The organism is Halomicronema sp. CCY15110, assembly GCF_016888165.1.
Classification (GTDB): Bacteria; Cyanobacteriota; Cyanobacteriia; order Phormidesmidales; family Phormidesmidaceae; genus Halomicronema.
On record NZ_JACSWC010000299.1, the window covers coordinates 57,672 to 115,342 of the forward strand.

The following is a 57,671-nucleotide window of genomic DNA, read 5'->3' on the forward strand; positions in this document are numbered from 1 at the left end:
CGTGAGACCTACGTTGCTCTGGGTGTTCCCGGTGCTTCCGTTGCCGCTGGCGTTGAGAAGATGAAGGCTTCTGCCATTGCGATCGTGAACGATCCTGCGAACATCACCCAAGGTGATTGCTCCAGCCTCGTTTCCGAAATCGGCAGCTACTTCGACCTCGCTGCTGCTGCGGTTGCCTAGTCTTAGGCCGTTTTCTGTGCTTAGCGCACGACTTTTCTCAAATTACCAAGACCAAACTTGTACATCTTTTAGGAGATAGTTCCAATGAAAACTCCTCTGACTGAAGCAGTTGCTGCTGCTGATTCCCAGGGCCGCTTTTTGAGCAACACTGAAATGCAGTCTGCTTTTGGCCGCTTGGACAAAGCTGCTTCTGGTTTAGAAGCTGCTAAGACCTTGACTGCCAAGGCTGATTCCTTAGTTTCTGGTGCAGCTCAAGCGGTTTACAACAAATTCCCTTACACCACCCAAATGCAAGGCCCCAACTACGCTGCTGATCAGCGTGGTAAGGACAAGTGTGCTCGTGACATCGGCTACTACCTGCGCATGGTCACCTATTGCTGCATCTCTGGTGGTACTGGCCCCATGGATGAGTACCTCATCGCGGGTTTGGATGAAATCAACAGCACGTTTGAATTGTCCCCCAGCTGGTACGTGGAAGCGCTCGGCAACATCAAGGCGAGCCACGGTTTGAGTGGTGACCCTGCTGTAATCGCTAACTCCTACCTCGACTACGCAATCAACGCTCTCAGCTAGGTTGCCCTAAATTGCCCGGAGGGGCAGACAGTTGTTAGCGCATTGTTAGCAGTTGTTTGCCTGTCTGGGCATTGTTGTATCTGAATTGCCTAAGGAGAACGGCCAATGGCAGTCACAACTGCGGCAGGACGTCTGGGAGTGTCTCCCTTTGAGGAGAACCAAAAGGTAGAGCTACGACAAAACTGGACGAAGACAACTGATATTGATGCAGTCATTTGGGCTGCGTATCGTCAGGTGTTTGGCAACCAGTACATCATGGCGAATGAGCGGCTCGTGAGTGCAGAATCGTTATTGCGACAGGGTGACATTTCAGTGCGCGACTTTGTGCGGGCATTGGCATTGTCTGATCTGTATCGCGAAAAGTTTTTTGCTTCGGGGCCGCAAAATCGCTTTATTGAGTTGAACTTTAAGCATTTGCTAGGGCGGGCACCCTACGGGCAGGATGAAATTCAGGCCCACGGGGCGATTTACCACAGTCAAGGCTATGAAGCAGAAATCAATTCTTACATTGATTCTGCCGAATATGCAGAAAACTTTGGTGAACACACTGTGCCCTCTAGCCGTGGCTATTTGACTCAGCGGAGTCAAAAAACGGTTGGCTTCACTCGATTCTTTAAGTTGTATCGGGGATATGCGACGAGCGATCGCTCTCAACAAGCGGGAGTGCGGGCTCGTCTGGTACAAGAGATCGCCAGAAACTCTTCATCCCCCGTGTCAGACGGTAGCACAGGTGTTGCACTTGTGGGTACCGGCGGCGGCAGCCGAGAGAAGCTCTACCGTGTGCGCACGGCTCAAGCAGCGGCCCCTGGCCAACTGCCCCGAGTGCGTCGCAGCAATACCGAATATCTGGTGCCTTACGAGCAGCTGTCTCGTAAGCTCCAGCAAATCAACCGTGCCGGTGGTCGGGTAACAAGCGTTACCGAGGCTTAAACCAGCACTCAAATCGGCAAACTGCCTCGGCGGAGCCTGAGACTTTTTACGGAAAGGTCTTATCGCTCTTCCGGGTCAGTTTGCGTATCCTGTTGTTTATGGAGGATGAATCCTATGCCGATTACTACGGCAGCATCCCGCTTGGGAACCGTTCCTTTTGAGGAAACGGGAAGGGTTGAATTACGCTCTAACTGGTCTGATGATGACGCCGAATTTGTCATCCGGGCAGTTTATCGTCACTTGCTCGGCAATGACTATCTCATGAAGTCTGAGCGCCTAACCAGTGCTGAGTCATTGTTGCGCAATGGTTATATTTCGGTGCGCGAATTTGTGCGGGCCGTCGCTAAGTCTGACTTGTATAAAACCAAGTTTTTTCATAACAGCTTTCAAACGCGCGTGATTGAGCTGCAGTTTAAGCATTTGCTGGGCCGCGCTCCTTACAACGAGTTGGAAGTGATTGAGCACCTCGATCGCTATGAGAACGAAGGCTACGACGCCGATGTCGATTCCTTCATCGATAGCGAAGAATATGCGGCTAACTTTGGCGAAAATGTGGTGCCCTATTACCGCAGCTTCGTCTATCAGGCGGGGCAGCAGAGCAAGGGCTTTACGCGCATGTTCCAGCTGTATCGTGGTTACGCCACGAGCGATCGCGCCCAAATGGGTGGCGGTTTATCAAAGCTCGCCGAAGAGTTGGGCCGCAACCAATCCTCTTCGATCAAGCCGCCCAGTTCGGTCGGGTCTTCTACCACCCGTAAAGGCAGCGTTACCCCCAAGCAAGCCTTGGGCGGCACGACTCCCTTTGGCGGTCAAGATAGCAAAATGTATCGCGTCGAAGTTGTGGGCATGGCCGGGCCAGGGTATCCCCGCATCCGCCGCACCAACACAGCTTTCTTGGTGCCCTACGAGCAGCTCTCTAGCAAACTCCAGCAGATCAACCGCATGGGGGGTCGGGTGTCGAGCGTGACCGCCGCTAGCCGGTAGTTGATTGCCGGTTACCCTGAAAATCAGGGTGGGCTATGTCCGCCCTGATTTGTGACTTAATTCCACTGTTTAGTACTGAGAAGAACAGCTTGCAGCGAACTCCTTAACTTACAGTGGAGATGCTGTTTTATTGCGTAGGAGATATCTCGACATGATGGGTCAACATGCCTTCGGGACTGCGACCGCTTCCCCATCTAAGGGGCGCATGTTTTTGTACGAAGTGACAGGCATGCGCCAAAATCAAGAAACTGACAAGAATGGCTATCCCATTCGTCAGAGCGGCAGCACTTTCATCAAAGTGCCCTACAGCCGCATGAACCAAGAGATGCAGCGCATCACTCGTATGGGTGGTGAAATTGTCAGCATCAAGCCATTAACTGGCGAATAGGTAACGGTTGGTGACCTACACCAATCTTTACTAACTCACCCTTTGGGGTTCTCAATCTTATTTTTGAGACGCCATTATGGGGATCTAGGGAGCCGAAAAACCAGTGTACAAACACCGTTTTCTCGGATTCTTTGAATTCCATAAGGGCGTCTCTTTATTTTGTCTTTAACTGCCTTTTTCTCTGATGACGGATATTGAAATCACAAGCGAATCGCTGACTAAAGAAGAGGCGATCGCCAACCTGCAGCAAACCGCTGACCCCAGCTTGCGATATTACGCAGCTTGGTGGCTCGGACGCTTTCGCGTCAGTGAGCCCATCGTGATTCAAGCATTAGAAGCCGCCCTCGAAGATACTGACAGTCGCTCGCCCGATGGGGGCTATCCGCTACGGCGCAACGCTGCCCGCGCCCTGGGTAAATTGGGTAACCCCCGTGTGGTGCCAGCCTTGACCCGTTGCCTCGGCAGCGACGATTATTATGTGCGCGAGGCGGCGGCCCAAGCCTTGGCCGAACTGGGCGACGTGCAATGTGCGCCGCAGCTATTAGCGCTACTAGCCGGGGGAATTGAAGTCGCGACTCAGGTGCCGGGCAAGCCGCATCTCACCCAACCGTATGCCGCCATCATTGAGGCGCTGGGCATGTTGCAGGTCACAGATGCTGTCTCTTTAATTGCACCTTTCGTTGAGCATGATTTTGCCACCGTCAAAAATGCGGCGGCCCGGGCCCTCTATCAACTCACCGGCAATACTCAGTATGCCGATCGTTTGATCACGACGTTGCAAGGCCACAGCCTGCAATTACGCCGCTCGGCCCTGATGGATTTGGGGGCCATTGGCTATTTGCCCGCGGCGGAAGCGATCGCCGCCGCCCTGACGGAAAATAGCTTGAAACTGATTGCCATGAAGGGACTCATGGATAATCATCTACCCTCAGATCAGGCGACTCCGCCGGAGCTGACACCCCGCGCGATTGAAGTGATGCAGCTCATGGACGGATTGCTTTAATTTGAGGTCTGCCGCCGCCGTCGGGGGAGCGCCTCCTGGCATATCCAGAAAATTCCAGATCGTTAACGGCTGCACCCTCAGCTCTACCCTTTCCATTCTCCACTCATCATCCCCATGCTTGTGACCGATTCCGCGAACGTTCAATCTTTAATTGATGCTGTTGACACGGCTGACTCTGCCACTGCATTGATTGGGGCGGTGCGATCGCTGGCGGCAGCCCAATCGCCAGCAGCCGTGACGACGCTGATCACTGTCCTCGGGTTCAATAATCCGGGGGCGGCAGTGGCGGCAGTGGATGGCTTAGTCGCCTTGGGTCAAGCTGCCGTTCCGGCTTTGCTAGAGCAGCTAGACGGGTATAACTACGGAGCCAGAGCCTGGGCCATCCGAGCCTTGTCAATGATTGGTGATCCCCGTGCCCTTGACGTGTTGATCGAAACAGCGCGGGGGGATTTTGCCCTCAGTGTGCGGCGAGCTGCCGCTAAGGGGCTGGGCGGCATTGATTGGGACGGGTTACCCGATGAGCGTCGAATCCCGGCACAGACCTTAGCGATCGACACGTTGCTAGGTGCTTTGAACGATCCAGAATGGGTGGTGCGTTATGCCGCGATCGTGGGGCTCTCCGGTCTGCTAGCAGTGCGGCCTCAGCCGGATGCAGCGGTGGAGAATGTCAGAGACCGACTGGCTAGTTGCAGCCGTGACGATGCCGAAGTTGTGGTGCGGGCTCGTGCCCAAATGGCGTTGATGCCGCAGTGACGTGAGGCCATCACCCCGGTGTGAGCAGGAGGTACTGCTGTCGTTGCAGCGATCGCACATCATCTAATGTGCAGTCTACCGTCGCCAAAATATCCTCGACCGTTTGTTGGCCAGCGGCTTTACCCGAGGCCACGAGAAACTCCCAGGGAGCTTGCTCCAGCGTCACCAGCTGGTAGTCCTGGTTGAAAAATTGGGGACTGTGTTGCCAACTTTCCAAACAGGGGCTCGGCTCAGGAATGGCCTTCAGCAAGGTGGCGTCGTCTTGCCAAGTTTGTTTGAGTAACGGGGGCCGCGCCAAAAAGAATTCGTAGTGGGTGACATTACCGGGGTCGAGCAGTTCGATCAGCCGATACCGCTCGCGATCGCTCAATCCCTGCGCCCGTTCCATCAGCTCCGGGGCACTGCCGACCAGGCGACTCAGATCCCAGGCCTGGGGGTTCGACAAGCCCACAAACTCCAAGCCAGACGCATCAATCAGATCAAACACAGTATTGATGTTGTAGTCGATTTCCTGAGGATGAACGTACATATCGGCAAAGCATTCATCCCGCTGATTTTCCAACGACCACCGCTCTTGCTCCCGCTGGCGGAGGCGATTATTTTCCGGTAAGTTGGCGAAAATCTGGCGACCGATCGCCACCCCATCGGTATAGTCGCCTTGGCGATCGCCTTGCAGCAGCGCGATCGCCTCCTGCATTAGCTTGATCTCCCAGCGGCCCAACTCCCCATAGACAAATACATGGAGCAAACCACCGGGAGCCAGCTTTTTCGCTAATGCCTGAATGCCGCCGACGGGATCGGGCGTGTGGTGCAGCACCCCGACGCAGTTGATCAGGTCAAATTCTCCCGCTAGTTGCTCCGCATCAAACAAGCTCAGGTGATGGAACTCGGCCCGCGTGGCTCCCGATTTTTGGCAGCGTTCTTTCGCGACGGCTAGCGCTCCGGCACTCAGATCGATGCCCGTCACCGCCGCCTCGGGGTTGAGATGCACCAAATATTCCGTACCGACGCCCGTGCCGCAACCCGCATCCAGAATGCGCACGTCTTCGCGGGGCGGTTTTTGTCCGGTGCAAAACGCATAGGCCGTGAGCCAGTTCCAGCGCCAGTTGTAGCCGGGGGGCGGTTCGTCTAACAGCGGTTCTGGCGGGAAAGGGTAGGTGTCGTAGAGTTTGGCAACGGCGGCACTGATTTGCTGGGAGTCTGACATGGATTGGCAATTCCTGGTGACGTGGCCTGTGGCCTGGAAGGATGTCGCGGGTTTTCGCCCCGCTCGCCCGGCGTGGCAGCCCCTGACAAATTTATCAGACGGTGACGACTGATACCGTCAGTTTACAAAGCTTCAGGCGTTACTCTGGCGGGGGCAACTGCGGTTTCGCGCTGCCGGTTGGGAGCGGTGTCATTAACGGGGCTGGACGCGATCGCCCCCATCGACCGATTCGGGATAAGCAATCTCGGTATCACCTGCTGTAAGGCCAATGGTCACTTCTGCGATCATGCTGGACGATACGGCTACACTATTTTCGGACAATGCGGGAGTAGGCCGAACAGGAAGGTGATGTCGTGCGCATGCTCAAAGAACTCGACATTCTGCCCGAACAATTGCTGGCTGAGACCGCAGAGCTGGACGATAATATTCGTGCCTAGGCGAATAAATATCACGCAGCGGGCGGGCCATCGACGGTGCTGCAAATGACGATGAACTATTAAGACGCGATCGCCAAGACTACTGATAGTTGATGATGGTCTTATCAGCTAGCTGGTCGCGCCTCATCTGATAGTCGGCTACTGCATCTGGTAAACGTTCCACTCTTGAATATTGAGCGGATTTAAAACGTTAGTAGCCTTTTCCACTTGTGTTTGAGTGCCTTCTAACATCAGCAAAAACTGACCATCGGTAACCCGATCTTGGTAGAGTTTGGCTTGTTTTTCCGGCACTCCCCAGCCGGCTAAGCCACCAATCAGGCCACCGCCCGCTGCGCCAGCAACCCCGCCGATGACTGCGGTGGCAAGGGCATTAGCAGCCACTGTGCCAAACAGCAAGACTTGACCAGCCCCAGGCAATAAAGCTAACGCCGTCGTCGCGACGCCTAACGCCTCTAGAGCCCCGAGCACAGCCCCGCCCACTCCGCCGACTGCGGCCCCAGTGCGAGCGGCAGCACCTGACTTATTGCCAACTGTTTCTTGAACCTGAACGCCTGACATAGGGGCATCGTTTTCTTGATCTTGCTTGGCTACGACAGACATTTGCTGTAGCGGAAAGCTATTGGCCTGTAAGGCGTCGATGGCAGCTTCTAACTGGGCTTTAGAGGCAAAAACGCCGACTGCATGTTGAATTGATTCGTGACCTTTCATGGGCATTGATATATTTAATTCATCCTTTTCAATCTCATTGATTAGGTATTTTTCCGCATCCCTCTAACAAAGGATTCTGAGCGATCGCGCCCGCAACTATCGGGACGTCAGGCCTCCCGTTGCCGGTTCTGGCAGCCCAGGGACATCAATAATCACGTCTCGCAGCATCTGCATCTGCACCTGCTGCATCCCCGGAATGGCTTGGTTGCGATCGCGCAAATGTTCCGGTGCCCGCTGGAGCTGCACAAATACATCCGCAAAGCGGTACTGCTCGTCATAGCTCTGCTGGGTCAGTTTGAAAGAATCGTACGCACTCAGCATCGCCACCACCTGGCCCCGCAGACGCAGGAGGTCGCGGATGAGCTTGCGATCGAGGGCGGTCATGGAGGCGTGGATGGAGATATGGGGCGGTGAGGGTGAGAATCGACGGGGCGATGGCGGAGGGAGAGGCAGTCATTTTTTCGTGTTAGGAACCTGGGGGGATGCTGATTGCCGGGATAAAAGAAATTCATCCCAGTCTCCGTTATGCGACGGCTGTTAGCCCCCGTGGAAAAGTCCCGATCAGCCCGATGATTAATCTCCTGAGAACTCGAAAAAACGCCTGATTTCTCGGCGCGACGGCAGCGCGCCAGGATGAGTGCAGGGGCCGGGAACTATGCTGAAAACCCTGGAGCCGCTTCCGGAATGCCCGGTGGCTGATTTGTAGACTGATACCTGAAGCAAACTGACGCTTTACCGTGCCATGAGGTTATCAACCATGCTTAACTTTCCCTCCCTGCTCCGCTACGGGCGATCGCTGCGCTGGCTGGGGTTACTGCTCGCAACTGGTTTCAGCGTGGTGAGCCTGTCCCTGGGGTCGGCGAGTGCGCAAGACAGTAACCGCAATCCGGGGAGTGATTCGGCCTTCTGCGTTGCCGATACCGAGCCGCTATCCGAGCCGGTGCAGGGGCGCAGCTACGGCGACCCACACATCAATACCTACGATGGGCTGCACTACAGCTTTCAGCTGGTGGGCGAATTCATCTTGACCCAAGCCGAGGATGCGGGCTTTGAAGTGCAAGCCCGGCAGAAAGCCGTGGCGGGTCGAAGTGGCGTTTCGTTAAATTCGGCGGTCGCCATGCGCGTGTGTGGTCATCGGGTCGCGATCTACGCTCAGGATATTCCCAATGGCGGCTCCACACCCGTGTGGATTGACGGCATTCCCAGCCCCTTTGAAGTGGACGCTTTGCCGCTACCCGGGGGCGGTGAAATTCAGCGCAACGGGGGTGATAATTACGCGATTATTTGGCCCAGCGGCGACCAAGTCATCATTCGCTCCATTCGCGCCGGGGGAGACACCTTTCTCAATATCATGCCGACCTTGCGCCGCGCTCAACCCGCTGACTGGGAGGGCCTATTGGGTAATTTCAATGGCTCGACTGACGATGATTTAATGGGCCGCGGTGGCTCCATTGTGCCCGCTCAGTCCACCTATAGTTTGGCGACCAATGTGATTGACCGAGCGCTCCCGGCAGTGATCCCCGTTCGCACGATCGAAGATAGCTATTTTGACATGCTGTACCGACAGTTTGGCGATAGTTGGCGCATCCAGCCGTCCGAGTCGCTGTTTGATTATCCTTTGGGACAGTCCACCGCTGATTTCACCGATACCGCCTTCCCCCGCCAATTGGTGACGTTGAATGGCGTGGCCCCGGCCCGGATTGACGCGGCGTTAACGACCTGCCAAGACGCCGGAGTCGATGAGGCGTTGTTGGATGGTTGCGTTTTTGATGTGGCGGCAACGGGTGACAACAGCTTTGCCAATGCGGCGGCGAATGCGATCGCCAACGCGGTGGTACAAGAGCTCACCGATCGCGTCATTGATGAAGTGCTGGACAGTCTGCCGATCCCCAGATTCCCGTTCTAGAAGAAGCTAGCCGCGCTCGACGGGGCTGGCGCAGCATCCACATTGAAGTCGCTGCGCCCAATTAACGGCGAACCAATCGCTGCTTTCGACTCCGCTCAATCAGCTAGGTTGCCTGCAAGGTCAACCGTTGAGGGTTGAGCGGAGTCGAAACCCGTCTACGAATAATGGTGCCTGTCCACTTACCAGGCCCCGTCCCCCTATCCCTTGAAAATTCCCCAGCGCTATGGCTAGGGGCGATTGGGGGCAAAACAAGGGCATGACAGCAATAATCGGGAAGAGTCAGACATAAGCCGGGTTCTGTTCTCTCAGACGAGCTGAGAGGGCGATTATCTATCTGGGACGGCTGTTACCAACCGCCTCTTGCGGTACACCTACAGCGAGACAGGAAAAAGACCAACCCTTGTCTCTGCGACCTTGCTCCCGACCGGGGTTTACCGAGCCAGCACCTCTCGATGCTGCTGGTGCGCTCTTACCGCACCTTTGCACCCTTACCTGTGAGCGATCGCTCCATCGGCGGTATGTTTCTGTGGCACTATCCTCACGGTCACCCGCACTGGGCGTTACCCAGCAAGTCTGGTCTTTCGGGAGCCCGGACTTTCCTCGGGCCAGCCATGCCAACCCGTAATCGCCTCGCTAGCTCTTCCCTATCCTTAGTCTAGAAGCAATCTCAGCGTTCAGAAAGCCGGACTTAGGAGACACTGTCAGCAATTTTCGCCGGCGAGCCCGTTGTCGCAATAGTCTGTCACGGGGGCCGGGATTTCCGATCGGTTTATTGCAAGTGACTGCCATTAAGGCTATGATTCCATAGAAGAATTACTCTCAGCTGTCTCGGTTGTCTGAGGTGGCCGAGGGTCCTAAGCCTTGGAGCATATCAGGTTAGTGCAGTTGGTTTTCCCTTTTCAGGCCAAGCGATCGGTCGTCATTTCCGCCACAGTCGTTGCGCTTTCCGCGATCGCCCATAGCGCCATCTTCTGGGTGCCAATGCCCCAACCCCAAGCCACAGAATCGGTGGCGACAGGCACCGGGCCGGACGAATCAGCCCCACATGACGAGATTGACGTGGTGATGTTGCCACAGTCCGAACCTCCCCCACCGCCGCCGGAATCAACGACCGAGGCAGCGCCTTCGCCCCCGTCTCAGCGAGCAGCATCCCCCGCGCCTGCCCCCTTGTTGCCAACAGATGTCATCGTGGAGCCCGTCGCGCCGCCCCCAACGGCGGCTAACTTGCCCCCGCAACCGATTGATCCACCCGCGATCGAAGACCTACCCGTAGCGGACGGGGATAACACTCCAGCCTTTGCCCCACCCACCCATGACGGTCCTTTGTTGAGTTATGGTGAGCAATTTCCCCATTTTGAGGGAGCTACGAGTGGCTGTTTGGGCCTGGGGGAATGCCGCCAAGTGACGGGGGTCGGGACCTATCGTGAGGTCGCGGATTCGCTCATTGCTGGGTTGGAAAACCAAGGTTACGGGGTCGATCTGCGGGATGACCTTGAAGATACCGGGCGCAATGTGTACGAACTGACCCCGCCCGGTGACGGGGCGGCGAAGCAATTTTTGCTCGTGTTTCAGGGCGCAGAGATTGGCTCCGCGATTTATGTCATGAGTCCAGAAATTATGACCCTTGACCAGTTAAAGTCCCTCGCGGCGCAGGTGGCAGATCCTCGTCAAGCGGTGTGATATGGCTGATCTGACGATTCCTAAAATGCGGGGACGGTCTGCTCAGCGACCCCGGTCATCACTGCGGGTATCGGGGTGGTCGCTGGGGGTTTTGCTGATTGCGCTATTGATTTCGACGCCGCTGCTCTCTGTCCTGTTTAGCGCCCTCTATGCGGGTGAAGAGTCTACGGGCGAAGTCTGGCAGCACCTCGCGTCCACAGTGCTGCCGAGCTACATCTTCAATTCCCTAGGGCTGATGGTAGGCGTGGGCCTTGGCGTGCTGATATTGGGCGTCAGTACCGCCTGGTTAGTGACCATGTGTCGTTTTCCGGGCAGCCGCATTTTTGAATGGGCGCTGTTGTTGCCGCTGGCCGCCCCCTCCTATCTGCTGGCCTATACGTACACCGATTTTTTGGAGTATTACGGCCCGGTGCAAATGGGGTTGCGAACCTTGTTTGGTTGGGAAAGCGCCAATGATTATTGGTTTCCCAATGTGCGATCGCTGCCAGGGGCGATCGTCCTGTTCAGCCTGGTGCTGTATCCCTACGTTTACATGTTGGCGCGGGTAGCCTTTCAGGAACAGTCACTGTGCACGCTGGAAGCCAGTCGCTCACTCGGGTGCAATCCCTGGCGGAGCTTCCGTACGGTGGCGCTGCCGTTGGCTCGTCCGGCGATCGCGGCCGGGACGGCCCTCGCGCTGATGGAAACCTTGAACGACTTTGGCACCGTGGAATATTTCAGCGTACCCACCTTTACCACGGGCATCTATCGCACCTGGTTTGGCATGGGAGAACGACTCGCGGCTACCCAACTCGCCAGTGTGTTGCTGCTCTTCATTGCCGTCCTGATCGTGTTGGAACGGTTTTCGCGGCGACAGGCCCGGTATTACCAAGGGTCAGGCAGTCAGTCCAGTGTGTCGCAGTTTCAACTGAGGGGAGTGCGGGCGATCGCGGCAATGTTGACCTGTACGCTGCCCATTGCCCTGGGGCTGCTGCTGCCCGCTGCCCTGCTGGCATGGATGACCCTCACGAATTGGCAGAAATCGCTCAATCGCGAATTTTTGGAACTGGCCAGTCACAGTCTGGTTTTGGCGGGGGTGACGGCCGGGTTAGGCATTGTGCTGGCCTTGATTTTGGCTTATGGAGCCCGGCTGCAACCGGGACCAGGCGTGCGGTTTGGGGTGCAGGTGGCAGCTTTAGGCTATGCCGTACCGGGGGCGGTGATTGCCGTCGGCATTCTTGTGCCCGTCGGTCGGTTAGATAACGCCATTGCCCACCTGGCAGACCAGTGGTTAGGGATTTCCACTGGCCTGCTGTTGAGCGGCACGGTGGCGGCGCTGGTGTTTGCTTATTTGGTCAGATTTTTGGCGATCGCCATCAGCACCGTACAAGCTGGACTCACGAAAATTCGCCCGACCCTGGACGACGCCTCCCGCTGTCTGGGCAACACCCCCACGCAAACCTTGACCCAGATACACGCCCCGTTGCTCAGCGGCAGTTTGCTCACGGCAGCGGTGCTGGTGTTTGTAGATGTGATGAAAGAACTGCCCGCCACCATGGTGATTCGCCCGTTCAACTTCGACACGCTGGCAGTGCGAGTATTTCAATACGCCTCGGACGAGCGGTTGGTGGATGCGGCCGCTCCGGCTCTCGCCATTCTCGTGGTCGGCATCGTGCCGGTGATTTTGCTCAGCTACCGCATCACCCGAAGTCGCCGCTATACGGATGCAGACTAGCGGGTTCGTTTACCAGGGCATTCCATAACTTTGCCATGGGCCTTGTTCGCCATAAAGTTTCCAACACCTCATTCACGACTCATACGGTTTTAGGCTTGCCATGTCCCGTATGCACATTCGGCTTATGGCAGTACATAGCCCAACAAGCTTCAAAGAATATCAGCTCTGATGTGGGACATTTCAAAACTAAATTGGGATGAAATAGCCCTACCTCACGAAGTACTTTCCCCAGCATCATCAGTATCTGTTGCACTTCAAATTTGAATTGGCGCATTATCGATCAGCATCCTTGATAAAGGCTCAAAAATCTAAGCAGTCATTCCCATTTTTCGTAACCAACGATAATGAGATAATAATCCTGACCGAAAAGAACGATGCTGGTTATATCTCACTCCATATTCTCGACAAGTCTGCTCCACGACTTTAGAAATTTCAGGATAGTTGACATGGCAGATATTAGGAAATAAATGGTGCTCGACCTGAAAATTCAAACCACCCAGAAGCCATGTCATTACATGGTTATTTCGAGAGAAGTTTACTGTTGTTTCGATCTGATGCACTGCCCACTCTTTCTCAATGAGATTCAACTCGACAATTGGTGATGGAAAATCGGCGGCTTCGACCACATGCGCTAGTTGAAATACTACGCTCAGCACTAGCCCTAAGGTAATAGCGACTAATCCATAGCTGGCTAAAACTTGCCATAGCGTGTGAACGGATAATGGAATCGCAAAGGCAAGCACGAAGAATACTAGTTTACCGCCCAAAAATATGGCTAGATTGCTGGATTTAGGACGTGGATAGCGGCGATCGCCAATTTTGCCCGAGATCAGAGAATAAAAATCGTCATAGAAATGCCACTTAATCGCTAACAATCCATACAGCAACCACAAATAATAGTGTTGCCAACGGTGGAAGGCGAAGTGCGAATGAGAAGGAGCAAGTCGCCCAAAAATCCCCACATTCAGATCCATGTCATGATCAGCAATGTTGGTATAGGTATGATGGAAGAAATTGTGCTTCCAATGCCAAATATAAGAACTACCGCCAATCAGATCTAAACTCATTGCCATGAGCTGATTCACCCATCGCACATCAGAATAGGCGTGATGGGCACCATCATGTTGAATCCCAAAACCAATGCTTGCTGTAACGGCACCAAGCATGATGCACAAAGGAATGACCTGCCACCAGGTCTGAGCAACCCAAACTAATAGAGCATATAACCCGAAAAAACTCAGCAACAAGATAATGGTTTTTGCATACATTTGCGGACAATCCCGCACCTTGCGATCTGGATTTTGAAAAAAATCGTCAACCCTTCGTCTTAATTCCGTCTGAAACCCACTATTCTTAGTAAACTTTATTTTTTTTGCAACCTCTTCTCCAAGAACCACAGACTGATGAGATTTATCGACTTGCATCTTTTACTGTACCTAGCTCTCAACTATTGATATCTTGAGTCAGCGTCCAAGCATCTCTTCTCCCTAAATTATTTAAGCAAACGCGACGTCACAACATGGCATTGATCTGTTTTAGAAGCTTACGCTCGAGTGCATATCATCCGGTTTCAGTTTTGAAATGCCACAGATGAAAATCTGGCTATCGCCAGTTAGACATTACCTATCGGGACTCTGCTCCCAATTCCGATGTGTGGTATTCCAAAACCAAATTGGTATCACCCAGCCAGTCACTGTCCTCAGTCGAAATGTTACTTTCCCGCTAATCCCTCAGGCTCTAGCGCAAGTAAAAAATCGGGAATCTCTAAAACGTGCCAATACACCAGGGCAGTGACGATAACGGTATACAGCGTCGAACTCCCAAACCCAATCAGCAAATCTCGTTGAGGATGCCGCCGCTCGTCGGCCAAGAAGATATCCGTGGCGCCAAACTGCATCATGACCATTCCCAAAACGTTCGATAGCCAATAGCCCGCGAGCGTACCGGGCACAAACCAACTGGGGTGCAGCCAGCTAATCGCATAGCCGACCACGATCGCGATCGGCAGATTAAAAAACACATCATTCCACCAGGACAGGGGCGACAGCATATAGCCGACGCCAACGAGCAGACCCCCACGCAAGTTTTGTTTGAGCGACTTCATCGCGATCGCGGTTCCGGTTTTCCTTAGTTACCTTACCAATTGGTTGGCCACAGCGGAGATGCTTCAGGCGATGACCGACATTCATTCAACAACGGCGAAATCAGACCACATTCAAAAAGGGACTGGGTGAACCAGTCCCTTTTCTGCAAAAGCTTTATCGGAGTTCTGTGGGCTAAATGCCTTCTTCGTCCACGGTGATTTCTTCAGTGGCTTCAGGCGTCGTTCCCCCCTGCTGCTGCAACGCCTCTTGTCGACGCTGCAAAAAGTCTTGGGCCTCATCGCCCAACACCCGATTTTGGTACTCAAAAAACTCTTGGGCGTTCATGCTAGGGGCGGCCATGGCATCGAGAATGAGGTCGTAGGGACTGGAGGAGTCGCCAAAGAGATCTGCGCCGTTATCATCCGTACCGACGCTGCCAAACGCTTCAGCATCAGCAGTTTGAGCCGAGGCGTGGCCCATGACGATACCGCCACCAAAGGCCAGCAAAGAGCCAGCGACCAAGCCTGTCAGAATTTGTTTCATCGAAAACATCATGGTTCACTCCTACAACACCAGCGGTGCAATGCGGTACGACCTACGCCCTACCTTAACAAAGAATTTTGTCGGGCGATCGCCCGCCTTATGCGATTCTACGACGTAGCAAAGGCTGGATAAGTGCCAGCGACATACCGCAAAAGCCGATTAACACTGCCAGCGCCACCGCCATGGTGACGCCGCCAAAGGGCGCATTCATGACGACGCTACCGAGGCCCCAGTTGCCTGGGTGCAAATAGATATACCGAATCGGCTCGATCGCATAACTGAGCGGGTTCAAGCTAGCCACCACCTGCAACCACGGTGGCATAAAGGAAAGCGGCACCAACGCCGTGCTGGAAAACAGCAGCGGTAGGTTGGTCACAAAGATCACGGCAATCAACTCGATGTGTCCCGGTAGGGCAAAGGACAAACCGAGGCTCAACGCCGTGACGCCCAACACCAGGGTCAGCACAATGAGCACCACCAACGCCAACCCAGCGGGATCGGGCAGGCCCGCCCCCAGAACCGCACTCAAGCCAATAATCGCCGCCGTTTGCACCATGCTCATGGCGGCAATAAAGATGGCTGACGCCGCCACAATGGAGTAGCGAGAAGCCAACGGGGCGACTAAGAACCGATTCAAAAAGCCAAACTCCCGGTCAAACATGACGGGCAGACCGGCATTCAACGCGCCGCCAAACGCGGTAAATACGATGATGCCAGCGCCCAAAAACTGCCCATAGTTGCGACTCTCGCCGAACAAGCCCTCGGGCACATTTTGAAACAAGGCCCCAAACAGAATCAGCCACATGACGGGTTGCACGACGCCCGCCACCAAGGTGGACGGGCGGCGCTGGAGCTGAATGAACAGCCGCCGCGTCATAGCACCCGTCTCTTGCCAAAACTCGGGAGAAAATAAGCCAGGAGTCGCCGTCGGGGCCTCATCGCGGCGCTGCGCCTTCCACTGCCGCAATTCGGGATTATCCAGCGACGATTGGGGTTTAGGGGTCAGAGTGGTGCTCATAGGAGTCTCTAAAACTTGGGGTGAAGTCGTCGATTGTCAATACTGTCCGCCATCTGCCTGTATCTTAGCGGGGCGTTAGCGGCCAGGGGCGAGATCGTTAGCTGCCTTTCATGGCCTGTTTGCGTTCCGCTTTGAGGTCACGGCGGCCGGCGGCGGCAATTTCGGCATCCATCAGGGTGCGGCCCGTAGCGGCCAGATACACATCATCCAAACTGGGCCGCGACTGAGAAATGCCAAACATGGGTAAGCTGGCCTCTTTCAACGCCTGCTGCACGGTCATCAAGGCATCGGATTGGGCGGTGACGACCAGATTCAGGGAGTTACCCTGGGCTTCGTTGACGATCACCTCTTCCACGCAAGAGAGGTCCTGCAGCAGGGTTTTGGCCTGGTCGGCTTCCGCATCGGGGGTGAATTCGCGAATGCGCAGGGTAATGCGATCGCCCCCCACCCGGTCTTTCAACTCACTCGGGGTACCGACGGCAATGACTTTGCCCTGGTCGATAATGGCGACGCGATCGGATAAGGCGTCCACCTCTTCTAAATAATGGCTGGTGAGCAGAACGGTGGTGCCCGCCTCGCGCAACTGGCGTAAAAATTGCCAAACTGCCGAACGGGTTTCGATATCCAACCCGACGGTGGGTTCGTCCAGCACGAGCACATCGGGCTGATGGAGCAGCCCCATGGCTAAATCCAACCGCTTTTTCAGACCACCGGAGTAGGTGCCCGACTTTTTATCGGCCCAGTCGGTCAGCTCTAGCAGGTCGATCATTTGCGCAATGCGATCGCGGGCCACTTTGGCCGGCATATGATATAGCGCTGCTTGCAGTTGCAGCAGTTCGCGCCCGGTCAACACCTTATCCAACGCCACATCTTGAGCGATGTAGCCCAGCCGTTGACGGGCCAAAGGTGGGTTGTCGAGCACCGAGTCGCCACTGATTTCGACCTTGCCCGCATCGGGAGTGCTCAACGTGCAGAGGCAACGAATGGTCGTGGTTTTACCCGCACCGTTCGGCCCTAGCAACCCGAAGATTTCTCCGGGCTCGATGGTGAACGAGACGTCCCTGACGGCTGCGACATCGCCGTAGCACTTTTTTAATCCTTCGACTAACACCGCTGGCGGCATAGGCTCACCCATTGGTTCCACTGCAAGGTTACGTTACACAGCCTATTCTACCGAAGTCAGCCGTTCTGTTTCAGCGTTGACGGCACCAGTCAGGAGCGCTCAAGGTCGCGAAAGCCAAGCGGCCAAGGATTCGCCCCCCCTGATTGGAACATCATGAATGGTTGAGGTGGTCGGGCTAACCACTCCAGCGTTGCCCAACCGCAGGGGTGAGCGCTACCAGTGTCGCTGCCGCGCCATGGACAACTTTACACATTCAGCAAAGCGACCCTTGAGCCCTCCCAATAGGATTTATGCTGAGTTGAGCACTCAACAGATCATGTAAGACGAATGAACGATCGCGCTACCCCTGTTTTTTCCTCCGCATCCCAGTCTGCGGGGTGATCGTCGGCGAATTAACTTGAGCAGGAGACAGGGAGATGCATATCTATAAAACGGCAGAACCCTACGATGCGATCGTGGTGGGATCGGGGGCCAACGGCGGCGTTGCGGCCAAAGAATTGGGCGAGCGCGGCTTGCGGGTGCTCGTGCTGGAAGCGGGGCGGGATATTGATCCCCAGCGCGATCCCCATCATCCCGTTCGCGATACGGCGCGGCGGGTCATCAACATTGCGAGCCAAAAGCACACCCACCAGGCGACCCACCCCGGCTATTGGAAGGCGAATCCCGACTTTTTTGTGGATGAGCGGGAGCACCCCTACACCACTCCCGAGCACAAACCGTTTTATTGGATTCGGGGACGGCAGGTCGGGGGGCGCAGCCACACCTGGGGTGGCATCACCCTACGACTGTCGGACTATGAATTCAAAGCGGCGCAGCGGGACGGATTTGGGGAAGACTGGCCGATCGCCCAGGCCGACCTCGCGCCTTACTACAGCCAGTTGGAGAAATATTTTCAAGTGCAGGGCCAGCGCGATGGGCTGTCGCAGTTGCCCGATGGCGATTATCGCCCCCCCGCCCCGTTCACCCCTGCCGAAGCCGACTTACAAAGTCTGGTCAGTCAACACTGGGCCGATCGCCAACTGATCCACTCGCGCGGCTTTGCCCTCCATCATCCGACCCCCGAACAGCCCTGGTCACGGGCGGCAAGTCCCGGCTCCTCGCTGAAAACTGCCCTGGCCACGGGCAATGTGGAGCTGCGGCCCAATGCGATCGTCAGTCACCTGACGTTTGATGCTGACAGTCATCACGCCAGCGGGGTCGCCTTCATTGACCGCCTGACCCATGAGACCCATGAAGTGCGGGGACGGGTGGTGATGCTCTGTGCCTCCGCGATCGAGACGGTGCGAATTTTGCTGCATTCCACCGCTGAGCATCAGCCCCACGGCTTGGCGAACGACGCGGATCTGCTGGGGCGCTACCTGATGGATCATATTTCCGCAACGCAGTTTTTCTGGTTGCCGGGGGTGCCCATGCCACCGGAGCCGTTGCCCCTCTCGGGCAGTGAAAGCTTTTTTATCCCGCGCTTTTGCAATTTGGACAACTCGCAAAGTGAGTCATTTTTGCGAGGCTATGGTCTGTGGGGCGGCATCCAGCGCATTGCGGTGCCTTCTGTTTTACAGAAAGTGGGCGAAGGGGCGATCGGCTTTATGATCGGCCATGGCGAAGTGCTGCCCCAGGCCGAAAATCGCGTTAGCCTCAGCCCCGATGTCGTAGACGCTTGGGGCATTCCCGCCGCTCATATCGACTGTGCCTGGTCGGATAACGAGCAGCAAATGGTGGCCCACATGCGGCAAGAAATTCAGGCCACGGTGGAGGCGGCTGGGGGGCAGTGCTATGCGCTGACGGACCTGTATCACATGCCCGCCGTGGCCCCGTTGATGCGGCGGGTGGAGAAAAGCCTTACCCCCGCTGGCCCCCCCGGCTACTACATCCACGAAGTCGGCGGCGCGCGCATGGGCACCTCGCCCCAAAACTCGGTGGTGAATGCCGATAACCAATGTTGGGAAGCGCCGAACGTGCTGGTCACCGACGGCGCCTGTTGGACCTCGTCGGGGTGGCAGAGTCCCACCCTGACGGAAATGGCGATCACGGCGCGGGCCTGCGATCGCGTCACCCAAAAGCTCCGCCACGGGTTGGCCCTACAACTGGCTGGCTGAAACCCTGCCCTGATGACCGATTTCAGACGCCCTGTGAAGGTGGCTTGGCCCAGAAGTGTTACTGAAAATCCAACAGACTTCAAACGAAGCAGCGCACAGCTACTCAAATTGACTGTGCTATTTTTTCCCTTACCCTTAGCTCAATAGCTTGCGCGCCTGCTCCTGCATCGTGCCCGATACGTATGTCGAAGGTGATATATCTTGAACTTCAACCCTAGTGACTTTGACTCCCCACGGTTCAGTAGCTTCATCAAGAATATCTAACAGTGCTTGATTCAATTCATTCCTACTACCGAAGACGTGCGACAAAGATATTTTGCCGATTTCCGATCTCAATGCCGCGACGACCACCTCACGAATGGCATCACTAACATTTTCAATTTCGTAGTAAGTACGCTCTAGATCCATGATTTTCCAATACACTACAGCGTCGATATCCAACGGAAAGTTGTCATGTGTAGTAATTGAAAGTGGCAGCACATCTAGCATGCGTTCCCGAATACTTTCTTCCCAGACAATCGTGTCTAAAAAAGGAACTATGAAATTTAGACCTGGTCTAAGCTTTCTGTGGTATCGGCCCAAGCGCTCGACTAATGCTTGATTGCTCTGATTGACTATTCTTATAGCACCAACTGTGTAGCCACCAATGACTATGAGGGCTAAGATGGGAAATAGAGAGGGAGCCATGGCCGCATTTGGAGTGGCGTAAAGAAGGATAAAAGCAAAAAAGCCAATGATCACATATGGAATTATCCATTTTTTAAGGAATAACGTATTATTAGTTTTTCTCCGTGAATTTTCTGCTTCCGTATTTTGATCTGCGCTCTTTTTAATGAATTCGATAACTTGAACAAAATTCTTAGTATATCTTTCTGCCCAAACAAAATTATTCTCGTATTTTCTTTTCCAATTAAGTGCTATTTTCAAGTCAAGATCTCTCATGAGGGCAGCCTTTCCTTCTTCATATGCTTGGGCACGATCTGACAAACGTATATAGTCTCGTGCTGCCTCAGCTTCTTCATCCATCCAACTCTGAAGACGGCCCCAAATACGCATGAGGCTTTCTTGTGAAATATCAATGATGGTGTCTTCCTGCAGATCGTTGACTAAAGGTGGCATTAGATACGAAACACCTCGCTCTCGAAAACGATTAATGATCGGAATAAGCTCTGATTTGTTTTTTCTAGTGACTGAACCGAGTTCTGCCACAGAACAAGGGCGACGGATTTCTCGATTATCAACACCACGTTCTGTTAATCTCTTAAAGATTGTTTCAATTATTTTCCGAGATTCCTGATTAGAGAAGCTCAGATAAATTTGATCGGCATGAAGAGAGAGGGCCTGGGCCATGCCGCCGATCTCCTCGTAATGTTCCAGATCCAGCGGGACGTCTGGAGTGTGCTGATCTTCCCAGTGGTCCCAGGTGCGCATGAGGGCATGCTGCAAAATCGGCAACTGATCGGGGTTATCCCCGGTGTCGTTCAGCAACCGATTTACCAGGCGCGGCGTAATGGTCGCGCCGCCCACCGCCACTGGCCCCTCAATGGCTCGCCGCAACTGATCCCGCGTCAGTCGAGGAATCAGATACTGGCTATCGTTCAGGGTTTCCGGCAGGTCACGAAACTGGGCACAGTCGCCCAAAAAGTCCGATCGCATGGTCAGCACCACAAAAATCGGCACCGTCCGCTGGTTCACCGCGGCGAGCAGCAGCTTCACAAAGGCGGCCGCCTCATCTTCCGCCTCTAAGTAATGGCCCCCGGCCGCCGCCTGCGCTTTAAACCGAAACAGTTCCTCAAACTGGTCGACCACGACTAGCAGGCTTTCATCTGGGGCCAGGCGAGCTTGCTGGGTTACCTCCACCAGGCCCAGGCTGCCCCGCCGCAGGGTACTCTCCGTCAGGGCTCGGCGAATCACGGCTTCATCATGAGCTGCTGACACCCCAAACACATCAGGATCGTTCAACGCCGTGGCCAACTTGTACATCGGCGCACTGCCCGGCCGCAACACGGCGATGCGCCAGCTAGAGGTGGCTCCCGGCAAAAAGCCGCTGTAAAGCGAGGGCAGCAACCCCGCCCGCACCAGGGAAGATTTGCCACTGCCAGAGGTGCCGACCACTCCCAAAAAGCGGGTACGATGCAGGCGCCGGATGAGCTCGTCAGACTGCCCTTCGCGGCCAAAAAACAGATGTTCCTCATCCAGTTCAAAGGGCCGCAGACCGGGGAAGGGATTGGTGCGATTAGGTGTGACTACCATCGGTTATACTGACCCTCCGGCATGGCCTAACGAAGCGACAAACTCGGCCAACAGCGTGGGCTGAAAGCCCTGATCGCCAGGAATCATTAACACCTCTGGATCAGAAAACTTTTGCTTGCCGGGGGCCGCCACATACACCGCCTTTGCCAGCAACGGTTTCGAGCGACCGTACAGCGTCTTTTTCAAGGCATTCAGGCGACGCTTGAGCCACAGGGCACTGGCCTCGCCGTAGTAAATTAGCACCGCCTCACACTGCTGAATCAACGCCTCCGAGCGGCTGAGGGTGCCCTGCTCGTAGTCCGGCAGCATCACCTGAAAATGCTGCTCTAACCACTCATACAGCGGCTCAATTGCCGGATTGTCTAGATCGCGCTCATCGCAGTCCAAATAAATCTGCACGCGGCCATCGGGGGCCCGGTCCAGGGGCCGCGCCACCGGCGGCGTCAAGCGGGTATAGATGATATCTTTCAACGCTTCCACATTGGTGCGGATAAAATCGGGGTCGCTCTGGAGTTCGGTCACGAAGTCATCCGGGGTGATGGCATCGGTATCGGGGGGCAGCCACAGCAACCGCGAAAAGTCGGACCGTCCTTGCCCACATTGGGCCGCTAGCGCCACCTGGTCTCGGGTGCGCAGGGTCGCCAACTGGCGATAAATCTGTTCCTGAGTGGGCGACTGCCCCGCCGGTGGCTGACTCGGGTTGGGACTCAGCAGATGCACCGACAAGTGGGCGCGGGTCAGCGCTTCACACACTGTTTGCGCAAACGCCCCCGGCTCACTGGGCAACGGCTGATCCGGCAGCACCTGATGGCCCGCCTGTTCTAACTCCCGCCGAATGCACTCGCGATCGACTTGCAAATCGGGGGTGGTGTCGGCCAGATAAATCACCTTGCGGTCAGCGGGCACCGCTCCCAGCAAAGGTGCCGCCAGGGCCGGCGGCCCGAGCTGAGCATCGAGAATGTCCAGGGTTTGATGAATGTCGTAGGCTAAGTCATTCAACTTGGCGTAAAACTTCCGCTCCTGCTCTGGCCCATAGACCCGGTCAAACTCTTGGGGCCGACCGGCATCATCAATTTCGTAAAATTCATACCCCAAGAAATTTGCCACCACCGCTGGGTGCTGCTCGATGGGCAGGTAAGTTTTGATCACCTTAAACAACCGTGTTTTGGTCTCTCCGGCCCGCAAGCCGCCCTGCTGATCCGCCGCCTGACAAAACCCCTGGAGCTCTCTCATACACCAGTCCGATTGCAAATAGCGCGGCGACAGCACCGACACCAGCAGTGCCGACTGAGTGAGGGCCTCAAAAATGGCCTCATCGAGATCTTCGTTGCCCCAGAGTCGGCGATCGCGCCAAATTCGCGATTCTTTGCCCCGCAGCTGCGACAAACGAATCTCCAAGGCTTTGTGGAAGGCGGATATCCAACCCGCTTCGTCGGGGTTTAACGATTGGTTATCAATGTGGGTGAAGCTGATAAAGACATCCTGCGCGAAAGTCATATGGCAGCTAACTCAGAGGGGCTCAGTTGAGAAACACGACGATCGCGATGGGGATGACGTCATTCCCATTGAAAATAACAAGAATTGCTTGAGTCACCAAATAATTTTGTCGGGTTTACCCCTGGCCGCCTGGCTTCTCCCCGGCCAGCGATCGGTATCCGACGACGACAGGGGGCGCTCAGCATGGATGCCAGCGGTTTACTGAGTGGGTCATGGCCATTTCGCTGGCGATCGCCCCACCAATCCCAAGCAAATTTGGATCAGGTCGTTGGGGATCAACAACAGCCGATAGAATGATTTGGATCTGTATCCTGCCTTGGTTAGGAAAAGCCTATGCCGCGCCGCGAAGACCTGAAAAAAATTCTCCTAATTGGTTCTGGCCCGATTGTGATTGGTCAAGCCTGCGAATTTGACTATTCCGGGACTCAGGCTTGCAAAGCGCTGCGCGAAGAAGGCTACGAAGTGGTGCTGGTGAACTCCAATCCGGCCACGATCATGACCGACCCCGAGACCGCCGATCGCACCTACATTGAGCCGCTAACGCCAGAGTTTGTGGCGAAGGTCATCGAGCAGGAACGCCCCGACGCCATGTTGCCCACCATGGGCGGCCAGACCGCCCTCAACATTGCCGTAGATTTGGCCAGAAGTGGGGTGCTCGATCGCTACGGCGTCGAGCTAATTGGGGCCAAGCTGGAAGCGATCGAAAAGGCCGAAGACCGCAAGCTCTTCAAAGATGCGATGGAAAAAATCGGCGTGGCGGTGTGCCCTTCGGGGCTGGCCGAAACCCTCAGCGACGCCAAAGAGGTGGCCAAGCACATCAACTCTTTTCCCCTCATTATTCGACCCGCCTTCACCATGGGCGGGGCGGGCGGCGGCATCGCCTACAACCAGGAAGAACTCGAACGGATTGCCCAATCCGGACTGGATGCCAGCCCCGTGTCGCAAATCATCATCGAGCAATCCCTCCTCGGTTGGAAAGAGTACGAACTAGAGGTGATGCGCGATCTAGCCGATAACGTCGTGATCATCTGCTCCATCGAAAACCTTGACCCCATGGGGGTACATACCGGCGATTCCATCACCGTGGCCCCGGCTCAAACCCTGACTGACAAGGAATACCAGCGACTGCGCGATGCGTCCATTCGCATCATCCGGGAAATTGGCGTGGAAACCGGGGGCTCCAACATTCAGTTCGCGGTGAACCCCACCAATGGCGAGTTCATCGTGATTGAGATGAACCCGCGCGTGTCTCGCAGTTCGGCGCTGGCCTCTAAAGCCACGGGTTTCCCCATTGCCAAGTTTGCCGCCAAGCTGGCCGTTGGTTATTCGCTGGATGAAATCAACAACGACATTACCCAAAAAACCCCGGCCAGTTTTGAGCCCACCATTGACTATGTGGTGACCAAAATCCCCCGGTTTGCGTTCGAAAAATTCCCCGGCACCCAGGCGGTGCTGACGACGCAGATGAAGTCGGTTGGGGAAGCGATGGCGATTGGCCGCACCTTTCAGGAATCTTTCCAAAAGGCGTTTCGATCGCTAGAAACGGGCCGCGCGGGTTGGGGCTGCGATCGCCGCGAAACCTTGCCCAATCTCTCGACCCTGCGATCGCGCTTGCGCACCCCCAGCCCCGATCGCATCTTTTCCGTGCGCCACGCCCTGCAGCTGGGCATCGACATTAGCGAAATCTACTCGTTGACGGGCATTGATCCCTGGTTTTTGCACAAGCTGGCGGATCTGCTCGCCACCGAAAAATGGCTCAAGCGTCACGACCTCAAGACCTTGACAGCGCCACAAATGTATCGCCTCAAGCAGCAAGGCTTTAGCGATCGCCAGATTGCCTTTGCCAAAAACACCACCGAAGATGCCGTGCGCGCCCTGCGACAAGGCCTCGGGGTGAATCCCGTCTACAAAACTGTAGACACCTGCGCCGCCGAATTTGAAGCCTACACCCCCTACTACTACTCCACTTACGAGGAAGAGACCGAAGTACAGCCCAGCGATCGCCGTAAAGTCATGATTCTCGGTGGTGGCCCCAATCGCATTGGCCAGGGCATCGAGTTTGACTACTGCTGCTGCCACGCGTCCTTTGCACTGCAAGACGACGACTTCGAGACCATTATGGTCAACTCCAACCCCGAGACGGTTTCCACCGACTACGACACCAGCGATCGCCTCTACTTTGAGCCCCTGACCAAAGAGGACGTGCTGAATATTATCGAAGCCGAACATCCCGAAGGCATCATCATCCAGTTTGGCGGTCAAACCCCGCTGAAACTGGCCGTGCCGCTGCAAGAGTATCTGCAAAACCAAGCCGCCATCGCCGCCGCCGACACCCAGCCAGCCACCCACCCCGTCACCCAAATTTGGGGCACCTCCCCCGACTCCATCGACACGGCAGAAGATCGCGAGCGTTTTGAGCAAATTTTGCACGAGTTGGCGATCTTGCAGCCCGCCAACGGCATTGCCCGCAGCACCGCCGAAGCCCTCCAGATTGCTCGCAAAATCGACTATCCCGTGGTGGTGCGGCCCAGCTACGTCCTCGGGGGTCGGGCGATGGAGATCGTCTACTCCGATCGCGAGCTCGAACACTACATGACCTATGCCGTGCAGGTTGAGCCCGATCATCCCATTCTGGTTGACAAGTTTTTAGAAGAAGCCGTGGAAGTCGATGTGGATGCGATCGCCGATGCCACCGGCGACGTGGTCATTGGCGGCATTATGGAACACATCGAGCAAGCCGGGATTCACTCCGGCGACTCCGCCTGCTCCCTACCCACCATCACCCTGCCCGACGCCGCCCTCGCCACCATCCGCGAGTGGACAGTCAAACTCGCTCAGCGCTTGCAAGTCATCGGGTTGATGAACATTCAATTTGCAGTCAAAGGCGAGCAAGTCTACATACTCGAAGCGAATCCCCGCGCTTCGCGGACCGTGCCTTTCGTCTCCAAGGCCACGGGGGTACCGCTGGCCAAAATTGCCGTACAGGTCATGTCGGGCAAAACCCTGGCCGAGCTAAGCGTCACCAAGGAAGTCATTCCCCAACATATTTCGGTTAAAGAAGCGGTGCTGCCCTTCGATCGCTTCCTCGGCACCGACACCATCCTGGGCCCAGAAATGCGTTCTACCGGGGAAGTCATGGGCATTGATGTGGACTTTGGCAAAGCTTTTGCCAAGGCCGAACTGGGGGCCAACCAAAAGCTACCGCAGCAGGGGACGGTCTTTCTCTCGATGAACGATCGCGACAAAGAAGCCGTGGTGCCCATTGCCAAGGATTTGGCTGATCTCGGCTTTCAGCTGTTGGCGACCAGCGGCACTCAGGCCGTGCTGCAAAATCATGGCCTGACGGTGGCTACTGTCCTCAAAGTTCACGAAGGCCGCCCCCACGTCGTTGACCAAATCAAAAATGGGCAAATTCAGCTCATCATTAACACGCCGCTGGGCGATAAAGCCCAGCAGGATGATCATGAAATTCGGCGCACAGCACTCGCCTACAAAGTCCCGACCATCACTACCATCGCGGCGGCTCGCGCCACAGCGGCGGCTCTGCGATCGCTGCAAAACGAGTCCCTCAGCGTCAAAGCTTTGCAAGACTATTTGTAAAGCCTCAGGAATGAGGAGCAAATAACATCCAGATTGTTAGGGCAGGCATCTTGCCTGCCTGGGGACAGCCGAGACGGCTGTTCCAACTGATTAAATTCTCATTCCTTAGCAAAGGGTTTACAGCGCCTAGACAAAAGCTCAGCCGCAAAGTTCTGACGCCTGACCAGGAACAGTCTCCATACTCATCGGCCCAGCTACCCAACCACCCAGCTACCCATTCACTTCCCACAACCGGCATGTGGTTTTCTCGCTGCTCCCTCTCGCCACTCCCTAAGGGTAAGGCGGAGTTGGGTAGGCACGATCGCGAGGTAAGGTCATTTTCGAACGTTGCGATCGCCGATATAACAGCTCTAACTGCCCCCCCGCCTCTTGTATGAAGGCTCGCTGGCGGCGATATTGGCTCTGAAAATAGTTGGCAAAAATGAGGGTGGCGATCGCGATGACCAGCCCCACCGCCGTGGTCAACAGCGCTTCCCCAATGCCGGCAATCACCGCCAACGAGCTATCCCCACCGGCACCGCCCAACTCCAGGGCAGAGAGCGCCTGCACCAACCCCAAAATCGTGCCCAGCAAACCCAGCAGCGGGGCAATGCCCACAATGGTGTTGAACGCCGTGGCAAACCGTTGCAGCAGCGGCAGTTCTCCCTGGGCGGCACTCTCCAGCGCCAGCCGAAATTCTTCGGGGGTGGCGTTGGGCAGGGTCAGCGCCGCCAAAAAGATGCGAGCCAAGGGCAGATCCGTATTTTTTTTCAGGTGCGTCACCACAATTTGGGGCTGCTGTCCGTAGGTTTCCAATACCGTACGGATCAGTTGGCGCTGGCGTTTGCCAATGCGCTGCCAAAACCACAGCCGCTCGAAAATCAGCGTCATCGCCACGAGGGATGTCGCTAACAACGGGATGGTGACCCAACTGTCCCACAACGTGTTGGTAATATCCACGCTCTGCCATCGGTAAATGCCGCCCATCATCATAGCGATATCAGGGGCGATCGCAACGCCCCTCATCGGCCTCGCCCCCCTAGCGGGATGGGAGGCCAGCCATCGATGTCGCACTGTCGGACACGGGCAACACATTCAACGCCTTGAGGCACTGACGTAAATTCACCGCATCTTCTAACAAGCACACATGCCCGCTCTCTGGCAGGGCGTAAATCTGGGCCTGGGGCAGCGCTTGTTGCAGCAACTGTGCTTCGGCAGGGGAGGGCAACAGGCGATCGCGCCCGCTCGCCAGCAGGCTAGTCGGCACGTGCAGCCGCGTTAACGCCTCCCGGTTCACCTCAAAGCGATTGAGTAGATTGATCCGCCAAGCCACACAGGCTTGCGAAATGGGTCGCACAGTGCGAACAAACAAGTCCCGCTTATCCTGGCTAATACGGTCTAAATTGGCTAACAGCGGCAGGGCAACCGCCCCGGAAGTTTGAAATAACCACTCGGGAATAGTGCTGGTATATTGCGTCAGCCATCGCATCCACGCCGAGCGGCCCAGGGCCGAAGCTGGATTGATTAGCACCAGATGGGTCAAGCGAGCCGGAGCCATCAGCGCCACCTGCAAGGCCAAACAACCGCCAAAGGACTCGCCGCAGACATAGATGGGGCGATCGCCTCCCGCTTCTTGCATTAAGTGAATCACCGCTTGCGCCAACGCAGACCAGTCTTGACGGTTGTCTGGGGGAATCGTCAAACACCGCACATCAAAATCGTGCGCCAATGTCTGCACCTGAGAAACAAAGAGCTGACCCGTGCCATCGAGCCCCGGCAGCAGCAACAGTAGCGGCTTGTCGAGTTGAGGCAAAACAGGCGCAAATAAACTAGGCGTAACGGATGACTTCATTAACCTCAGAGAGCATCGCTAAAGCAAACTATCACTGCAATAAACCGTGAACCGCCGACCAGCAGCGATCAGTCAGGGTCTGGGCATGTTGTGTCCCTTGCCGACCTTGATACTGTTCGCGATCGCGGGGTGTCACCCAAATCGGCTCACCCACCCGGACTTCTACCTGGCGGTAAAACACCAGCGGATGCCCGCCCTCACGCTGAAACATCGGCTCACTCGGGTCGAATAATCCCAATAACCGGAGGGGAATCGGTGACTCAAAGCCCATCTCGTCAGACACGAGGGCCACAGGCAGCAGCGCCAACGGCTCCACCGGGACTCGCAACGCCAAATGCGCAAATCCCCGATGAAACGGCTGCAACTGCCGAGGCGAGTGCAACTGCACCATCGACTGTGCCCCTTCGGGAAAGATGCCAATCATTTCTCGCTGCCGCAAGCGCCGATATCCCTGCCGAAAAAAGCGTCGCGGCGTATCTAACGGAAAAGCACCAAACTGATGCACCATGTCCCGCAACCCCGGAACGTGCTCCATATATTGATGGCATACAAACCCAATGGAGCGATCTAACCCGGCCATTAAGATGGGGACGTCAAGAGCACTGCGGTGATTGCTAACGACCAGTGTGGGAACCCCTTCGGGAATGTTGCGCTGCCCCGACACCGTCAGCTTAACGCCCGTCAAGTGAACCACGCCTCGGGATAAATCCAATGGCCCAGGCATCTCTAAAAAAGGAACAGTTGGTATAGAGAGAGCGGTCATTAAGAGCCCACAAACCTTATAGCGTCGTTTACATTCCTTAATGTAGCAATTTTCGCGTCGCCTGCTGGTGCATCGCAAGACAGATATCACGACTGCCTTGAAGGGATCAATGTTGAACGTGAGCTATCGTTCCCCGCACTGAGTTTCCCACACTGTGAGCATAGTCTGGGGAACTTCCCAACTGGTTTTCTAGTCTTTTGGTTGAGTAATGGCGCTAATCGTAGTCACGAGGACTGGCCGATTGATGCCGACGACCGGCGATCAAGGTTGCCTGAGTTCCCCCTTCTCGATATCGGCGACGGTAGAGCCACTCGCGATCGCGGCAACCACCCCCGTGCCGTCAACGCGGCTGTTCTAAGTGATTTTATCGCTGACTTCCCATCGAGCAAATTCGCGATCGCGCCATGCATCTTCCACCCCTGTGTTCATTCTTTTTTCTCGTCTTCGGAGTTTTTCTATGTCTAATGCTTTTCGTTGGCAGTCCGGAACCGCTTTGTTGTTAGCTTTGGGCTTAGGCGTTGGGACAATTGTGCCCACCATCACCGCTGCCCCTGTGGTAGCTCAAACACAAACCCAGGTTCAATTTAGCGATGTGCCATCAGGGCACTGGGCCAGTGAATTTATCGTGAGTTTGGCTGCCCAAGACATCATTGCTGGCTTCCCCGATGGCACCTTCCGCCCCGAAGCCCCCGTCACGCGGGCTCAATATGCAGCGATGCTGCGCCAAGCCTTCAACCAGTCTTCAGTGCGGGGTGCGACCACTTTTGTGGATGTGCCTGCTGGCTACTGGGCCACTGAGGCCATCCGTGAGGCCAATATGATGGGTTTTCTATCCGGCTATCCCGGCAACGAATTCCGACCCAATCTGAACATTCCTCGGGCCCAAGTCCTCGTTTCTCTGGCGAATGGCCTGAATTACACCGCGACCAATACCAACAGCGTGCAGATTTATCGCGATGCCGCCCAGATTCCTGACTATGCCGTTACTAGCATCGCCGCCGCTACTGAGCAGCGCATGGTGGTGAATTATCCCGACCTGCAAGCACTCCAGCCCAATCAAACGGCCACCCGCGCCGATGTCGCTGCCTTTATCTATCAAGCACTTGCGAGCCAAGGTCAGGTCGCGATGATCGACTCGCCTTACATTGTGGGACAGTCCATCGTGGTGAATGACTCAACCGTTCCAGCGGGTACAGTCCTCAGCGTAAGTTACGAAGAAAGTGACACCGTTGTGGTGCTGCCCGAAGAAACCACCGACTTAACGCTTGAGGTGACCCAAGCAGTGACCAATACCAGTGGCAACATTTTGATTCCCGTCGGGAGTCAGATTGTCGGAGAACTGCGGCCCAGTGGCGAAGGCACCCAGTTTGTGGCGCAAGAACTCGTGCTCCCAGAGGGCGATCGCTTCACCTTGAACGCCACCTCACAAACGGTCACCACTACCGAAACCATTAGCCGGGGGGCCACCCTGGGCGAAACCCTCTTGGGGGCTGCCATTGGCTCCGGGGCTGCCGCTGCGATCGCGGGCCTCACGGGTGATCAGCGCGTCGAGACCTTGGAAGTATTGGCCGGCACTGCCACTGGAGCCACCATTGCCCGCTTACTGGGGCGGGATCAAATTGAGGTGATCACAGTTAACCCCAGCGAAGATCTAAGCTTGGTATTGAATGCACCGCTGACATTATCGGCGCAGTAGACCGACAACGATAGCGGGCTGCCAGGAATCTCCCTGATCGCCCGCTAACGCTTTTCCAATCGAGCCCCAAAACAAAACCTCTGAGACAGTTTCAAAGTCTCAGAGGTTTAATGCTTTTATACCCCCAGGGGAATTCGAATCCCCGTCGCCTCCGTGAAAGGGAGGTGTCCTAGGCCTCTAGACGATGGGGGCCTGTGTTGTTCGACACTGATCAATATAAACAAATGCTGTACCCGTGTCAAACAAATAAGCTGAGCTCAGACCGACTATCTAAAGCCAGGTAAAACCAGGTCTCTCAGCCCAGGGTATATGTTACTTCAAACCGCTAGCATTGCGTAGCCTGATGACCTGACGGCGCATTTCGGGGGAAGCTTCCAGCTCAGTCACTTCGTTTACCTTGACATCAGCATGCAAGGGTTCAAGATAGTTATCGCTGCCGTAGGAGTACGCATCGATGAGAATCTGCAAAAGCTGATCGCGATCGCACTGAGCCAGTTCCTCTTCAATCAGGCGAAACTTAAGTGTTACCTCACACTCATAGATTCCCACCTGCGGCGTCGATGGTTGGACTGCCGAATGCACATTTGTGGAACAGAGTTTCATCTTTGTCATGCCGCTTAATCAGAACAGTAGTGACTTTATGGACGGAATGCCTCATCGTTATTCAGCCTATTCGCGTTTGATGAGGGCATCGCCTAAGTGCTTAACTCCATAGAACCAATTTTTTCTGGAAAAGGGCGCATTGGGATGGCGATTTTACTGGATTAATAAATTCCCTTTCTATTAGCTTTAAACAAACGTCTGATCTCCCAGAATACACTGATGAAACCAGTTCAAAATGACCAAAACTCTTTACAAGAAGGAGTCTTGGGGGTTATCTAGCCACCCCTCATCTCACCCATGAAATGGGTATGATAATGGCGTCGAATCAGCCCCATTTATCCGCAAAAAGACTTAAATCAAGTCCACCTTCTCAGTTTTTTCACACACAAAGGCTTGATTAAATCGAAGTACTGAAACAGATTTCGTGTAAATAGTTTCAGTGCATCAGCATTTACACTAGCAACGGGGTGGGTAGTAGCTTGAAATCGATCACTCTAAAATCTCAGTAGAATCTCGCACCTACGATTGGATAGCAGTCGGTGACCGGGAAATGTAGTTGGTGCAGTTATCGATGCGGCAAAGGTAATCACTGCATGCGGCCCCAGGGGACATTCATCATTAGGAGATACAGAAAGCCCAGGTAAGTCTCATCTGAGAGCTTCGGATGTCCTGACATATCTTCTGAAACTGCCGATTTTGAGGAGATTGACGCCTCAATGCTCCCAGTGGTGAAAGACGGGCGTTGCTTAAGAATCCTTTAGGTTCAGCGGTTGCCTGACTTTGCTGCATCACTCAACCGATCTTGCGAATCCAGTATTTGACAGCGGATAGACCATTAGTTTGCTGGATTAGTGGATGAGACTTGCCACCAGCGGACGGTTTCATCGGCGGCGGTGCTGAACAGGGTCTGGCCATCCGGCGCGAATCGCAAATCACTGATCGTCCAGCCGTGATGCAGCACTGTGACCCGGTGGCGGTTGGCCGAGGCCCATTGCCAGAGGCGAATGGTGCCATCGCGACTGCCGATCGCCAGCCAGGTTTCATCCGCACTGAGGGCGATCGCGCTGACGGCATCCTGACATCGTTCGAGTTCTGCGTGCTGCCCAAAATCGAGGAGCGACCACACCACGACGCGCCCGGTGCGATCGCCGGTGATGAGGGCGGGGTCGCTGGCGCTCAGGGTCACCGCTCGTAGCGGGGCTTTGGCCGTCCAAGTATGCAGTAATTGACCGCTGGGGAGTGCCCACAGTCTCAAGGTGCCCGCTTCGCCCACACTGGCCAGGCGCGTGCCGTCGGGACTCAGCGCGAGATCGTTGACTCGGCCCGCATGACGCCTGAGATCGAAGCTGCGGGTTCCCTGGTTCAGATCCCAAAGCGAGATGCGGCCGGCGACATCAGCCACCGCCAACGTTTTGCCATCGGGGGTGAGGGCGATCGCGGTAATTTGCCCACCGGGCTGTCGCAACGATTGTTGCAATCGATAGGTGGTCAAATCCCATTGCAAAATCTGGCCGTCTTGCCCAGCGGTGATCAGGCGATCGCCCGCTGGCTGAAACGCTACTGCCGTGACGGCATCCCGGTGACCCGCGCCGAAGCCCAGCCGGGGGGCCAGGGTTTGTAGCACTTCGCCAGTTTGCCGATCCCAAAGCTGTACGGTGTGATCGCTGTTGGCGGTGGCTATGGCTCGACCATCGGGACTCAGGGCCAGGGCGTTCACCGTGCGCCCTGGGGTCGGCCAGGTGTGGGTACAGCGCCAGGTGGTTGTCTGAGGGGCCAGCAGCGAGTTGGGCCGCGATCGCGGTGGCCCCAGTCCGGCGGGTGCCAGCTCTGCCAAAACGGCGTCAGCCGTGGCGTAACGACTGCGGAGCGATCGCGCCACCAGGCGATCAAGCACTCGCCCTAGGGCCTCGCCCACGGGGGTCGGCGCAAAGTCACGCCACACCCACCGATCTGCCGCCACGGAGTAAAGATCAAAGGGATGTTGCCCCGTCAATAAATGCAGGCAAGTGATGCCCAAGCCGTAGAGATCGCTGGCGGGCACGGCTTTGCCCAGGGCTTGCTCGGGGGCGGCGTAACCGGCGCTGCCGATAATAGTGCCCGTGCGTTCCAGTTCCGTGGCAGTGGGGGCGGTGCGGGCAGCGCCAAAATCGACGAGGATCGGCGGCCCCTCGGGAGGCAGCAAAATATTTTCGGGCTTGATGTCGCGATGGATGATGCCCTGTTGGTGAATGAATTGCAGCACGGGCAACAGCGCCATCAGCAGCGATCGCACCTGCGGTTCATCAAAGACTCCGTCGGCCTGCAAGACCTGCTCCAAATTGCGTCCGGCGATGTAGGACTGCACCAGACAAAGGTCGCGGCTCGATTCCAGAATGGCGATGAGTTGAGGAATCTGGGGGTGTCGTCCCAGCGTGGCGAGGCGTTTGGCCTCGGCCAAGTCCCGCTCACGGCTGCCCTGCGATCGCACAATTTGTTTGATCACGCATTGCTGCGGCGGCGACTCGCCTTCATCCCACGCTAAAAACGTGCGCCCAAAGCCCCCCCGCCCCAGTTCCTTCACAGGCCGAAAGCGCTGACCCAATCGCAACCGCGCCCCGCAGGACTGGCAGCGATCGCGATCGTCCCCATTTTCCGGGTGGGGGCATTGGGGATTGATGCAGAGGGTGACCACGACAGTGTGCGCCATGCATGGCGGTATCAGTGCTCTCAATCTACCGAAATTGGTCGCGATCGTTCACTGCATCCAACCGTTCTCAACCGTTAAGGGGCGACCTTGGCCGTCGTACCGCGCAGGAGATCCATGATTTCGTCGCAATGGTGGTGAAACGGGTCAGTCCGGCGGACGGCATAGGCGCGGTGCGGCCCCAGGTGGATGCTCACTTCTGCGGCGATCGTGCCAGGACGCGCTGAGAGCACGTAGATGCGCTGGGAGAGAAACACGGCCTCGCTGACATCGTGAGTAATCATCAAAATGCTGATGCCCAGGCGATCCCATAGTTCCAGTAAAAATTCCTGCATACTTTCTTTGGTCTGCACGTCTAAAGCGCCAAAGGGTTCGTCCATCAGCAAGATTTTGGGATGGTTAGCCAGGGCGCGGGCGATCGCTACCCGCTGTTTCATACCGCCGGACAGTTCCTTGGGCAGCGATCGCGAAAACTGCGCCAGCCCCACCACATCCAGATAGCGCGACGCTTCTTCGCGCCGCTGCTTGGCCGCCATACCTTGCAGCTTCAGGCCAAATTCCACATTCTCCTGCACCGTCATCCAGGGATAGAGGGTGTAGCTCTGGAACACCATGCCGCGATCGGCCCCCGGCCCAATCACCGGCTGCCCATCCACGGTGATTTCCCCCGCTGTGGGCATCTCTAGCCCCGCCACCAGTCGCAGCAAAGTGGACTTGCCGGAACCCGACGCGCCGACGGCACACACAAATTCCCCCGTTTCAACGTGCATGTTGATGTCTTTGAGGGCGACGAGCGGGCCTTGGGGCGTGTTGAACTGTTTGTGGACTTTGGCGATTTCCAGGTGCATGGGTTTGGGGTGAGGGTAGCTGGGTAGCTGGGTTGTTGGGTAGCAGGGTGTGAGGGTGCTTGGGTGGAAAAGGGGGAATTCTGGAAGTGTCTGTCTACACAGGGTGCGGGTGTATGGGTAAGGGAATAGTCAGGGTGTATCGGGATTTGGAGGTGTATCAGACAGCATTTGCGGCAGCGATGGAGATTTTTGAGGCTTCTAAACGGTTTCCAGTGGAAGAGCGGTATTCGTTGACGGATCAGATTCGACGGTCTTCACGTTCTGTTTGTGCAAATTTGGGAGAAGCATGGCGGAAGCGACGTTATCGGGCCGCTTTCGTAGCAAAGCTGTATGACTGTCAAGCCGAGGCGACCGAGACCCAAATTTGGCTAGAGTTCTCTGTCAAATGCCAATATCTTGAACCGGAATTAGCTCGCAACCTCTATCGTGCCTACGACCAAGTGCTGGGTCAGCTTGCCAATATGGTCAAAAACGCCTCTCAATGGACAGTCCAGTAGTTGTTTACCCTCACACTCTCACACTCAACTACCCAGCCACCCAACTACCCTCACACCCTTCCACTCCTACTTCACCGCACCTACTTCACCGCCCACTGACAGGTCATCCGCATGGCAGCTTGCAGAGAGAGATCGAGGATGAATCCGATGAGGCCCAGCACCAGTAAGCAGGCGAAGATGTCGTCGGTTTGAAAGAATTTTTGGGAGATGGCGATGCGCTTGCCGAGGCCGCTGTCGGCGGCGACGAGTTCGGCGACGATGACCAGGTTCCAGGAGGCGGCCATGTTGACGCGCAGGGTGTCAAAGAGGCTGGGGATAACGTAGGGGGTGATGACTTGCATCAGTACCTGGCGGCGATCGCCCCCCAAGGTATAAGTCGTCTCAATCAGCTCTTTGGGCACAAACTTGACCGCATCCATAATCATCAGCGTGTTGAAAAACACGGTACCGATAAAAATCAGCGCAATTTTCGGTTCTTCACCCAGGCCCAAATAAATGATCAAAAGGGGAATAAAGGCCGGAGCGGGCATGTAACGAACGATGCCGACGAGGGGTTCTAGCAGCGATCGCACGCTGCGAAACGCCCCCATGCCAATACCCAGCGGAATCGCCACCAGCGCCGCCAGCAAAAAGCCCGCCGACACCCGCAAAAAGCTCGCCAGCGTGTCGGTCAGCAAATAGCCCTCTTGCCACAAGGTCACCAGGGACGCGATGACCATGCCGGGCGTCGGTAGAAACTTGTTGTCAATCCAGCCGGTGCTCGCGATCGCCCACCACAGCAACAACGGCACCAACACCGACATCACCATCAGCACCCATTTCAGCCGGATTGGGATGTCCTCAGCAATGCGCCAAAACACCGTCGGCTTCAGGCTAGGGGCCGCTGTAGACGACTCTGTATACGTGGGTGGAGAGGAGACGACTGTCATGATGAGACCTGCGAGAGAGCGGCTAATTGAGAATGCCCGGTTTTGAGGAAGAGTGTGAGAGTAGCTGGGTAGTAGGGTGGCTGGGTAGCAGAGTGGCTGGGTAGCGGGCTGTGAATCCCTCACACCCTCACACCCTCACACCCTGCCACCCAAGCCCTAAGGGCAGGCTTCGCCAACACACTCCCCTACGCATTCGCCTCGGCATAGGCCGTCACAAACTGGTCATCCAACACGGCTTCCAGATCCGGCGCTTCGGGAATGAAGCCGACTTCGACCATGAAGTTCGCCATCTCTTCAGCGGCGTAGGGCATATGCACCATGCTGTCGCCAGGGCTGAAGGCTTCCAGGTTTTCTTCGAGGGTGAAGAAGCGGGTGCCTTCCAGGTACTTTTCGAAGTCAGCGGCATCCACGCTGGCGCGATCGGCCATGATTTCGTAGGCGCGTTCCTGGTTTTCGTCAATAAAGGTGAGGATGTCGAACCAGGTGTTGACCAAGGCTTGCACCACTTCTGGCTGCTCGTCGATCAGGGTTTGGGTCACCACGAGCAGGTCAGGGATGGCACCGGGGAAGTCGGCAGAACTGGTGAGTTCTTTGCTGCCTTCACGGGTCAGCGCCGTTTCCCAGAAGGGTACCCAACCCGCAAAGGCGTCGGCTTGTCCAGCGGCAAAGGCGGCAGCGGCAGCGCCGGTTTCCAGGTTTTCAATATTCACATCATCGCGGGATTGGCCCGCTTCTTCCAGGGCCAGGGTCAGCAAAAAGTCGCCAACGACGCCTTCTTCCAGCGCCACGGATGCGCCGACGAGGTCAGCAACCGTCTCGATTTCCGCCGACACGATGACTTTGTCATTACCCGCCGAGTTGTCGTTCACCGCCACGGCGACTTCGCCATTCACGGCTTCTCCGGCGAAGGAAATGGTGTCGTTGAGGGTTTGGCAGTTGGCGTCGAGTTGTCCAGAGGCGAGCGCTTGCATGGATTCTAAATAGCCGTCGAACCAAATGAGTTCCACGTTGACGCCGTTGGCGTCGAAGAGTCCTTCTTGTTCGGCGATCGCCCAAGGCCACCAACCAGCCCAACTGCTGTAGCCCATCACAATGGGCGTTTCATTGATGAATTCGACGGCTTCGCCAGCGGTATCAGTATCGGTCGGGGCGTCGGCAGTGTCTTGAGCGCACCCGATGGTGACAAATAGGGTACAAAAGAACGCCAGTAACACTGGCAAGAGAGAGCGACGTTTCATCATGGTGTTGAGACAGTGAACAAACTAGACAGCAAACACTTGATCAGGCAGAAGTCAGTTCTGGAGACTTCACGGCAGAGCGCACCCAGTCAAACCAGAGCGCTAATCCTTCCCCAGACTTGGCCGACACCGGGATCACGGTGACGTGGGGATTGATCTGGCGCACGTTGGCTTCGATCAGCGCTAGATCCACATCTAAATAGGGAGCGAGATCAATTTTTGTAATCAGAAGCACATCTGCTTCGCGAAACATGACGGGATACTTCAGCGGTTTGTCTTCGCCCTCGGTGACGCTAAGCAGGGCAACTTTGGCGTGTTCTCCCACTCCAAACTCAGCGGGACAGACGAGATTGCCCACATTTTCGACAATCACCATATCGAGGTCTTGGGGCGCATAGTCATGGCTCAGGGTGTGAATGCCGCCAGCGACCATGCGGGCGTCGAGGTGGCAGGCGCGGCCCGTGTTGATGGCGATCACGGGAACGTCGTATTGGCGGAGGCGATCGGCATCGAGTTCGGTGGTCATGTCGCCTTCGATCACGGCCAGGTTGAGGTCAGTCGTCAGGGCCGCCAGGGTCTTTTCTAGCAGGGCGGTTTTGCCCGCACCGGGGCTGCTCATCAGGTTTATGCAGGTGATGCCCCAGGCGTCGAAGTGGGTGCGGTTGTGGTCAGCGCCTTCCTGGTTGGCGTGGAGGAGGTTGATGCCGAGGGTGTCGTCGATGATTTGGTGCATGGTTTTAAAAGGGTTGGGGCGCACGGCCGTGCGCCCGTACAGGATGCGTGAATGGGTCAGAAAAATTTCAGGTAGCGTTGGTGTTCCCAGTCGGAGATGTGGGTGTGGTAGTCCTCCCATTCTTGGCGTTTGAAATCGGTGTAGGTGCGATACATCAGCGGCCCCATCACCGCCTGGCTCAGCGGGTCACGCTCGAAGGCGTCAACCGCTTCTGACAGGGTGCGGGGCAGCAGATCGATGCCCATCGCATCCAGTTCCGGCAGGGTGTAGTTGTACATGTTTTCGGTGTGGGGATCGCCGGGGTCGAGTTCCTGTTCGATGCCCTCCAGTCCCGCTGCGAGCATCATCGCCGCCCCCAGGTACAGGTTGGTGGAAATATCGGCGGCGCGACACTCCACCCGTCCCCCCGCGAGGGGAATGCGGAGCATGTTGGTGCGGTTGTTGTTGCCGTAGCAAATGTAGACCGGGGCCCAGGTGAAGCCGGACATGCTGCCTTTGCGGATCAGGCGTTTGTAGCTATTGACCGTGGGGCAGGTGACGGCGCAGATGGCTTTGGCATGGCGCAGGACGCCCGCGATGAACTGATAGCCGAGTTTCGAGAGCTGGCAGCCACGGGGATCACTGGGGTCTTCAAACAGGTTTTTGCCCGTCTCCAGATCGGCGAGGGACATGTTGTAGTGCGCGCCGCTGCCGGTGCGGTTGGCGAAAGGCTTAGGCATGAAGCTGGCGAAGTAGCCGTGTTTGCGCACAATTTCCTTCACCATGAGGCGAAAAAAGGTGAGGCGATCGCCCATGGTCAGCGCATCCGCGTAGGCAAAGTCGGTCTCAAACTGGCCGTTGGCATCTTCATGGTCAAAGGAATACACGTCCCAGCCGAGGTGGTTCATGGTGTCCACCAGTTCGGTAAGCCAGCCATAGTTGTCGAGCAGGCCGGTGAGGTCGTAGCAGGGCTTGGCCAGGGTGTCGCGATCGCTGATCGGCTCAAACCCCTGCTCGGTTTCTTTAAACACAAAGAATTCCGTCTCAATGCCCAGGTTGAACTTAAAGCCCAGGCTGGCGGCTTTGTCCAACATCCGCTTCAGAATGATGCGGGAACACGCCTCGAAGGGTTGACCGGACAGGTACAGATCGCTGGCGAACCAGACCACTTCCTTATTCCACGGCAGGATGGTGGCGGACTGGGCATCGGGCATCGCCGCCACTTCTTCGTCGCTGATGTCCTGGGGCACGCCGTCCAGGGCCGCCCCGGTGAACAGTTCGGAGCCCTGCATCATTTGGCCCAGGTGGCTCAGGGGCACCATTTTGGCTTTCGACATGCCGTGAATATCGACGTAGCTGGCGAGGGCATATTTGACGCCCTGGGATTCCAGCGAAGATTTGAGGGTGGCGATTTCGGCAATGGTGTCGGTGGTCATGGGTGGGTGGAGAAGGGGATGGCAGCGATGGTCGGTGAAACATTCGGGTGCGGTAGGGGCGAGGCATTCTCGTTTGAAATGTTGTGGTTGAGGCTTAAAAGTTACTGCGAGAATGCCTCGCCCCTACGGGATGGGGGAATTGGGCGATCGCGCAGTCTGGGCATATTGCACGCGATCGATTTTGAGTTCCCGACCGGAGCGAATATCGTCGAGGGGCGATCGGCAGGTGGGGCAGGCATATTGCTGCCCGATTTCGGGACGGTATTCGGCCTGGCAGGGGTGGCAAAAGGCGATCAGCGGCGTTTCTTGAATCACCAGTTCGGCCCCATCGAGAAAGGTGCCCCGCGTCTGCACCTCAAAGGCGAACTGCAAGCTGGCGGGTTCGACGCAGGTGAACTTGCCCACAGTGAGAAACACCTTTTCTACGGGCGGGCGATCGGGCTGCGACTCCCACCAGTCTCGCAGGGTGATGACGAGGGCCTTGGTCATGTCGGTTTCGTGCATGGCGGCGGTAGGAGTGTGAGGGTGAATGGGTGGTTGGGTAGGGGGTGGCTGGGTAGGGGGTGGGAGAGTGAGTGAAGTGGGTGGGGTGAAGGGTAGGTGAGCTTGGTGTGTGATGGAAGCCTTACGCAATCAGGCTGAAATCCTCGATTTCTCGTTTCCAAGGTTGGGATTTACAAAAAAATCAGATCACTTCCGAACGATTTTTCCATTCGCCTACATCACCCACTCCACCTATTACCACCCTGCTACCCCCACACCCTGCCACCCTCACACACTTCTACTCCCACGCCTGATCAACGTTCATATTCGCCTCGTCGCTGATATAGTCCGGCTTCTCCTGGCGAGGTAGCTGACCGGAGACGACCAGATGGGCCATGGTGTCGCAGATGACGCGGGTGGCCATGAGAGCAGTCATGTCACTGACATCGTAGGGGGGCGAGACTTCCACGATTTCGATGCCGCAAACGGTGGTTTCCTGCACGATGCGTTTGAGCAGGTGCAGGGCTTCGCGGGGCATCAGGCCGCCGGGTTCGGGCCAGCCGGTGCCGGGGACAAAGCCCGCATCAATGCAGTCAATGTCGAAGCTGATCCACACGCAGTCGGTACCGTCGGTGGCTTTTTCAATGGCAAAATCAGCCGCCGCATCTAGGCCCATTTCCATAATGTCGGTGACGGTGAGGATGTTGGTGCCGCGCTCGCGACAGACTTTGACGCCCTGCCGGGGGACTTGCCAGCCACCGATGCCGAGCTGCACGAGATTTTCGGCGGGCGCGTTGGCCATGTTGGTGGCGTGGAACCAAGGGCAGGTGTGCATCCGTTCGTCGAGGTCGGTTTCCTGGGTGTCGACGTGGCGATCGAAGTGGATGATGCCGACTTTTTTATCCCCTAAATGACGGCAGACGCCGCGCACGGTGGGGAAGCCGATGGAGTGGTCGCCACCCATAATGATCGGGAAGGCCCCGGAGCTGAAAATGTGGGCAATGCCTTTGGAAATTTGGTCAAAGGATTTTTCATTATTGGCGGGAATGGTGAACACGTCGCCCACATCGCAGAGGGTGATTTGCTCCCGCAGATCGACCCCGAGCTCAAAGTTGTAGGGGGTGTAGAGGGCGGAGATTTTGCGGATGCCCTGGGGGCCAAAGCGGGTGCCGGGGCGGTAGGTGGTGCCAGAGTCGTGGGGCACGCCGACGATCGCGACATCGTAGTTCCCCACCTTCCGCACATCTTCTAAATAGGGCGCTTTGAGGAAGGTGTTGATGCCCGCGTAGTGGGGCAACTCGCCGCGTGAAAAGGTGGGAATGGTGCGATCGCGAATGCTCTCTGCCGCCTCTAGCCCGTAGGTCAAACCTTGGTCAACTTCTTGTTGCCAGCCCGTCATGGGCAAGCGCGCTTCCTTTTGCAACGCCTCATTGGCCTCACTGGGGCGGCGAAAGGTGGGTTCATCCGTCATCACAATCTCCTTTGACAGGTCATTTGCCAGCGTATTCAGCACCAAAACGAAAGCCCGAGAGGGCGACAGAGACAAGATCTCTATCTAACCTCCCGGGCTTTTATCCCGCCGTGTACTGGCAAAAAGTCTGAGGCATGCTTAGCCAAACCTTGAACCAGCCGCTTCTCTCGGACCAGACATTCAAACCGTGCAAGCCAGCCTGAATCGGAACCCTAGAAGCTAACCATAACCCCCTCAGTACGGGGAATTGAAAACTGAATATCTGCATTAATACCAAGCGAACTGTGAGCGGACCGTAGCTGAGGCTACGGAAGTTTTATTTGGTCGGCAGCGATCGCCGCGCGATCGCGTGCTCACGACTCTGGCGGCCCAGCGGCTGAGTTTATGAATCTTTTTGAAGTTTGACGCGGCGCTGGGGCGGGGCGGCGGGCGGCTGTATCGAGCGGAGAGGGTAAGCGCCAGCCCTTGCCAGTCAAGGCTTTTGGTGGCCTTGGTGCAGATGTGGCAAGGGGCGATCGCGGGGGTGAGTGAGCCGGGCAGGGCGGGCGGTTGCCCGATCGCCACAGGACTGAGGGCGCGATCGCCGCAGACACAACAATGAAGGGTAGAATAATCATCCTGTGACTACGCGACCCCCTTGTCCAGCTTAAGTTTGTCCCTCTGTAATTAGCGTTAACGCTTCTGCTTCAACGACATGCTCAATCCCAACCTCGATGAAATTCAACTGCATCCAGAGGAGTACGAGCGCTTTTCCAGGCACCTGATTCTGCCCGAAGTGGGTCTGGAAGGGCAAAAGCGCCTGAAGGCGGCTAGCGTACTCTGCATTGGTACCGGCGGTCTCGGCTCGCCCCTACTGCTATATTTGGCCGCAGCGGGCATTGGCCGCATCGGCATCGTCGATTTCGATATTGTGGATAAGTCGAACCTGCAACGACAGGTCATCCACGGCACCTCGTGGGTCGGCAAGCCCAAAATCGAATCGGCTAAAGATCGCATTCAGGAAATCAACCCCTTTTGCCAGGTCGATCTCTATGAAACGCGCCTCTCGTCGGAGAATGCTCTCGACATTATCGAACCCTACGACGTGGTGGTCGATGGCACCGACAACTTCCCCACCCGCTATCTGGTCAACGACGCCTGTGTGCTGCTAAACAAGCCCAACGTCTACGGTTCGATCTTCCGGTTTGAGGGTCAGGCCACCGTATTCAACTACGAAGATGGCCCCAACTATCGCGACCTCTACCCCGAGCCGCCGCCACCCGGCATGGTACCTTCCTGCGCGGAAGGCGGCGTCCTCGGCATTTTGCCGGGCATCATCGGCGTCATCCAAGCGACGGAAACGGTGAAAATCATCATCGGCAAAGGCCGCACCCTCAGCGGTCGCCTGTTGCTGTACAACTCTCTGGATATGACCTTCCGGGAATTGAAACTACGGCCTAATCCGGTGCGCCCCGTCATTGAAGAGCTGATCGACTATGAGCAGTTCTGCGGCATTCCCCAAGCGAAGGCGGCTGAGGAAGCGGAGCAGTCCGCCGTGCCAGAAATGAGCGTGAAAGAGCTGAAGGCCCTGCTCGATGCGAAAGGCGACAACGTCCTGCTGCTAGATGTGCGGAACCCCCATGAGTGGGAGATCGCCCAGATTCCCGGGGCGGTGCTGGTGCCCCTACCCGACATCGAAAAGGGTGAGGGTGTGGACAAGGTGAAGTCACTGCTCAACGGTCACGAGCTGGTAGTTCACTGTCGATCGGGAGTGCGATCGGCCAAGGCCCTCGGCATCCTGAAAGAAAGCGGCATCACTGGCACCAACGTCGCGGGCGGCATCCTCGCCTGGAGCGAAGAAATCGACCCCTCCGTCCCGCAGTATTAACTCAGCCGGGTCAATTCAACGACAGTTAGGGTAGGCAGTGCTTACCCTAACTGTTAGGTTTAGGCATACGCGAAGCGAGGTAGACATGCCTACTGCGATTCAAGAAATCTATAGTCGCGTTTTGTCGACGTTATCCCCTACTGAGCGTCTACAACTGGCAACTCTGATCCTCAATAGCTTGGTTCAGGAAAATGCTGCCATAGATGACAGCGACACCTGGACAGAACAAGATCAACTCGATCTAACGACCTTTTCTTTGCAGTACGCGATGACTGCGTTTTCTGAAGATAGCGAGATTGCTGAGTGAGTTATCAGCCAGGTGATGTCGTAACGGTTGATTTCCCTGGTGTGACGGGCGTGAAGCGTCGCCCAGCAGTGGTTTTATCTTCCCACGAATATCATGCCATTCGCCCCGACATCATCCTTGGCCTAATCACCTCTCAGACCAAGAATTTGGGCGTCACGGATTGCGTGCTTCAGGACTGGCAGGCAGCGGGATTGCGAGTGCCATCCATTTTTCGCAGCTTCATTGTGACATTGCCCCGCTCAGCCAATTTGAGTGTGGTTGGGCACTTGTCGTCACAGGACTGGCAAGGCATCATTGCTTGTGTAAAAGTTGCTCTAGCTGAATAGCCAGCGCTAACTCATACATTATCCTCAAAGAAAGCGGCATCACTGGCACCAACGTCGCAGGCGGCACCTCGCCTGGAGCGAAGAAATCGCCCCCTCCGTCCCGCAATATTAACTTGACCTAATTAGTTCAGTGATTAGAAGGGTGGGTATTTGCTCACCCTGTTTCTTATTAGCAAGCCCCTCAACTCAAAATGTCATCCCAGGGTGTTGAAGAGTGAAACATTTCGGGAAATATTGTGGAAATAATTAAATTTTCACCTTCCAAAACTAAGCAGGAGACGCAGATATGATTGATGGGATAGACCAACTTATTGCACTTTATGGAAACCCACATAAATTTGTGAAAGCTTTTTTAGAAAGCACTTTGTTCATGCCGCCAGAGATCGTTCAGCAAAGAAATCAAGAAATGATCGAAGCTTATAAAGCTGGCGGCAAGTTTCCTATCCGGTATTCTCCATCTCATCATGAGGCTTTGGGCGTTAGAAATAAAGCAGAAGCTATTGTCTTAACAAGAGAAAATGAAACTCACTTGCCTGCTTATCCATCTTTCAATATCAAAATTGACAACGATGGAAATCATGAGAATAGACGTTCTATAAAAAGATATCTTGGCCAAACTATTAGTACAGGCAAACATAGCACAGTAAAGAATTACATTATTTCCCACGTATGGGGACTGGCTTCTCACCCACTGTTCTTCTCTTCTTTATGGAATATTGTATTGATCCCAGCTCATTTTAATTATTTAATGGATAAGGACCCAGAATCGCATCCTGTGGTGAAGACAGTCAAAGAATCAATCCAGCAAAAATGTATTTCTATGTATCGGTTTTGTGAGCAGCTTGCTCCCGAAATCTCAGAAATTGAAGAATTTAGAAGTCTGTTCTTTGTGAAACACAGCCAGGAGGATGAACCGCAATATAGCATTGCATTTTTAACGAGAGAAGGTGTCGAGCGACAACAAAAAGAGATTTCTATATCTGAAGACGAACAGGTTCTGCTTGAAAGGCTTCTAAGTAAGATGGGCAAGAAATTCTTCATTGACTATTACGAGTCTTACGCAAGCGGCGAAGACTTAATGAAAGTAATTCCGATCGGTCTTTATACTTACAGCTCGATTCAAACAAGAATTAGTACAATGAGGCGAATCTTTCGCGAAAATCTCAATCTTAAGGCTTTAGTCTATATTCTGAGCAAGGATCAGTCGAAACTCGATGACGCATCTATTGAGTTGGCGAAAGATTTAGTTGAATTAGACTGATAAAAGTGAATGTCTCTGTCGAGGTTTATGGCAGCATACTTATGAAAGAATATTGTCTCTTTAAATGTAACTTAAAAATGGGAAGCGATCGCTATCTCCGAGTTGCAGGATGATGACGATATCGCGTTCACCTCTACCCTTTAAGAAGTCAACCTTCGCCAGAGATGTCGCAAGGCGTTACACGAAGCACACTACAGCTTCGTTATAATCCGACTAAGGCTGGATAGCCTTACTTTTATGACTGAACTTTTAGAGCAGGCGATCGCGCAACTCAGGAACCTGGATGCGGATAGGCAAGCTGCGATCGCCCCACTCCCCACAAACTCAACTACTGGCAGCGATCGCGATGTTGCATAATTTTGCTGCACTTCACCGTTGAGCCAGGAACGAAAAGATGACCAAGCGATGCGAATGGTGCGGCGACGACCCGCTCTACGTCTCCTACCATGATCATGAATGGGGCATCCCGATTCATGACGATCGGCTGTTGTTTGAGTTCTTGATTCTAGAGGGGGCGCAGGCGGGGTTGAGTTGGCTCACCATCCTGAAGAAACGCGAGAACTATCGCAAGGCATTTCACAACTTCGACTGTGAACAGATTGCCAGCTACACAGAAGCAGACGTGGCACGTTTACTTTCCGATTCCGGCATTGTCCGCAATCGACTCAAGATCGAATCAGCCATCAAGAACGCCCGCGCCGTCCTGAGTATTCAAGCGGAATTTGGCTCACTGGACGCTTATCTCTGGCGCTACGTCGATGGCATTCCCCAGCAAAATGCGTGGCAATCCATGGCGAAAGTTCCAGTCAAAACAGAACTCTCGGACATGATGAGCAAAGATTTGAAAAAACGAGGATGCAACTTCGTCGGTTCAACGATCTGCTATGCATTTATGCAAGCAGTGGGCATGGTGAACGACCACACAACCGACTGCTTTCGTTACGAAGAAATTAAGGAATTGACCAAACCGTGAATGGACGATCGCGATCGCGACTCATTACCCCCAACAGCCACCGGAATCGTGAATTTAAATAAGAGTATCTAACAGGGCAATCAGGCGATCGCATTCTTCTAGGGTGTTGTAATGCACCATGCTCACCCGCACCACCCCATTTTGGGACATGAGGCCGAGATCTTCAATCAGCCGGAGAGCGTAGAAGTGGCCGTAGCGAATGCCAATCTGGTGAGGATCAATACGAGGCGGCAACATATCGCTGGACATCCCCTCTACGACGAAGGAAATCGTGGGAACTCGCTGGTCAGCATCAGCTTCAGGACAGCCGATAACACGAACCTTGGGCTTACTGCGAAGAAAGGTGAGGAGGCGATCGCTCAAAGCTTGCTCATGCCGCTGAATCAGGTCAAAAGCCTGCTTGATTTGGGCTGAGGGTGGCTGGGCTGCCACCGTCGGCTCATGGTGCTGGGCCAACGCCTGAAAATAGTCGGGAATTGCCGTGAGACTGTAACTCAACTCATAACTTGTGCCCCCTGGCTGAAACTTGTAAGGAATGGCCGTTGGTTCGATAAAAAAGTGGTTGTAACTTGGCAACGTCAGTAAATGTTCGCGTTTGCCGTACAGCATGGCTAAGTGAGGGCCATACACCTTGTACAAACTAAAGGCGTAAAAATCTACGTCCAGGGCTTGTACATCCACTTGGCGATGGGGCGCGTAGGCGACACCATCGACGCAAATTAATGCCCCGTGGGCATGAACGCAATCGGCGATCGCCCGAATCGGGTTAATCGTGCCCAACACGTTAGAGGTGTGAGTCACGGCCACTAGCCGCGTCCGGGACGTCAGCAACGCGGTCAAATCTGCCAATCGCAATTCAAGGGAAGCCGTATCGACCTGCCAAATTTTGACAATGACGCCCTGCTGCTGCAGTTCCATCCACGGGGTTATGTTGGCCTCGTGGTCACTGTTGGTCACGATGATTTCATCGCCCGGTTGCAGCGTCTGCCCCCAGCAGTAGGCCAACATGCGGAACAAGGCTGAGGTGCTAGGGCCAAGAACGACCGTGTCGGGGTCGGGGGCATGAATGAGTTGAGCGATCGCGGCCGTGCCCTGAGCCACCCGGTCAGAAGCGACTTGGGACACCTCGTAAGATGCCCCGAGCTGCACGTTTGAGTCGTATAGGAACTTGGTAATCCGCTCCACCACCGGACGCAAAATCTGTGACCCACCAGCATTATCAAAAAATGTCCAGCCTTGATCAAGAGCCGGAAAGTGAGACCGCACAAAATCAAGATCTAGGGGCTTTGGGGCCGTGAGAAAAGGATGAGGCATCAAGCTTGCAGACTATATCGTCAGCCTTCAATAGAAAAACAGGGTTTCAGAAAAACAGCATTTCACGGCGGATCCGCGATCGGTAGAATCGCCAGTGACTGAGGCCATTTTACCGATGTCTTTTGAATTAAAGGTATCGCCACTACCTGGAGATTGAGATCGGCTCCCCCCGGCTCTTACAACCCTTTTACATTCCTTAACAATACCTAACAGACACCCATAAAGTAGCGATGCAGCGCTCTTGACATCATCATGATGCTCAAAGGGTTTCGGTCCCAGAAAATCCAGACACTGAGCTAAGGCTGCTCTTGCTAGGAGCTTTAAGATGCCTAGTCAACAGCCACCCCTGTAGTGGGTCGGTTAGTCGTATCGTTTGAGCGAAGCCGCTTGAGTAAATTGGAGTCCTCCCCAACAGGTTCTTGCGTTTTTTATGCAGTTTCGCTGGCTTCGTACCCAGGCTAACCGTTCAAAGTTGACGCTGCATCAGCTCACTTCGAGCACTCGATAACTCATCAGGTGGGGCAGCGGTCGGCCTAAATAACTGACTGAACTCAAGAGACACCGATGTAAATGCGATCGTCATCATAATGGTCTGAAAGCTATTTTGATTAGCCAATGAGCTCTCACTCATATTAATCATCAGGGTGTAAAAAATAAATGCGATCGGCCAAACATGGGGCCACGAAAAATCATTTTTGAGAATAGCCAGACCCTTGACAAAATATATCCACATCGCCAGCATAAGCAGGGCCAAACCAACAATCCCAATTTCTATAGCGAGATCCAGATAGCCATTGTGTGCATTGGGTAAATCCCATCTGACAGCGTTTCGCACATAAAATGACTCGCCATAAATTCCGTGCCAAAATCCGTCAAACCCATAGCCAAACCACAACCTTTCTTGAATCTTTTCCAACATGACATCCCAGATGTCAGTACGGCCGGTCAACGTAGGATCCTTTCCTAACCAGCTGAGAACTGTGTTTGTAATCGTTTCTTGCCAGGTAACGATAAAGAAATAAAGACTCGCCAAAGCCATCAAAGACCAAGCAAACAACTGTCCCCGCAGCCGTAAGACCTGAATAGCATGCACGAGAAAAATAAGGAGCGATGTATATACCAGAGACGATGAAGACCTAGAGCCCACAACCATCATGAAGCTCGCAGCAAATCCTAAGTAAGCCAGCTTTTTATTAACGCAAAATCTCGTTTTTGAGTAAATGAGAAAGGTAAAGGTGCTCATGGTCATGACTGGCCCGAAAATATTCTTATGGCTGTAAATCCCTCTAAATGCCCCAGCGTGTTTACCAAAATCAATTCCATATCCTGGAATGAGCATGAACAGGAAACTGGTCACCAGCACAACACTGAAAAACGTAATCAGCAGATTGAACTGCTCCTTTAAGCTGTAACGGCAGACAATATAGGAGCCAAACATAACCGTCCCCCCCATGCCAATCGCTGCCTTCATTGTCTCATCTGGTTTCTCAGACCAAATAACAGACAAGCCAATAAACATCAGAAATACCCAGTAAAGATAGTTGTTAGAGATAATTGCTAGCAACCGATCTTTAATCACGTTCCACTTTAAGACGAATAAACAAGTAGTAATGAGGTAGTTTAGCAACCATAGTAGAGTCAGGAAGCTGTAATCATGGTTTCCTCCTCCACCATCACCTTCTGAAGCACCACCAGTCATTATGAGAGTTACAATCCCTCTAGAAAATAGGATTAGATAGGCAAGGATCAACCACTTTTCAAGTTTGGCAAATAAATCAGTCTTTGCAAAATTGAAGGCCGGCCTTGTGACGTCTTGAACGAATGTAATTGCAGGAATCATTTTTGAATATTAGGATGCTAAAAAATAGCAGGAATATGAGCTTTGTCTTGAACTTCTAAAGGTGCTATGAACTGAATATTGCGGATGCAGCTAGTGGATTTGCGAACCAATAGTCGAACGATCTAGAGGAGATTCCTCAGTTGGGATTAAGCTTTGGAGACAGCATGGGACAATCAAATTCACTAACCAATCGCCCCATCATCGACTTAACTGACGATGAAAGCTTGAAGAGCTCAGGATGACATCGCAAGTCATTCTTGCCACTAATTAAAGGGGTTTTAGTTGCCTATAGTCTGCCCTCGACACATCGTAGAAACCTGATTTCTTACCACTGATTCTAATGTTGAGTTTTGGCTAACTCTCGCTGTTTAGTGGTCTTGACCAAGGGGGAAGATAACACTTGAGTGCCAATAACAATACCTAAGGCCACAACCGCCCCCGCAAATACACCAACAGCGAGATACTTTTTGGTAGCACCGCCATCAGACGTCAATGGCGGACTTGCAGGTTCAATTACTGTGGTGTTGTAAGTGGCTTCGTTCTCTTGGACTTCTAGCTCTTGGACTCGCGTTAATAGGGCACTGTAGGTATCTTCGGCGACTGTGACGCGGCGCTCTAGGGCACGTTTTTGAGCACTCAGGGAAGGAATGCTGGATAGCCGCTGCTGATAGGTTGCTTGGGCGTTGCGCAAGGTCGTTAACTGCTGTTGCAAGCCAATGTAAGAAACCTCTGTATTCACAAAGTCTTGAATTAACACCTGCGCAATATCGTCGCCTGCGGCTCCTGCCCCTTGAATTCTGCTTAGAGAGATTCCTGAACCACCGCCTGCTAATGCAATTTGTTCTTGTAAGAACGCTTCTAATGAATCCTTCCGAGACTGTAGCTGCCTCATGACTGGGCTACTGGGCTTGAACTGGGAGCCCTCGGCGGCCATTTCTCTTTCAACTTCTTGTAAATCCAGAAGCGCTTCTTGAACACCCGGATTCTGACGAATTGTGCCCACCAAAAACGCTTGGTCAGCGGTTAGGCCAATTTTACTTTGGAGAGCGTTGGCTTGGGCACGGGTGCCTTCCAAGGTTGATTGAACAGCGGCGGCCTCTCCGGCCAACCGCTCAACCTGATTAACCAGGGAAGTCGCTTCTTCCTCAAGAACGCCAATATTATTCTGCTCTAAAAAGTCGCGTAGCTCAGTTTCAGCTTGTTGAACAGCGAGCTCTGATTGCGGCAGCTGAGCCAGCAAAAACTCCTTCGCTTCGCTAGCCTCGGCGCGGTTTTGGGTAATTGAGTATTCTCGGTATCGATCAATAATCGTATTAACTACAGCGGCGGCTGTGTCGGGGTCGGCGCTGACGTAGTTAAGCTGGAGAACGTCGGTACCACTAACAATCCCGACTTCTAAGCTGCCACGTAGGGCATCGGGAGCAAGCAAGTCGCCATCTTCGCCCTGCAGCCCCAAAATTTCGATGGTTTCTTGCAGGACTGGCCGCGACTGAATAATCTCCATCTGTGTGGTCAACGGAGTTTGATCATTCAGCAAAGACTCCAGCCGATCGCCGCCGGCACCGGCAAAGTCGTTTAACACCGAAGCGTTGTTCTGTTTGGTAAACAGCAATTTGGCATCGGCGGTATAGGTTGGTTCAACCCTGGTCGAGGCAAAGACTGACAGAGCCACACAGGCCGTAAATGCACCGATCGCTAACAGCCCAGATTCACGAATAGAACGATTCATTTGTCTAATCTGCTGCATGTCTAGACCTCTTGACTCTTAAACAATTGCATAGTTCAGCCTGTGACCGCTTAAACCCTTGAGGCATCCAGTAAAACCCATGAAAATTGGTCTTGGCCACCCGATCGCTCGGCAGTACTAGGCAGTAGATGAATCTTAACCATCATTTTGGGGTGACTCAAGACTTTCAATTTCTCTTATCGAATCATGTTAACCGCTTGCTTATGTCTGGAGGGAATGCCTATCGTGACACTGAGAGTGACTGCCAGGGAGTTCGCTTTTTTGGGTCAACTTGCCAGTGCTAGAAGCAGCCTAGGCTGAGGCCAGTCATCCGCGATCGCTCGCAGACATATCCGTGAAATTCAGGAATAAACTGCCCATTAAGATTGATTTCACAGTGTAATCCTAGAAATAAAAGGTGAATTGCCGAACCCCAGATCGACTCTATTCTCGGACACTTCACACTTGAGAAGCGAAGTTAAAGCTTATGTAAAGTCCAGGTGCCGCTGACTCCGTAATAATAAGGACGAAATTGGTGGGGCGGCGCGCTCCTAAATGGCCAAGCTGGTTGAGGGAGCTTGGTGAGTACGTTGATCTACGGTGGAGAGGGTGCCTTTTAGTAAGCGCGGCGGCGATCGCCAAACTGCTGTTGGTAAGCCACATAAATCGCTTCTAAAAACTGCTCGGCGGGCATTTCAGCTTGGGGCAGTTCTGAGAGTTCGATCATGGCTTGCAGCTGTTGCGCCAACTGGACACTCAGCTGTTTGCGGGCGGCGGTGGTCATGACCTGGCGGCGTAATAGATAGGCGCGCAGGGTGGCAAAGTCATCGGGCAAGAGGTTGCCAATCTGGGCCTGCTCCATCAAATCAGCGGCCAAGGTTTGGGCGGCCGGTGAAATCTTGACCTGGGCCTCACCGACTACTGTTTCTGACTGCACCACCAGAGTGCCGGCCAGCCAATCGCCGAGGCGTTTTTCTTGATGGCTAAAGATGATGCAGAAAAAGCCGAGGAAGAGAATGTCATCGACGGGGCGTAAGAGGGCTCTTAACGTCGCCTGAAAGACGCCCTCAGGCTTGCCGTTGTCGTTGATGACGCGAATTTTAGTCCAGCGTTTGCCGGGGGTTTGGCCCTGCCAGTAGGTTTCGAACCCGACAAAGTAGCCCCCATAAATGGCCGCCGTGGCTAGCAAGGCGATCGCGGTCAGCCATAGATTGAGCCCGTCAGCATCGCCCCCCAGCGCCAAAAAGACACTGGTCAGCTGCTCACTGAGGAACGCGCTGAAAATCGCTACCAACGACAGCAGCAAAAACACCAGCAGATAGTCCACCAGCAGGGCAAGGGCGCGGTTGCCAATGCCCGCCAGGGTAAATTCGAGTTCTACACTCTCGGGGGTTTGGATCGAGATGGTCTTGAATAGGCTCATGAATCTCTGGGCTCACGCTGATCACGGGGGCGATCGCGAAACTGAATATCAATCCCTTCGCGGCGGCTGCGGAGGTCGTAATACAACACCGACTTAATCGTCTGAAAGAAGGGAGCCGTAAAGATACTGACCACGATCGCCAACACGATAAAGACCAGCGCCGCCAGCAGCAGCCCCAGCAATGCTGCCGCACTGGGGGCATCACTTTCTAGCAGCCCGCCTAAAAACGGGAGGGCAATGAGGACGGGAATGACCATCGTCAGCGCATATAGCGGCAACATCACCAGATAGGCAATGAGCAGTGAAAACAAGACCCGCACCCCATTGCCTTTGGTCAGTTCCCAACTGCGATTAATCGCCGTGGTGGACTCAATCTCCGGCTCCATCGCCAAAATTAAATTCCAGAGATAAAGTCGTGCTTGTATCCACAGCTGCGCCGCGAACACCACCAACTGCACCACCACCACCACCAACAGCCCAGACAGAGCAGCGGCGGCCTCGCCCCCAGCACTGCCAAGGATGGAAATCGGGATGGTTATAATCGTCACCGCAAAGGAGACGGCGTAACCGACCGCCGCTTGAATCAGCCAGACCAGTAGGCCAATGCCCAAAAACGTCCAGAGTCGCGGTTCGATCGCCTGCAAAGATTGATTCACCGTCTCCGGTTGGCGGCTCAGTTCGCGAAAGCCGAGGCGGGCAATCTGCGACTGAATCATCAGCCCTCTGGCCCAGCCGTAAACCGGCACCATAAACCACAAAACCGATTTGAGATTGAGGCCAAGGAAGGTGCCAAAGTTAGTGCGAAATAAGCTAATGGCGGCACTGACGACATCGCCAACATTCAGCGGGCGGATGGGGGAAGCGGGTTGGGAAGCCATGGGCAGTTTGGGGATGAGGAAGGGACAGCAGGGGGCGCGGTGAGGCCATCAAGGTCAGTGGGGACGGTTTGGCCCGGTGACCTCAGGCCGCGTCAACTTTGCAATGGTGGTCGGGAGGGGGGCGACACCATGGGCAACAATTGCCCCAAATGGTGTGGATATTTTCTGGTGTGAAACCTCCTGAAGGCGTCGAGAGGGTATAACGTGGGCAGAGATGATGGATTTGCTTAATCTGCCCACATCGTAGGTGAGCCCTTCGCGATCGCCCCTGATTGTTATGAACATTCAACGTTGGATAGCCAGACGCGAGACCAGTTGGCGGCAGCTCGATGACCTGCTCAACCGGGCGGAGAAACAGGGACTCGACACCCTGACGACCGCTGAAATCAAAACCCTGGCGAGTCTCTATCGCTCGGTCTCCGCCGATTTAGCGCGGGCGCGCACCCAGGATGTGGGCGAAGCGCTGATTCGCGACCTCCAAGGGTTAACGTCCCGGAGCTACAGTCAGATTTATCAAGGTTCCCGACGGCAAGACTGGCAGGCCGTCGTTAAGTTTTATCAACACGGATTCCCGGCAGCGGTGCGGCGATCGTGGGGCTACATTGCGATCGCGACGGCGCTGTTCGTCATCAGCGGCTTCATTGCCTGGTGGTATGCCTGGCAAGACCCGGCGTTTATGTCGCTGGTGCTCGGCCCCGGCTTTGTGGCCGAAGTTCAAGAGAGCGAAGAACTCTGGACGGTCTCGATTCTGGGGCAGGAGCCCGTCGCCTCTAGCGCCATTATGGTGAACAACATTGCGGTCTGCTTTAACGCCATTTTTGGCGGCGTGGCGTTCTTTTTGCCCCAGGTGCCGATCATCACGCCGCCGGGGGTGTTCACGGTCTACATCCTGGTGTTCAACGGGTTGATGATTGGTTCGGTAGCGACGCTGGTGGCGCAGACCGATTTGGCCTATGACCTGTGGGCGTTTGTTTTTCCCCACGGGGCACTGGAACTCCCGGCGATCTTTTTTGCCGGGGGGGCGGGGTTGCTACTAGCGCGGGCGATTTTGCTGCCGGGCAAGTATCGCCGCCTTGATGCCCTACAGGTTTACGGACGGCAGGCGGCGGAACTGGTTTACGGCATTGTGCCGATGCTGATTATTGCGGGCATTATCGAGGGCTTTTATTCTCCCAGCCCCTTGATTCCCAATATGGTGAAGTACGCGACAGGGACGGTGATCTTCTGCGTGTTGGTGTCCTATTGCTTGCAGCGATCGCCGCAAACCGCTGAAGCAACGCGGCGGGGAGCGTCAGCGGTTGATCATGCCCTGCAATAGGCGGCGGGGACGAAGAGCAAGCTACCCACAATTTTTTCCCATTGCATTCTCTGGAATTAGCTTTGCCGCCATTGTAATTTTGCTCTAAGGAGTAACTATGGCTACCCAAATGTCTAATCACCCAGGATCTGAAGTTACAACAACCCAGCGAGTGGCGATCGCCCTCCGATATTTTCTGCTGGGCACGGTGCTCAGTGGCATTCCCGTGCTGGCGTATCTGTGGCTGTCGGTGGATATGACCTACGGCAGTTGGGCGGCGGTGGACACCGGGCGACTGGTGGGGGCGATCGCCCTCCCTTTAGTGGTGGGTCTTCTGTCCGCCAGCTTCGGTCAACGCGCCATTCGTGTCCTCTCCGACCTGCTGGAATCTGTCCATCTACCGTTTTGACGGCAACACCGGGTGGGACGGCAGTCAGGCCAGGCCAAAGCAGGCTTGGACGGTAATTTCGCAAGTGGGAAAGATTTTGGGGGCGATCGCCTGTGGCGCCCTCAAAATCAGTTGACGTTGATACCCGTCGGGACTGGGTTCTCGAAAAATATGTAACTGTTGGGCTGCCACGTTCAACACCCAATAGTCCGCAATGCCGGCGGCGGCATAAAGTGCAGCCTTGCTACCGAGATCTCGCTCCAGCGTCGTATCGGCAACTTCAACAATCAGGTAAACGGCGGCGGGGGTGGGGTGAGCCGTCGCATAAAAGTCAGCTTGTGGATGCACAACCGCAATATCGGGTTCCGGTTCGGAATAGTCATCTAAGTGAATCGGATCCTGTAAGCGGACGAGCACTTGGTCGCCCAAACGCTGCTCCAGCAACTTTTCGAGGCGTTTGCAGAGGGCACTATGGGCGGGACCTTTGGGCATTTTTTGAATGATTTGACCCGCTAACAACTCCACCTGTTCATCGGCGCTGAGAATCCCGACTTCGGCCATGCGGTAATAGTCAGCCACCGAAAGGAGGCGAAGCTGGGAGGGGGAAGGCGATGCTGCGACCACAGTTCAAGTAGAAATAGTGATGGTAAGTGCAATTATAGCGATCGCTCCTCGACAGGAATGGGCTCTGGTGATTAATCTCGATGCTTTGAGTAGGACCACAGATCATGAATTCACCGCTGTCGCCAACATTTGCAGAACTGACATCACGCACCGGACTTTGGGGAGAGCGGGGCAAGTCGATGGCGGCTGATTCCCAATTTTTCCGATCGCCCGTCAAAATCATCTGCTACTGTCAGAAATTGTGATTTTGCCAACTGCCAGCCAATGACTACTCGCACGGAAACGGACAGCATGGGGCCGATCGCGGTGCCCAGCGATCGCTATTGGGGAGCCCAAACCCAGCGATCGCTCCACCATTTCGACATTGGCGATGACGTGATGCCCCGCGAGCTGATTCGGGCGTTTGGCATTTTGAAGCGATCGGCGGCGGTGACGAATCGCAACTTAGGCAAGCTGGACGCGGCCAAAGCCGAGCTGATTGTGCAGGCAGCAGACGAGGTGATTGCGGGCACGCTGGACGATCATTTTCCCCTGCGGGTATGGCAGACGGGCAGTGGCACCCAAACGAATATGAATGCCAATGAGGTGATTGCCAATCGGGCCATTGAGCTGGCCGGAGGCGAATTGGGCAGCAAAGACCCGATTCATCCCAACGACCAGGTGAACTGTGGGCAGTCATCTAACGACACGTTTCCCACGGGGATGCACATTGCGGCGGTGGAGCAACTCGTCCATCACTTGCTGCCGTCGGTGCGCCGCCTGCAATCGGCCCTGGCGGAAAAATCGGACGCTTTTGCCGACATCATCAAAATTGGCCGCACCCACCTGATGGATGCGGTGCCCCTGACCCTGGGCCAGGAATTTTCCGGCTATGTGGCGCAGTTGGACAAGGCCATTCACCGCGTCGAGGCGAGCCTGCCAGAGCTGTATGAACTGGCCCTGGGGGGCACCGCCGTGGGCACTGGGCTCAACACCCATCCCGACTTTGCCGAGCAGGTTGCGGCGGAAATTGCCCGCTATACGCAACTGCCCTTTGTCTCTGCGCCCAACAAATTTGCGGCGCTGGCGGCCCACGACGGCATTGCCGCCACCAGCGGCACCCTCAAAACCCTCGCCGCCGCTCTGATGAAAATCGCCAACGACCTGCGGTGGCTGGGTTCCGGCCCCCGCTGCGGCCTGGGGGAACTGAAGCTGCCCGCCAACGAACCCGGCTCCTCGATCATGCCGGGGAAGGTGAACCCGACCCAGTGCGAGGCCATGACGATGGTGTGTGTGCAGGTGATGGGCAATGACGCCGCCATCAGCATCGCCGCCAGCCAGGGCAACTTTGAGCTGAATGTGTTTAAGCCGGTGATGATTCACAATTTGCTGCATTCCATTCGGCTGCTGACGGATGCCTGCCGCACCTTTACGGACTTTTTGGTGGTGGGGTTGGAGCCCAATCGCGAGCAGATTCAGCAGTTTTTGGAGAACTCGCTGATGTTGGTGACGGCGCTGAACCCGGCGATCGGCTATGACCGGGCGGCCCAGGTGGCGAAAAAGGCGTACACGGAGAACACGACCCTGCGGGAAGCGTGCGT

General features: G+C 55.1%; 52 protein-coding genes, 1 tRNA gene, 1 other RNA gene, 1 pseudogene and 1 riboswitch (2 of these 56 cut by a window edge). Of the genes and pseudogenes, 25 read left to right on the plus strand and 30 right to left on the minus strand.

The window, feature by feature from the left end:
• The 7 genes from JUK32_RS12975 to JUK32_RS13005 form a co-directional block, all read left to right on the plus strand.
• Positions 1–180, plus strand: partial view of a phycocyanin subunit beta gene (locus JUK32_RS12975; RefSeq protein WP_204139279.1) — the 3' end only. It extends 339 nt beyond the left edge of the window; only the last 180 of its 519 coding nucleotides appear in the window; its start codon lies beyond the left edge, outside the window; its stop codon occupies positions 178–180.
• 84 nt (positions 181–264) lie between these two features.
• Complete coding sequence (cpcA, locus tag JUK32_RS12980) at positions 265–753, plus strand: phycocyanin subunit alpha (protein ID WP_204139280.1); 489 nt, start codon at positions 265–267, stop codon at positions 751–753.
• A 105-nt stretch (positions 754–858) separates the two neighbouring features.
• Positions 859–1,683: a phycobilisome linker polypeptide gene (locus JUK32_RS12985; RefSeq protein ID WP_204139281.1), complete on the plus strand. Its 825-nt coding sequence runs from the start codon at positions 859–861 to the stop codon at positions 1,681–1,683.
• 114 nt (positions 1,684–1,797) lie between these two features.
• On the plus strand, positions 1,798–2,667 hold the full coding sequence (locus JUK32_RS12990; protein ID WP_204139282.1) for a phycobilisome linker polypeptide: 870 nt from the start codon (positions 1,798–1,800) through the stop codon (positions 2,665–2,667).
• Positions 2,668–2,818: 151 nt separating this feature from the next.
• Positions 2,819–3,055 carry a phycobilisome linker polypeptide gene (locus JUK32_RS12995; RefSeq protein ID WP_204139283.1) on the plus strand — a complete coding sequence of 79 codons (237 nt, stop codon included), beginning with the start codon at positions 2,819–2,821 and terminating at the stop codon, positions 3,053–3,055.
• Between the two features lie 184 nt (positions 3,056–3,239).
• Positions 3,240–4,058 (plus strand): HEAT repeat domain-containing protein, encoded by an 819-nt coding sequence (locus tag JUK32_RS13000; protein WP_204139284.1) that lies wholly within the window; start codon positions 3,240–3,242, stop codon positions 4,056–4,058.
• 114 nt (positions 4,059–4,172) lie between these two features.
• Positions 4,173–4,811 (plus strand): HEAT repeat domain-containing protein, encoded by a 639-nt coding sequence (locus JUK32_RS13005; protein ID WP_204139285.1) that lies wholly within the window; start codon positions 4,173–4,175, stop codon positions 4,809–4,811.
• A gap of 10 nt (positions 4,812–4,821) precedes the next feature.
• On the opposite strand, the gene JUK32_RS13010 is transcribed toward JUK32_RS13005, so the two are convergent.
• Positions 4,822–6,018, minus strand: coding sequence for a bifunctional 2-polyprenyl-6-hydroxyphenol methylase/3-demethylubiquinol 3-O-methyltransferase UbiG (locus JUK32_RS13010; RefSeq protein ID WP_204139286.1), 1,197 nt, complete (start codon positions 6,016–6,018; stop codon positions 4,822–4,824).
• A 344-nt stretch (positions 6,019–6,362) separates the two neighbouring features.
• Between JUK32_RS13010 and JUK32_RS28715 the strand changes: the two are divergent.
• Positions 6,363–6,455: pseudogene (locus JUK32_RS28715) on the plus strand (hypothetical protein); the annotation flags it as partial.
• Positions 6,456–6,593: 138 nt separating this feature from the next.
• On the opposite strand, the gene JUK32_RS13015 reads toward JUK32_RS28715, so the two are convergent.
• Together JUK32_RS13015 and JUK32_RS13020 are read right to left on the minus strand one after the other, a co-directional pair.
• Positions 6,594–7,163 carry a general stress protein gene (locus JUK32_RS13015; RefSeq protein WP_204139287.1) on the minus strand — a complete coding sequence of 190 codons (570 nt, stop codon included), beginning with the start codon at positions 7,161–7,163 and terminating at the stop codon, positions 6,594–6,596.
• Positions 7,164–7,259: 96 nt separating this feature from the next.
• Positions 7,260–7,547, minus strand: coding sequence for a hypothetical protein (locus tag JUK32_RS13020; protein ID WP_204139288.1), 288 nt, complete (start codon positions 7,545–7,547; stop codon positions 7,260–7,262).
• Between the two features lie 373 nt (positions 7,548–7,920).
• On the opposite strand from JUK32_RS13020, the gene JUK32_RS13025 reads away from it, so the two are divergent.
• On the plus strand, positions 7,921–9,069 hold the full coding sequence (locus JUK32_RS13025) for a VWD domain-containing protein (RefSeq protein ID WP_204139289.1): 1,149 nt from the start codon (positions 7,921–7,923) through the stop codon (positions 9,067–9,069).
• Positions 9,070–9,340: 271 nt separating this feature from the next.
• Here the strand turns inward: JUK32_RS13025 and rnpB are convergent.
• Positions 9,341–9,710, minus strand: an RNA gene (rnpB, locus tag JUK32_RS13030) — RNase P RNA component class A.
• A 244-nt stretch (positions 9,711–9,954) separates the two neighbouring features.
• On the opposite strand from rnpB, the gene JUK32_RS13035 reads away from it, so the two are divergent.
• Together JUK32_RS13035 and JUK32_RS13040 are read left to right on the plus strand one after the other, a co-directional pair.
• Complete coding sequence (locus tag JUK32_RS13035) at positions 9,955–10,749, plus strand: hypothetical protein (protein ID WP_204139290.1); 795 nt, start codon at positions 9,955–9,957, stop codon at positions 10,747–10,749.
• A gap of 1 nt (position 10,750) precedes the next feature.
• Positions 10,751–12,463: an iron ABC transporter permease gene (locus JUK32_RS13040; protein ID WP_204139291.1), complete on the plus strand. Its 1,713-nt coding sequence runs from the start codon at positions 10,751–10,753 to the stop codon at positions 12,461–12,463.
• Positions 12,464–12,771: 308 nt separating this feature from the next.
• Here the strand turns inward: JUK32_RS13040 and JUK32_RS13045 are convergent, their stop codons facing one another.
• The 5 genes from JUK32_RS13045 to JUK32_RS13065 form a co-directional block, all read right to left on the minus strand.
• The gene (locus tag JUK32_RS13045) at positions 12,772–13,887 is read right to left on the minus strand and encodes an acyl-CoA desaturase (RefSeq protein WP_204139292.1); all 1,116 of its coding nucleotides are present in this window, start codon (positions 13,885–13,887) and stop codon (positions 12,772–12,774) included.
• Between the two features lie 287 nt (positions 13,888–14,174).
• Positions 14,175–14,567 carry a hypothetical protein gene (locus JUK32_RS13050; protein ID WP_204139293.1) on the minus strand — a complete coding sequence of 131 codons (393 nt, stop codon included), beginning with the start codon at positions 14,565–14,567 and terminating at the stop codon, positions 14,175–14,177.
• Between the two features lie 172 nt (positions 14,568–14,739).
• Entirely contained in the window at positions 14,740–15,099 is a 360-nt protein-coding gene (locus tag JUK32_RS13055; RefSeq protein ID WP_204139294.1) for a hypothetical protein, read from the minus strand.
• 88 nt (positions 15,100–15,187) lie between these two features.
• Entirely contained in the window at positions 15,188–16,108 is a 921-nt protein-coding gene (locus JUK32_RS13060) for an ABC transporter permease (RefSeq protein WP_204139295.1), read from the minus strand.
• A 97-nt stretch (positions 16,109–16,205) separates the two neighbouring features.
• On the minus strand, positions 16,206–17,231 hold the full coding sequence (locus JUK32_RS13065) for an ATP-binding cassette domain-containing protein (protein ID WP_204139329.1): 1,026 nt from the start codon (positions 17,229–17,231) through the stop codon (positions 16,206–16,208).
• A 416-nt stretch (positions 17,232–17,647) separates the two neighbouring features.
• Between JUK32_RS13065 and JUK32_RS13070 the strand changes: the two genes are divergently transcribed.
• Entirely contained in the window at positions 17,648–19,327 is a 1,680-nt protein-coding gene (locus JUK32_RS13070; protein WP_204139296.1) for a GMC oxidoreductase, read from the plus strand.
• Between the two features lie 135 nt (positions 19,328–19,462).
• Here the strand turns inward: JUK32_RS13070 and JUK32_RS27530 are convergent, their stop codons facing one another.
• Both JUK32_RS27530 and JUK32_RS13080 read right to left on the minus strand, forming a co-directional pair.
• Positions 19,463–21,580, minus strand: coding sequence for an SPFH domain-containing protein (locus JUK32_RS27530; protein WP_239112619.1), 2,118 nt, complete (start codon positions 21,578–21,580; stop codon positions 19,463–19,465).
• Positions 21,581–21,583: 3 nt separating this feature from the next.
• Positions 21,584–23,077 (minus strand): TIR domain-containing protein, encoded by a 1,494-nt coding sequence (locus tag JUK32_RS13080; RefSeq protein WP_204139297.1) that lies wholly within the window; start codon positions 23,075–23,077, stop codon positions 21,584–21,586.
• Between the two features lie 84 nt (positions 23,078–23,161).
• On the opposite strand from JUK32_RS13080, the gene JUK32_RS13085 reads away from it, so the two are divergent.
• Complete coding sequence (locus tag JUK32_RS13085; RefSeq protein WP_204139298.1) at positions 23,162–23,374, plus strand: hypothetical protein; 213 nt, start codon at positions 23,162–23,164, stop codon at positions 23,372–23,374.
• A 36-nt stretch (positions 23,375–23,410) separates the two neighbouring features.
• Entirely contained in the window at positions 23,411–26,677 is a 3,267-nt protein-coding gene (gene carB, locus JUK32_RS13090) for a carbamoyl-phosphate synthase large subunit (RefSeq protein ID WP_204139299.1), read from the plus strand.
• Positions 26,678–26,947: 270 nt separating this feature from the next.
• On the opposite strand, the gene JUK32_RS13095 is transcribed toward carB, so the two are convergent.
• Genes JUK32_RS13095 through JUK32_RS13105 form a run of 3 tightly spaced genes read right to left on the minus strand, consistent with a single transcriptional unit; the run spans position 26,948 to position 29,232 of the window.
• Complete coding sequence (locus tag JUK32_RS13095) at positions 26,948–27,682, minus strand: MotA/TolQ/ExbB proton channel family protein (protein ID WP_239112620.1); 735 nt, start codon at positions 27,680–27,682, stop codon at positions 26,948–26,950.
• A gap of 13 nt (positions 27,683–27,695) precedes the next feature.
• A complete protein-coding gene (locus tag JUK32_RS13100) occupies positions 27,696–28,508 on the minus strand; it encodes an alpha/beta fold hydrolase (protein ID WP_204139300.1) in 813 nt (270 codons plus the stop codon).
• A 31-nt stretch (positions 28,509–28,539) separates the two neighbouring features.
• On the minus strand, positions 28,540–29,232 hold the full coding sequence (locus JUK32_RS13105; RefSeq protein WP_239112621.1) for a lysophospholipid acyltransferase family protein: 693 nt from the start codon (positions 29,230–29,232) through the stop codon (positions 28,540–28,542).
• 496 nt (positions 29,233–29,728) lie between these two features.
• Between JUK32_RS13105 and JUK32_RS13110 the strand changes: the two genes are divergently transcribed.
• Positions 29,729–30,967, plus strand: coding sequence for an S-layer homology domain-containing protein (locus tag JUK32_RS13110; protein ID WP_204139302.1), 1,239 nt, complete (start codon positions 29,729–29,731; stop codon positions 30,965–30,967).
• Between the two features lie 119 nt (positions 30,968–31,086).
• Here JUK32_RS13110 and JUK32_RS13115 read toward each other — a convergent pair.
• From JUK32_RS13115 to JUK32_RS13130, 4 genes are all read right to left on the minus strand, one after another.
• Positions 31,087–31,159, minus strand: a tRNA-Glu gene (locus JUK32_RS13115).
• A 120-nt stretch (positions 31,160–31,279) separates the two neighbouring features.
• The gene (locus tag JUK32_RS13120; protein WP_204139332.1) at positions 31,280–31,570 is read right to left on the minus strand and encodes an Npun_R1517 family heterocyst differentiation transcriptional regulator; all 291 of its coding nucleotides are present in this window, start codon (positions 31,568–31,570) and stop codon (positions 31,280–31,282) included.
• Positions 31,571–32,405: 835 nt separating this feature from the next.
• The gene (locus JUK32_RS13125; RefSeq protein ID WP_204139303.1) at positions 32,406–34,256 is read right to left on the minus strand and encodes a serine/threonine-protein kinase; all 1,851 of its coding nucleotides are present in this window, start codon (positions 34,254–34,256) and stop codon (positions 32,406–32,408) included.
• Positions 34,257–34,330: 74 nt separating this feature from the next.
• Positions 34,331–35,101: an ABC transporter ATP-binding protein gene (locus JUK32_RS13130; RefSeq protein WP_204139304.1), complete on the minus strand. Its 771-nt coding sequence runs from the start codon at positions 35,099–35,101 to the stop codon at positions 34,331–34,333.
• A 113-nt stretch (positions 35,102–35,214) separates the two neighbouring features.
• Between JUK32_RS13130 and JUK32_RS13135 the strand changes: the two genes are divergently transcribed.
• Entirely contained in the window at positions 35,215–35,598 is a 384-nt protein-coding gene (locus JUK32_RS13135) for a four helix bundle protein (protein WP_204139305.1), read from the plus strand.
• A gap of 80 nt (positions 35,599–35,678) precedes the next feature.
• On the opposite strand, the gene JUK32_RS13140 is transcribed toward JUK32_RS13135, so the two are convergent.
• From JUK32_RS13140 to speB, 6 genes are all read right to left on the minus strand, one after another.
• Positions 35,679–36,527: an ABC transporter permease gene (locus JUK32_RS13140; protein ID WP_204139306.1), complete on the minus strand. Its 849-nt coding sequence runs from the start codon at positions 36,525–36,527 to the stop codon at positions 35,679–35,681.
• Positions 36,528–36,712: 185 nt separating this feature from the next.
• Positions 36,713–37,765, minus strand: coding sequence for an ABC transporter substrate-binding protein (locus JUK32_RS13145; RefSeq protein WP_204139333.1), 1,053 nt, complete (start codon positions 37,763–37,765; stop codon positions 36,713–36,715).
• A gap of 43 nt (positions 37,766–37,808) precedes the next feature.
• Positions 37,809–38,498 (minus strand): hydrogenase nickel incorporation protein HypB, encoded by a 690-nt coding sequence (gene hypB, locus JUK32_RS13150; protein ID WP_204139307.1) that lies wholly within the window; start codon positions 38,496–38,498, stop codon positions 37,809–37,811.
• Between the two features lie 56 nt (positions 38,499–38,554).
• Positions 38,555–39,913 (minus strand): type III glutamate--ammonia ligase, encoded by a 1,359-nt coding sequence (glnT, locus tag JUK32_RS13155; RefSeq protein WP_204139308.1) that lies wholly within the window; start codon positions 39,911–39,913, stop codon positions 38,555–38,557.
• A 123-nt stretch (positions 39,914–40,036) separates the two neighbouring features.
• Positions 40,037–40,417: a hydrogenase maturation nickel metallochaperone HypA gene (hypA, locus tag JUK32_RS13160; RefSeq protein WP_204139309.1), complete on the minus strand. Its 381-nt coding sequence runs from the start codon at positions 40,415–40,417 to the stop codon at positions 40,037–40,039.
• Positions 40,418–40,694: 277 nt separating this feature from the next.
• Complete coding sequence (gene speB / locus JUK32_RS13165) at positions 40,695–41,867, minus strand: agmatinase (protein WP_204139310.1); 1,173 nt, start codon at positions 41,865–41,867, stop codon at positions 40,695–40,697.
• A gap of 87 nt (positions 41,868–41,954) precedes the next feature.
• A riboswitch (guanidine-I (ykkC/yxkD leader) is annotated at positions 41,955–42,094 on the minus strand.
• 167 nt (positions 42,095–42,261) lie between these two features.
• Here speB and JUK32_RS13170 point away from each other — a divergent pair.
• The 6 genes from JUK32_RS13170 (at position 42,262) to JUK32_RS13195 (ending at position 46,601) form a co-directional block, all read left to right on the plus strand.
• The gene (locus tag JUK32_RS13170; RefSeq protein ID WP_204139311.1) at positions 42,262–42,468 is read left to right on the plus strand and encodes a hypothetical protein; all 207 of its coding nucleotides are present in this window, start codon (positions 42,262–42,264) and stop codon (positions 42,466–42,468) included.
• A 93-nt stretch (positions 42,469–42,561) separates the two neighbouring features.
• Positions 42,562–43,734, plus strand: a complete 1,173-nt coding sequence (gene moeB / locus JUK32_RS13175; protein ID WP_204139312.1) for a molybdopterin-synthase adenylyltransferase MoeB — start codon at positions 42,562–42,564, stop codon at positions 43,732–43,734.
• A gap of 85 nt (positions 43,735–43,819) precedes the next feature.
• Positions 43,820–44,041: a hypothetical protein gene (locus JUK32_RS13180; RefSeq protein WP_204139313.1), complete on the plus strand. Its 222-nt coding sequence runs from the start codon at positions 43,820–43,822 to the stop codon at positions 44,039–44,041.
• Positions 44,038–44,367, plus strand: a complete 330-nt coding sequence (locus JUK32_RS13185) for a type II toxin-antitoxin system PemK/MazF family toxin (RefSeq protein ID WP_204139314.1) — start codon at positions 44,038–44,040, stop codon at positions 44,365–44,367. The genes JUK32_RS13180 and JUK32_RS13185 overlap by 4 nt, the downstream gene beginning before the upstream one ends.
• Before the next feature lie 286 nt (positions 44,368–44,653).
• Complete coding sequence (locus JUK32_RS13190) at positions 44,654–45,628, plus strand: hypothetical protein (protein WP_204139315.1); 975 nt, start codon at positions 44,654–44,656, stop codon at positions 45,626–45,628.
• A gap of 394 nt (positions 45,629–46,022) precedes the next feature.
• Positions 46,023–46,601 carry a DNA-3-methyladenine glycosylase I gene (locus JUK32_RS13195; protein WP_204139316.1) on the plus strand — a complete coding sequence of 193 codons (579 nt, stop codon included), beginning with the start codon at positions 46,023–46,025 and terminating at the stop codon, positions 46,599–46,601.
• 54 nt (positions 46,602–46,655) lie between these two features.
• Here JUK32_RS13195 and JUK32_RS13200 read toward each other — a convergent pair whose 3' ends face one another.
• The 5 genes from JUK32_RS13200 to JUK32_RS13220 form a co-directional block, all read right to left on the minus strand.
• Positions 46,656–47,915 carry a cysteine desulfurase-like protein gene (locus tag JUK32_RS13200; protein WP_204139317.1) on the minus strand — a complete coding sequence of 420 codons (1,260 nt, stop codon included), beginning with the start codon at positions 47,913–47,915 and terminating at the stop codon, positions 46,656–46,658.
• 466 nt (positions 47,916–48,381) lie between these two features.
• Complete coding sequence (locus JUK32_RS13205) at positions 48,382–49,755, minus strand: O-antigen ligase (RefSeq protein WP_204139318.1); 1,374 nt, start codon at positions 49,753–49,755, stop codon at positions 48,382–48,384.
• 337 nt (positions 49,756–50,092) lie between these two features.
• Positions 50,093–51,484 (minus strand): hypothetical protein, encoded by a 1,392-nt coding sequence (locus JUK32_RS13210; protein WP_204139319.1) that lies wholly within the window; start codon positions 51,482–51,484, stop codon positions 50,093–50,095.
• Positions 51,485–52,097: 613 nt separating this feature from the next.
• Positions 52,098–52,904, minus strand: coding sequence for an RDD family protein (locus JUK32_RS13215; protein ID WP_204139320.1), 807 nt, complete (start codon positions 52,902–52,904; stop codon positions 52,098–52,100).
• A complete protein-coding gene (locus JUK32_RS13220; RefSeq protein ID WP_204139321.1) occupies positions 52,901–53,782 on the minus strand; it encodes a DUF975 family protein in 882 nt (293 codons plus the stop codon). Before JUK32_RS13220 ends, JUK32_RS13215 begins: the two co-directional genes overlap by 4 nt.
• Before the next feature lie 277 nt (positions 53,783–54,059).
• Between JUK32_RS13220 and JUK32_RS13225 the strand changes: the two genes are divergently transcribed.
• Positions 54,060–55,100, plus strand: a complete 1,041-nt coding sequence (locus JUK32_RS13225; RefSeq protein ID WP_204139322.1) for a stage II sporulation protein M — start codon at positions 54,060–54,062, stop codon at positions 55,098–55,100.
• A gap of 97 nt (positions 55,101–55,197) precedes the next feature.
• Positions 55,198–55,488: a hypothetical protein gene (locus JUK32_RS13230; protein ID WP_204139323.1), complete on the plus strand. Its 291-nt coding sequence runs from the start codon at positions 55,198–55,200 to the stop codon at positions 55,486–55,488.
• A gap of 24 nt (positions 55,489–55,512) precedes the next feature.
• Here JUK32_RS13230 and JUK32_RS13235 read toward each other — a convergent pair whose 3' ends face one another.
• On the minus strand, positions 55,513–56,091 hold the full coding sequence (locus JUK32_RS13235; RefSeq protein WP_309224541.1) for a Uma2 family endonuclease: 579 nt from the start codon (positions 56,089–56,091) through the stop codon (positions 55,513–55,515).
• Positions 56,092–56,355: 264 nt separating this feature from the next.
• On the opposite strand from JUK32_RS13235, the gene fumC reads away from it, so the two are divergent.
• Positions 56,356–57,671 carry the 5' portion of a class II fumarate hydratase gene (gene fumC / locus JUK32_RS13240; RefSeq protein ID WP_204139324.1) on the plus strand. Its footprint extends 64 nt past the window's final position, so the window shows 1,316 of its 1,380 coding nt (coding positions 1–1,316); it begins with the start codon at positions 56,356–56,358; its stop codon lies off the right edge, out of view.

Excerpts from the sequence above, each read along its gene's own strand:
- JUK32_RS13005 (WP_204139285.1), top strand. The coding sequence starts at position 4,173 with ATGCTTGTGACCGATTCCGCGAACGTTCAATCTTTAATTGATGCTGTT.
- JUK32_RS13050 (WP_204139293.1), bottom strand. The coding sequence starts at position 14,567 with ATGAAGTCGCTCAAACAAAACTTGCGTGGGGGTCTGCTCGTTGGCGTC.
- JUK32_RS13190 (WP_204139315.1), top strand. The coding sequence starts at position 44,654 with ATGATTGATGGGATAGACCAACTTATTGCACTTTATGGAAACCCACAT.
- JUK32_RS13080 (WP_204139297.1), bottom strand. The coding sequence starts at position 23,077 with ATGACTTTCGCGCAGGATGTCTTTATCAGCTTCACCCACATTGATAAC.
- JUK32_RS27530 (WP_239112619.1), bottom strand. The coding sequence starts at position 21,580 with ATGGTAGTCACACCTAATCGCACCAATCCCTTCCCCGGTCTGCGGCCC.
- JUK32_RS13100 (WP_204139300.1), bottom strand. The coding sequence starts at position 28,508 with ATGAAGTCATCCGTTACGCCTAGTTTATTTGCGCCTGTTTTGCCTCAA.
- JUK32_RS13025 (WP_204139289.1), top strand. The coding sequence starts at position 7,921 with ATGCTTAACTTTCCCTCCCTGCTCCGCTACGGGCGATCGCTGCGCTGG.
- JUK32_RS13110 (WP_204139302.1), top strand. The coding sequence starts at position 29,729 with ATGTCTAATGCTTTTCGTTGGCAGTCCGGAACCGCTTTGTTGTTAGCT.
- JUK32_RS13130 (WP_204139304.1), bottom strand. The coding sequence starts at position 35,101 with ATGCACCTGGAAATCGCCAAAGTCCACAAACAGTTCAACACGCCCCAA.
- JUK32_RS13010 (WP_204139286.1), bottom strand. The coding sequence starts at position 6,018 with ATGTCAGACTCCCAGCAAATCAGTGCCGCCGTTGCCAAACTCTACGAC.
- JUK32_RS13180 (WP_204139313.1), top strand. The coding sequence starts at position 43,820 with ATGCCTACTGCGATTCAAGAAATCTATAGTCGCGTTTTGTCGACGTTA.
- JUK32_RS13135 (WP_204139305.1), top strand. The coding sequence starts at position 35,215 with ATGGGTAAGGGAATAGTCAGGGTGTATCGGGATTTGGAGGTGTATCAG.
- JUK32_RS13140 (WP_204139306.1), bottom strand. The coding sequence starts at position 36,527 with ATGACAGTCGTCTCCTCTCCACCCACGTATACAGAGTCGTCTACAGCG.
- speB (WP_204139310.1), bottom strand. The coding sequence starts at position 41,867 with ATGACGGATGAACCCACCTTTCGCCGCCCCAGTGAGGCCAATGAGGCG.
- JUK32_RS13120 (WP_204139332.1), bottom strand. The coding sequence starts at position 31,570 with ATGAAACTCTGTTCCACAAATGTGCATTCGGCAGTCCAACCATCGACG.
- JUK32_RS13000 (WP_204139284.1), top strand. The coding sequence starts at position 3,240 with ATGACGGATATTGAAATCACAAGCGAATCGCTGACTAAAGAAGAGGCG.
- hypB (WP_204139307.1), bottom strand. The coding sequence starts at position 38,498 with ATGCACCAAATCATCGACGACACCCTCGGCATCAACCTCCTCCACGCC.
- JUK32_RS13065 (WP_204139329.1), bottom strand. The coding sequence starts at position 17,231 with ATGCCGCCAGCGGTGTTAGTCGAAGGATTAAAAAAGTGCTACGGCGAT.
- JUK32_RS13020 (WP_204139288.1), bottom strand. The coding sequence starts at position 7,547 with ATGACCGCCCTCGATCGCAAGCTCATCCGCGACCTCCTGCGTCTGCGG.
- JUK32_RS13215 (WP_204139320.1), bottom strand. The coding sequence starts at position 52,904 with ATGAGCCTATTCAAGACCATCTCGATCCAAACCCCCGAGAGTGTAGAA.
- JUK32_RS13105 (WP_239112621.1), bottom strand. The coding sequence starts at position 29,232 with ATGCCTGGGCCATTGGATTTATCCCGAGGCGTGGTTCACTTGACGGGC.
- JUK32_RS13045 (WP_204139292.1), bottom strand. The coding sequence starts at position 13,887 with ATGCAAGTCGATAAATCTCATCAGTCTGTGGTTCTTGGAGAAGAGGTT.
- JUK32_RS13095 (WP_239112620.1), bottom strand. The coding sequence starts at position 27,682 with ATGAGGGGCGTTGCGATCGCCCCTGATATCGCTATGATGATGGGCGGC.
- JUK32_RS13230 (WP_204139323.1), top strand. The coding sequence starts at position 55,198 with ATGGCTACCCAAATGTCTAATCACCCAGGATCTGAAGTTACAACAACC.
- JUK32_RS13070 (WP_204139296.1), top strand. The coding sequence starts at position 17,648 with ATGCATATCTATAAAACGGCAGAACCCTACGATGCGATCGTGGTGGGA.
- JUK32_RS13145 (WP_204139333.1), bottom strand. The coding sequence starts at position 37,765 with ATGAAACGTCGCTCTCTCTTGCCAGTGTTACTGGCGTTCTTTTGTACC.
- carB (WP_204139299.1), top strand. The coding sequence starts at position 23,411 with ATGCCGCGCCGCGAAGACCTGAAAAAAATTCTCCTAATTGGTTCTGGC.
- JUK32_RS13205 (WP_204139318.1), bottom strand. The coding sequence starts at position 49,755 with ATGATTCCTGCAATTACATTCGTTCAAGACGTCACAAGGCCGGCCTTC.
- hypA (WP_204139309.1), bottom strand. The coding sequence starts at position 40,417 with ATGCACGAAACCGACATGACCAAGGCCCTCGTCATCACCCTGCGAGAC.
- JUK32_RS13220 (WP_204139321.1), bottom strand. The coding sequence starts at position 53,782 with ATGGCTTCCCAACCCGCTTCCCCCATCCGCCCGCTGAATGTTGGCGAT.
- JUK32_RS13055 (WP_204139294.1), bottom strand. The coding sequence starts at position 15,099 with ATGTTTTCGATGAAACAAATTCTGACAGGCTTGGTCGCTGGCTCTTTG.
- JUK32_RS13200 (WP_204139317.1), bottom strand. The coding sequence starts at position 47,915 with ATGCCTCATCCTTTTCTCACGGCCCCAAAGCCCCTAGATCTTGATTTT.
- JUK32_RS13195 (WP_204139316.1), top strand. The coding sequence starts at position 46,023 with ATGACCAAGCGATGCGAATGGTGCGGCGACGACCCGCTCTACGTCTCC.
- JUK32_RS13040 (WP_204139291.1), top strand. The coding sequence starts at position 10,751 with ATGGCTGATCTGACGATTCCTAAAATGCGGGGACGGTCTGCTCAGCGA.
- JUK32_RS13210 (WP_204139319.1), bottom strand. The coding sequence starts at position 51,484 with ATGAATCGTTCTATTCGTGAATCTGGGCTGTTAGCGATCGGTGCATTT.
- glnT (WP_204139308.1), bottom strand. The coding sequence starts at position 39,913 with ATGACCACCGACACCATTGCCGAAATCGCCACCCTCAAATCTTCGCTG.
- JUK32_RS13015 (WP_204139287.1), bottom strand. The coding sequence starts at position 7,163 with ATGAAAGGTCACGAATCAATTCAACATGCAGTCGGCGTTTTTGCCTCT.
- cpcA (WP_204139280.1), top strand. The coding sequence starts at position 265 with ATGAAAACTCCTCTGACTGAAGCAGTTGCTGCTGCTGATTCCCAGGGC.
- JUK32_RS12985 (WP_204139281.1), top strand. The coding sequence starts at position 859 with ATGGCAGTCACAACTGCGGCAGGACGTCTGGGAGTGTCTCCCTTTGAG.
- moeB (WP_204139312.1), top strand. The coding sequence starts at position 42,562 with ATGCTCAATCCCAACCTCGATGAAATTCAACTGCATCCAGAGGAGTAC.
- JUK32_RS13225 (WP_204139322.1), top strand. The coding sequence starts at position 54,060 with ATGAACATTCAACGTTGGATAGCCAGACGCGAGACCAGTTGGCGGCAG.
- JUK32_RS13125 (WP_204139303.1), bottom strand. The coding sequence starts at position 34,256 with ATGGCGCACACTGTCGTGGTCACCCTCTGCATCAATCCCCAATGCCCC.
- JUK32_RS12995 (WP_204139283.1), top strand. The coding sequence starts at position 2,819 with ATGATGGGTCAACATGCCTTCGGGACTGCGACCGCTTCCCCATCTAAG.
- JUK32_RS12990 (WP_204139282.1), top strand. The coding sequence starts at position 1,798 with ATGCCGATTACTACGGCAGCATCCCGCTTGGGAACCGTTCCTTTTGAG.
- JUK32_RS13060 (WP_204139295.1), bottom strand. The coding sequence starts at position 16,108 with ATGAGCACCACTCTGACCCCTAAACCCCAATCGTCGCTGGATAATCCC.